This is a genomic window from Miniphocaeibacter sp. (assembly GCF_049276255.1).
In the GTDB taxonomy this organism is placed as follows: domain Bacteria; phylum Bacillota; class Clostridia; order Tissierellales; family Peptoniphilaceae; genus Miniphocaeibacter.
Map to the genome: position 1 here is coordinate 1 of NZ_JBASWB010000064.1, position 57,671 is coordinate 57,671.

Here is a 57,671-nt window from a genome sequence, read left to right on the forward strand (position 1 = left end):
GTTGCACTGTCTTTTGCAAGTACTTCTTTAGCTTCTGCTAGAGCATCATTTAAAGCTTTAACAGTTTCTGCTGTGTATTTACTAGTGTCAATTTTTTCAGCTTCTTTGACTTTATTTTCTAGTTTAGTTTTATCCACAGTTTTTTCTTTTAGATCTGCTTGAGCTTTTTCCAGTTTAGCTAATGCATCGTCAACTTCTTTTTGAGTTGCACTGTCTTTTGCAAGTACTTCTTTAGCTTCTGCTAGAGCATCATTTAAAGCTTTAACAGTTTCTGCTGTGTATTTACTAGTGTCAATTTTTTCAACTTCTTTGACTTTATTTTCTAGTTTAGTTTTATCTACGGTTGATTTAATTTGAATAACTATTTCTCTTGATGCTCCTAATAATCCTGTACTATCTAATGTAATTAAATTATCTTCAAGCCTTATATTTTCATCTTTACTTATGACTTTTTCTATATCCATATCAATTTCCATGGAAACTTCTTGATTATTTTGACTAGGGTTTGATATTATAATTTTTACTTTATTATTTCCTTCATTTTCAACTATAAAAGACATTGGAGTCTTGGCTGTTATATAATCTATTTTCTCATTAACATTCCAAACATTGGCCATTAATAAATCATTAGTTCTAATTGCTTGTACATCTCCATCATTACTTATTACTTCATAAATAGGGTTTTTGTAATAGTTTTCGATTTCTTTATCTGTTTTCCCTGGAATTATTACATATTCATATGAATCATTTACAACTTCTAAACCATGTTTTTTAGTTATTGTTAAATAATCATGAGTATATAATTTATCATTTAAGAAATATTCATTTATATCTTTATACTTTCCTGTTCTTGTATCTTTATATATAGATATATTTTCACTAGAATTAGGAATTATATATCCTATATTATTTTTAACGTTTTCATTTTTAAGATTGATCCACCCACAATCTATATTCTTGCTTGTTTCTATTAAATTTTCTCCATTAATTACTAAGTCTAATTTATCTAAATCAACTTGTCTATTTTCTAAAATTGTTTCTATTCCACTACTACTTGTACCATTAATCTCTGATCCTAAATTAATTATTTGATCTTCAAGTAAAAACCAGGATTTTTTTGCCCTTAAAATCATTTCTTCTTTTGTTTTATCTAAGAACATACCAATAGACCCAATTTTTCCATTGGTAGCACCTCCAACCCAACTTTGTGGACTTTTTACCGATGATTTGTGACCATTTGGCAATTCTTTAACATCTATTGTTGTACCAGGTAACCTATAAGAATCTATCGTTGTCCAATATCCTTCATCAAATTGAGAGTAATCTTCATTATAGAGATATAACATTCCATCAGCTGTATGCCATCCTCTTTTATTTTCAGTATTTCCATATTCATAATTAGCAATTCTATTTGAATACATCGCTATACCTGCTGCATAATTTTTAGTTTTTTGAAATACCCTATCCATTGATGCATATATATTTAAGATATTTTTATCCTCTCTAGACTTTATGTTATTATCATTTACAATATTTTTCAAATCTAATAGTGCATCAAAATCTCTTGGATTTTCATAAAAATTATAATATTCACTTGTATCAATTACCCACTGTTTAACATGTGAATATATTTTATCTTTTAATTCCTCCGGTGCAAACTTTGAAATTAATAACAAATTTGCTATTGTTTCTTTCCCAGTTTCTAATTCTGTGGTAAATGGATTTTTTAAAGGTGCTCTAGATATACTACGACCTGATACCATAGCTGGCATTCTACCACTAGGCATTAATTGTAAATATCCTTTGTCCACGACATTGAATAGATTAGATATCTTATTATCTTTTATTTCCCATTGGGTTCCAACTATTATAGATTGGATTCTACCTACTCCCTTTAATAATTCATTACCATAACTTCCATTATACGGGAAAAATGTGTGTTGTATTAAAGAACCATCTAAATACAGTCCATCACCTTTTGTTACTAGATTAAGAACTTTAGGAACGCTTTCTTTAACCATTTCAACTCTCTCATCTTCTTCTAGTAAAATTCCAGAGCCCAATACTGATATTGATATATCTGTTAAATTAGCTCCTGTTGCATTATATTTTGGCCATTGTTTATTAGGATTATAGGCATATTTTTTAATTGGAGTTACAAATTTCTCTAACATATCAGGATTATCTTTTAATATATCATCATGCAATAATATTAATGTATCAACTAATGGTTGAGCAGATCCTATTTGCCAATCCCACCAATTTCCTGTCCAATATGTTCCGTTATATTTTTTTGTCTCAATCATAAAATCAATAGCTTTTAAAATTTCTGCTTTTACTTCAGGATTATTATAAATAACACTGTCTGGTTCATAATAACCTAAAGTTAATTTTTTTATATTGTTAAATTGAGTTGTATAATCCGCTGAAGTTGTATCTGAAACAATTTTTTCCCATAAATATTGTCTATTTTCATTTTTATTTAAACTTTTCCACAGTCCTTCACTTTCATTTGATATTTGTTCTTTATATTTTTTTATATCAATATCTGAACTATCTAAATCCTTGCCAATTAATCGTATTTTCCATCTATTTCTCATTAATTCATATTCTTCTTTAGCAAGAACAACCTCAATCTTTATAACTGCTTTTAAATTAGTATTTTTTATTGATAAAGATATATTTGCCTCACCTTCATTTTTTGCATAAATTATCCCCTTTTCAACTTCTACAATATTTTTATCACTCGTTTCCCATATTAATTGATCTTCAGATATGTTTAAATTTTCAGGAATAATTTTATATTCTAAAGAAGCTTTTCTATTCTTACTAATTACTATATTATCTTTTTCAAAAACAACATTCTCTGGTATTCTAGAATACTGATAAGCCTCAAATGAAATGATACTTGAACCATAGTATTGACCATTCGTATGTTTCCACATACTTTTTTGTTTATATTTAATATATCTACATGATAAATTATCTAGATTTATACGTTTAATTACTTGTCCACCAGACGATCCTTTTGTTTCTCTTAATACTGATTTATACTCTACTCCATCACTTGAAACTAAAACTTCATAATCAGGACTTTCTGCATGGAAATTTAAAACGATTTCAGAAATAATATTTTCTTCCCCCATGTCTACTATTAACCATTGAACATCCTGTTTATCAGCAGACCATCTAGTCTCATCATTACCATCAACTGCACTTTCTCCTACAAATTGTGGATATTTCCAATCACCAGAAGAAACTTTGCCTCCTTCAACACCTGAATATTCAACCTTTTTATTTAATAACAAATCTTCATTTGATTCAGCTAGAACACTATTAGATCCCACTAAACAAAATACTGTTATTAACAAAATCATATAACATATTTTCTTCATATTTTCCCCTTTCTAAATCTTTACTAAAACAATATATTATGTACAAATATAAATAAAACTTAGCTATAATTTTACCTCCTTTTTTATAGTTAATATATTATTTTAAATTCAATCAGCCTATTATAAGCTTTTTATTATCCACTTAAATATTATAATACCATAATGAAAATCAAAATTTATTTTCTATCTATTGATATACCCTTAAAATCAACAAATATTTTCTATTTATAAATAATATGCTGTAAGTCCTAGAAAAAAACATCCCATATAATATGTAAATAAATTAACTAAACTTAAGTAAGATTTTTTCTTAGTTCCAAAGTAAACAAAAAACAAAACTATATCTGAAAATAAAAACAAACCAGTTCCTACAATAAGCAAGATTCCATGTATCTTAATTAAATTTCCCAATAAAACTACTTCCATGGCTTTTGTAGCCATAAGACCTATAATTACAGCATATATATTCACAATTTTTCTTAGTTTTTTCAACCTTACTAAGTTTCTTTTTTCACAAATTAAAGCTATAGAAACTAGAATAATAGGAAGAAAAAAATCAAACCAAAAAAATCCTATAAGTGAATAAAAAATAATACAAAATAGAATATGTGCTACTGAAAAACCTATAACACCAGCCTTAAAATATCTTATATTAATTAAAACTCTATTTTTGTTAAGTCCTAAAAAAACATCGCCAATTAGGCAAAAAACAAGACCTAAAATAAGAAGCAGAAATATTCCAGTATATTTTCTACCACTAAAATAAAAAGACATGAAACAGTTAAAAACAAATAAAGAACTTGTTAAGGTTTTTACTTTCAAATAAATGTCTTTTCTTTTTTTAGAAACCCATAATAAACTAACTAAAACAACAATATAAATTACACCAAAAATAGAAACAAAATATTTCATTTCTAACTCCTTTAGCAATTAGGCTATTTATACCAAGTATAACATATTAAATTAATAATAAAGTTTTACTAAATATCATATTTAAATTATTACAATAATTTAATATTAATTAGGCTTCGATTTGTAATAATTACATATTTGTGTTTAAAACATTCCACCTGGGTATATATGTTTTGTAGGAAGTTGAATAAAAATTTTTAGGAGGACAAAATGAAAAAATTAAATGTTTATTTATCAAATTTAAATATCGAAATAACAAAGGTTCACAATTTGCACTGGAATATAGCCGGAAATGGCTTTATTAATATTCATAATTTCACTGAAGAGTTTTATAATGACCTATTTGAAAAATTCGATGAAATTGCTGAACTTATTAAAATGAGAAAGGAATTTCCTTTAGCTTCTGTTAAGGATTATTTAGAAAATTCTACTATTAAAGAAATAGAATCTAAGGATTATAAAAAAGATGAGGTTTTAAATATACTTCTTGACGATATTAATACTCTTAGAGATTTAGCTGTAGAAATAAGACAAGAAGCCGATGAGAAAGGCGATTTTATTTTAGTAAGTGCACTAGAAGATCATATTTCAGGATATGATAAAAATATTTGGATGATTTCAGCTATGTTAAAATAAACTAATTAAAAGCTGTTGAAACTAATTTCCTTAGTTTTCAACAGCTTTTTTATTGAATATTCTTAAAAATTTATTTATTTTAAAACTAACTTTCCTTATAGATTCGTAATTCCTTTCACACTTAAATTTAATTACAATTTCATACTAAGGGCAACTTTTCCCTTATCCTTGTCTATTCCTATTATTTTAACTTCTACTATATCTGAAACCTTTACTAAATCCTTAGGATGTTTTATAAATTTTTCAGACATTTCAGATATATGAACAAGACCGTCATTTTTTATTCCTATATCGACAAAGGCACCAAAGTCAACGACATTTCTTACTGTTCCTTTTAATATCATACCTTCTTCTAAGTCATCTATTGAAAGTACATCGGAACGAAGTATTGGTTTTGGCATTTCATCCCTTGGGTCACGTCCTGGTTTTTTTAATTCCTTTACTATATCAACTAAGGTTGGGACTCCAACTTCCAATTCTTTAGAAACCCTACTAATTTGAATTTTTTTCAAATCCTGACCTAATAGTTTTTCTGCTATTTCGTAACTTTCCGGATGAACTCCTGTATTATCCAATATATTTTCAGATTCTGGTATTCTTAAAAATCCTGCACATTGAACAAAGGCCTTTGGTCCTAGTCCCTTTACTTTATTTAATTCTGCCCTATTTTTAAATGGACCATTTTCTTCCTTGTAGGCTACAATGTTTTTTGCAACGGATTTACTTATACCGGAAACATAGTTTAATAATGCAGGTGATGCAGTGTTAACATTTACTCCTACAGAGTTTACACAGTCCTCTACTACATTACCTAATGTTTGCTTTAACTCTTTTTGATTAACATCATGTTGGTATTGTCCAACTCCTATATGTTGAGGTTCAATTTTTACAAGTTCTGCCAATGGGTCCTGTATTCTTCTTGCTATGGAAATTGCTCCTCTTATTGTTACATCTAGGTCAGGAAACTCCTCATCTCCAAGTTTAGACGCTGAGTAAATTGATGCTCCTGCCTCATTGACAATTGTATAGAAAAGATCTTTCTTTCCTAATTCCTCTATTAAACTAGCTACGACACTTTCTGTTTCCCTGGAAGCTGTTCCATTTCCAATTGCTATTAAATTTACCTTGTATTTATTAATAAATTCAGTTAATACTTTTTTGGCTCCTTTAATATCCTCTTTTGGTTTTGTAGGATATATTGTAGAATAATCCAAAACTTTGCCATGTTCCGATATTACTGCAACCTTACACCCAGTTCTATAGCCTGGGTCAAGTCCTATTACTACAGAATCTTTAATTGGAGGCTGCATTAAATAAGGTTTTAAATTACCGGCAAAAACCTCTATTGATTCCTTGTCTGCCATTTCCTTTAATTCATTTTTTATTTCTGTTTCTATTGATGGTAGTAGTAATCTTTTATAGCCATCTCTTAAAGCTTCTTCTAAATATTTATAACCTACATACTCTTCATTCATACAGAGTTTAAATAATATGTTTTCTATATTTTCTTCATCATTAAAATCGTATTTTAATTTTAAAATACCTTCTTTTTCTCCCCTAAACATAGCCAATATTCTATGAGGTTTTAAATGTTTAATCCTTTCAGCAAAATCATAGTACATATCATAGGTAGAATCTTCTTTATCCGGTGCTTTTGTCGATATTAGTCCACCATTTTTATGAGCTTCATTTCTTACAATATCCCTAAATTCTTTTGTTTCAGATATTCTTTCAGCTATTATATCCATTGCACCTTTTAAGGCTTCTTCTAATGTATTTACTTCTTTTTCTTCATCTATTAAAGACTGGGCCATTTCTTCAATATCATTATTTTTTGCTTCTAGTGACATAATTAAATCAGCTAAAGGTTCTAGTCCCTTTTCCTTTGCTATAGTAGCCCTTGTTCTTTTCTTTTGCTTATATGGTAGATAAAGGTCTTCAACTTCCTGTATTTTTTCAGCATTTTCGATTTCCGTTTTTAGCTCTTCTGTTAATTTCCCCTGCTCATCTATTAAACGGATTACATCTTCTTTTCTTTGCTCTAAAGACCTTAAATATGTAAGATGTTCTTCTAATTGACGAAGTTCTGTATCGGATAAGTTCCCCGTTACTTCTTTTCTATATCTTGAAATAAAGGGAATGGTATTTCCTTCATCAATTAATTTAATTGTATCTTCTACTTGTTTTTCTTTTATTTTTAATAATTCTGCAATTTTTAAGTTGATATTCAAACGTCCACCTCATACTTTTAAATAATTCTCTTCTAATATAATCCTAGATATATTTATAGGATGCAGTAAGCTGCATCCTATTTATCTTTTTGCTTTATAGCATTAAGCTTTAAATATTCATTAATAAAATCGTCAATGTCTCCATCCATAACCCGCTCTATATTCCCAACTTCATAATTAGTTCTGTGATCTTTTACTAATGTATAGGGATTAAAAACATAGGAACGAATTTGAGAGCCCCAGGCAATTTTATTATATTTTCCCTGTATATCTTCAATTTTTTCACGATTTTCTTCTTCTTTTATTGCAATAAGCCTAGCTTTTAACATTGACATAGCAGTTTCCCTATTGCTTATTTGGCTTCTTTCCGACTGACACTGAACTGTTACCCCTGTTGGAATATGCGTAATTCTAACGGCTGAATCCGTTGTATTAACATGTTGCCCACCGGCTCCACTTGCCCTATAGGTGTCTATTCTTAAATCATGTGGATCTATTTCGATTTTATCCGTATCTTCAATTACCGGATAAACATCTACACTGGCAAAGGAAGTATGTCTTTTTTTATTGGTATCAAAAGGTGATATTCTAACAAGTCTGTGAACACCCTTTTCAGATTTTAAATAACCATAGGCATTATAGCCCTTAATAACCATTGTTACAGATTTTATTCCACCTTCTGTATCACGGTTATAATCTGTTATTTCATGGGAAAAACCATGGTCATCCATCCACCTGGTATACATTCTTAAAAGCATTTCCGTCCAGTCCTGGGCTTCAGTTCCACCGGCTCCTGAATTAATTGAAAATATTGCATTATTTTTGTCATATTCACCACTAAGCATAGTTTCAATTTTAAAATCTTCCAACACTTTTTCTATTTTTTTCAAAGTATTTTCAATTTCCTTATCATATGCTGTTGTGTCTTCTTCTTTTACCATTTCAAGAAGAACTTCAACTTCTTCTAATTCCTCTTGAATTTTATAAAATTTTTCTGCCTTTTCTTTTTTAACCTTTAACTCGTCAAAAAGATTTTGGGCCTTACTACTATCGTCCCAAAATCCTTCTTCCATTGTTTTTTCTTCTAAGGTTTTTATATCATCTTTAAGCTTAGGCAAGTCAAAGTGAATCACCTAACTCCTTTAAAGTTTCTTCTAAATAAGATATTTCTTCGTGTACTGCGTATAAGTCCATTTTTTCCCCTTATGCGTTTCTACCACAACATTTTTTGTATTTCTTTCCACTACCACATGGACAAGGGTCATTTCTTCCTATTTTTTTACCCTTTACAACTGTAACTTGTTGGTCACTGGATTTAGTTTCTTTTGCTACTTGTTTTCTACGAACTTCTTCAACAGGTCTAACATTAAACAAGCCTTTTAATGTGTCCTCTTTTATTGAATTGTTCATTTCTTCAAACATACCAAAGCCTTCTTCATTGTATGCCCTAACAGGATCTTGTTGACCATAGGAACGAAGGCCTATACCTTGTCTTAATTGATCCATTGCATCAATATGATCCATCCATTTTCTATCTACAACCATTAAAAGTATAACTCTTTCAATTTCTCTGAACTTTTCAGAGCCAATTTCCTTTTCTTTTTCGTCATAAGCTTTTAATGCTTGTTCGGTAATATATTCTTTTAAAGTTTCTTCATTGTATTTATTTAAATCCGGGAATTGAAGTAAGCCATCTGGTAAAAATGCAGACTTAAGATATAGCATTAAACCTTCCATATCCCATTCTTGTGGACTATTTGAGCCATTAGTAAAATTATCCACTGCTGATGAGATAATATCTTTCATCATTTCAAGAATATAGTCTTTCATGTCCTCGCCTTGAAGAACTCTTTCCCTTTCTCCATAGATGATTTTTCTTTGAACATTCATAACATCATCATATTGTAGGACGTGTTTACGTATACCAAAGTTATTAATTTCAACTTTTTTCTGAGCTCTTTCTATAGCTTTTGATATAGTCTTAAATTCTATTGGTTCATCTTCAGGAAAATCACCTTTTTCAGCAAATCTCTGAATTGTTTCACCACCAAAAAGTCTCATTAAATCATCTTCTAATGAAATAAAGAATCTTGAAGAACCAGGGTCTCCCTGTCTACCGGAACGACCTCTTAACTGGTTGTCTATACGTCTTGACTCATGTCTTTCTGTACCAAGTATATACAAGCCACCAGCTGCTAGTACCTTTTCTTCATTTTCATCTGTTTGGATTTTATATTTTTCATGAAGCTTATTATAAACAGCTCTTGCTGCCATAATTTCCTCATCGTCTGTTTCTATAAAACTATCAAGACTATCTATTATATAATCGGCATAACCTTGTTTTTTCATATCATGTTTGGCCATAAATTCAGGGTTACCACCTAAAACAATATCTGTACCCCTACCAGCCATATTTGTTGCTATTGTTACTTTGCCATATGTTCCTGCTTGAGCAACAATTTCTGCCTCTCTTTCATGATGTTTAGCATTTAATACATCATGAGGAATTCTCTCTTTTTTAAGCATTTTAGAAATTAACTCGGAAACCTCTATTGTAACTGTACCTACAAGAATAGGCTGTCCTGTTTCATGAATTTCCTTTATTTCTTTAACAATTGCATCATATTTAGCTTTTTCATTTATATAAATTCTATCTTCAAAGTCTTTTCTTGCAATAGGTTTGTTAGTAGGTATTTCAACAACATCCATATTGTAGATTTCGCTAAATTCATCTTCTTCTGTTTTGGCAGTACCTGTCATACCGGCAATTTTATTATACATTCTAAAATAATTTTGGAAGGTAATTGTTGCAAGGGTTTTTGATTCAGACTGTACTGTTACACCTTCCTTAGCCTCTATTGCTTGGTGTAGTCCATCGGAGTATCTTCTACCTTGCATAATACGGCCGGTAAATTCGTCTACAATTAAAATCTCCCCATCTTTTAGAACATAATCAATATCTAAATGCATAGTATTATGAGCTTTTAAAGCTTGATTTATATGATGGGCTATTTCCATGTTGGAAAGATCCGATAAGTTTTCCAAGCCAAAATATTTTTCTGCCTTTGCTGTACCTTTTTCTGTAAGACTTGCTGTCTTTTTCTTTTCGTCTACAACAAAGTCAACGGTTTCTTCTTTAATTTCCCTGTCAAAGATATCTGGTTTTTCTTCATTAGGGTCAATAATTCTACCTTGTAAGGTTCTTACAAATCTGTCTGCTCTAACATAAAGATCTGTAGATTCATCACCTTTTCCGGAAATAATAAGAGGGGTTCTTGCCTCATCGACTAAGATAGAGTCAACCTCATCGACAATAGCGTAGTTTAATCCCCTTTGTACCTGGTCTTCCTTATAAATAACCATGTTGTCCCTTAGGTAATCAAAGCCAAATTGATTGTTAGTACCATAGGTTATATCACAAGCATAGTTTACCTTCCTTTGTTCATTATCCAGTTCATAAGTAATACATCCAACTGATAGCCCTAAAAATTGATGGACTTTTCCCATCCACTCCATATCACGCTTTGCAAGGTAATCATTTACTGTTACTATATGAACTCCTTCTCCTGTAAGGGCATTTAAATAAGCAGGTAAAGTTGCAACTAAAGTTTTACCTTCACCTGTTTTCATTTCAGCAATTCTACCTTGATGTAAAATCACACCACCTATTAGCTGAACTCTATATTGTTTCATTCCCAAAACTCTCCAAGAAGCTTCCCTTACAACTGCATAGGCTTCCGGCAATAAGTCATCTAAAGTTTCTCCATTTTTTAATCTATCTTTAAATTCCTGTGTTTTATTTTTTAATTCTTCATCTGTTAAATTAGATATTTCCGTATCTAATGCTTCAATTTTGTCAACAATAGGGTCTACTTTTTTTATTTCCTTATTGTTGCCACCAAATAATTTGTCAAAAAATCCCATATTTCACCTCATATTTTTTCATTGTTTATTTTATCACTTATTCCCTACATATACAAATTAAAAGCTCTTTTTAAACAGCTTTTTATAAATCTTAATATTTTCTTAGATTTCTATTTATTAAATCAATATTTTTTTTATTTCTTTAAAATATTATGAACTTATTACTTAAAAATAATTAATTACCCTATGTATTATATAATATAATTTTTTTATTAAAAAATACTTAAATAAAAAAGTCGAACTCCTTTAGAATTCGACCTTTATTTATTCATTTTATAGTTTAGGTATATCCTGTAGATTATAGCTGCAGCTACAATTATTATTGCTATTTTAAACAAAAGACTAATTACAGAAGCAAATACTGTAATTAAAGTAACTGCCACTATAAATATAAGAATCATTGCTAATAAACTGTACATTTTACCATTCCTTGTCACCGTTCATAAAAGTATCATAAACAGCCCTTATGGCATTTTCATAATCACTATCTGATATTCCAACTATAATATTTACCTCACTTGAACCTTGAATTATAAGTTTCACATTTATATCTGCCTTAGCAAGTCCTGTAAATAAAGTAGCAGAAGTACCGGAGGTATTTTTCATACCATGACCAACTACAGTAATTAAAGAAATATTTTTAGTATAGCCTATTGAATCAGGTTTGCAAATAATTTTTATATCTTGAATAATATCTTTAACCATTGGTTCTTCAACATTATCATTTATAATTAAAGAAATGGAATCAATAGAAGAAGGCATATGTTCTAAATAAATATCATATGATTCTAAAATTGACATAAGTTTTCTATGAAATCCCTTATCTTGATTTAATTTAACTTTTTCAATATAAATAACTGTAAAATTCTTTCTTCCTGCTATTCCTGTTATCCAGGTTGAATCCTCTCCTAAGCTTTCCTCGTCTACAATTAGTGTACCAGGATCTTCTGGAGCATTTGTATTCTTTATGTTAATAGGTATTCCTTCTGAAGTAACTGGAAATATAGCTTCATCATGTAATATTGACGCTCCCATATAAGACAACTCCCTTAACTCTTTATATGAAATTTTCGAAATTCCCTTTGGTTTATGAACAATTCTTGGATCTGCTATTAAAAATCCCGAAACATCTGTCCAGTTTTCATATAGTGATGCTCCTACGATTCTAGAAATTATTGAACCAGTTAAGTCTGAACCACCTCTACTAAAGGTTTTTACCTTTCCATTTGGTAAGGCCCCATAAAAACCAGGAATTACTGCTCTTTCAACTCCATCTAGTCTTTTTGCACCTATTGTATAGGTCATTTCAGCATCAAAATTTCCCTTTGTGTCAAAAAATATAATTTCCTTTGGATCTATAAAGTCATAATTTAAATATTTTGATAATAATATTCCATTTAAGTATTCTCCACGACTAGCAATAAATTCTTTAGAAGCTCCATCTCCTAATTCTTTAAGTATTTCATCAAAATATGGGTCTAAATCTATAGTCAAACCAATACCTTCTGCAATACCGTTATAAACCGTCTTAATATTTTCCAAAACCTTTGAATAATCTTGTTCCAACTTAAATAAATCCTCTAAAATATACAATAAATCCGTTACTTTAGTATCATCAGGATAAGATTTCCCCGGAGCAGAAGGAACAACGAATCTTCTTCTACTATCGCCTTCTACTATATTCTTAACCTTTTTAAATTGTTCACTATTAGCTAAACTACTTCCCCCAAATTTAACAACTATTGGCTTTTCCATATTTCCTCCCATAAAATAATTTATTATATTAACGTATTATACCATAATGACTAAAACATTGATATAAAGTACTAATTTAAAAAATTATTTCTTAATAGTATCTTCTTTAGATATTATATTAACATATTGATTAAAAATTTGAATGTTTTATACTATACTGTTTTAATATTGCTAGATATAGTTTATTTTTATATTGAACGATAAAATATAATTTTTATTTATATTAACATAAAACCCATAAAAAAATAAGCTATGTTTCTTCCATAGCTTATTTCAAATACTATAAATTTTCAGTTACATATTTTACTACATCTTGTCCAATTCTTAAATCAGCCTCTGCTGTTAAAGAACCAATATGAGGAGTTAAGGAAATTTTAGGATTATTTAATATTCTTTCATCTTTAACCGGTTCTTCCTCAAATACATCAAGAGCAGCTGCTTTTACTTTTCCACTATCAATAGCATCAAGTAAAGCTTTGTCATCAACTACTCCACAATTAGAGTAATTTATAAAATAAACTCCATCCTTCATTAAATCAAAGGTTTCCTTATTAATTACATGATAATTCTCTTTCCCACCAGGAATATGGACGGAAATATAATCTGATTCCTTTAATAATTTTTCCATTGTTACTGGCTCAAATCCGTATAATTCAGTTTTTGAATATTTATCATAATAAATAACCCTCATACTAAGGGATTTAGCCTTTTCAGCTATTGCTCTGGAAATTCTTCCAAAACCTATTAAGCCTAAGGTTTTTCTGGAAATTTCTGTACCATAATATTTTTCCCTATCCCATTCACCTTTACGCATATTTATATTTGTCATGTGAATATTTCTTGAAATTGTAATCATTTGACCTATTACCATTTCAGCAACAGCATTTGTAGTTCCTGAAGGAGTACTATAAACCCTTAATCTTTTGGACTTTGCATATTCCATATCTATATTATCTAAAATCGCTCCAGCTCTAACTATAAATTTAAGTTTCTTTGCTGCAACTGCTGCATCTATAACTTTTTTAGTAATTTGTGTATCGTATCCTACTACCATACAGTCTACTTCTTTTACATATTCTAATAATTCGTTTTCATCTACCTTTTTGTTTATTATTTCATGACCTTGTATTTCAATTTGATGAATATACTTTTCTTCTAAATCACTAGTAATTAACACTTTTGCCATTTTGTTTCCTCCTATCTATGTGATTATTTTCCCTCTATTATATTATAACCAAATTCTAAGAAAAAAAACATTTTCATGAAATTTTATACTAATATTTAACAAAATATATATTCTCTGAATTAAGTAATAAAATACATATTATAAAATTCTATTGGAATTATTTTCCCTAATAAAAAATACGCCCATTTGAGCGTATAGAAAATTTATATTTATTTAATATTTAGAATTAATCACTAACAATTTTTACACCATTGGAAGCTCCAATTCTTGTTGCACCTGCTTCAATCATCTTTAAAGCATCTTCCTTAGTTCTTATTCCCCCACTAGCTTTAACTTCAGCCTTATTTCCTACGACTTTTTTCATTAAGGCTACATCCTCTACTGTTGCTCCACCATTTCCAAATCCTGTTGATGTTTTTACAAAATCAGCCCCGGATTTCAAGGCAATTTCACAGGCTTTAATTTTTTCTTCCTCTGTTAAAAGTCCCGTTTCTATTATTACCTTAAGAATTGCAGCATCATCAGTAGCTTCTAATACCTTTTCAATATCCCTTTGAACATAGTCATAATCCTTATTCTTTAAGGCAGAAATATTAATAACCATATCTATTTCTGAAGCACCATCTTCAATTGCCCTCTCTGCCTCTAAGGCCTTTATTTCTGAAATTGAAGCACCTAATGGGAAACCAACTACTACACAGGTTCTAACATCTGAACCTTGAAGTAATTCCGTTACAGTTCTTGCATAATATCCATTAACACAAACAGATTTAAAATCATATTCTTTAGCTTCGTAACATAATTTTTTTATTTGCTCTATTGTTGCATCCGGTTTAAGTAATGTATGATCAATATATTTATTTATTTCCATAATAACCCCTATATAACCCCATAATAATTAAGGAATCAACTAAGTTGATTCCTTAGATTTATATTAATAAATTAAAACGCTGGCTCTAAAAGTCCATAATTTCCGTCTTTTCTTTTATATACAACTTTTACTAAATCTGTATCACCATCTAGGAAAACGTAAAAATTATGTCCTACTAATTCCATTTGTAATATTGCTTCTTCAGCATTCATTGGTTTTACTCCAAAAGATTTTACCTTTACTATTTTAGAAGTATCCTCTTCATGGTCTTCAAGTTCCGGTATATTTTCAAATCTAATAGTCTTACCATTGTTTAGTCTTTTTTGTAGTTTTGTCTTGTACTTTCTAATTTGAGAAACCAATGAATCAATTACTCTGTCTATAGAAGTATACATATCATCTGTTGATTCTTCTGCTCTTATAACTGTTCCTGGCATTAGTATTGTAACTTCAACTTTTCTTAAATTCTTTTCTTGGCTATAAGTTACTTTACATTCAACATCCTCTGTAAAATATTTGTCTAGCCTACTTAGTTTTTTTTCTGATACTTCTTTCAAACTGTCACTTAATTTGTAATTTTTTCCCATATGATTGAATTTCATACATATACCTCCTATAATAAAATAGTTTCTTTATTTTTTATATAAGAACTATTTCTTTCCTATATATTAAATTATACCCAATATTTAAAATAGAAACTACAATACTACAATATACTTAACTCTTTTCTTATTTTATATTATATCCAATAATAATATCTATATAAAGTAATTTAAGATTTAGTCGATATTTTGTCAAATAAATATAGTTTGTAACTTATTCTAGAAAATATAATTCACAATTGTATAATTATATTAAGTTTATTGTTTAAAAAATATTAGAGGATATAAATATACATTATGAAAGTTATTCACAATTGTGGATTAAAAATTGTGGATAATGTGGATAACTTTGTGGAAAACCTATTTTTACTAGTATCCTATTGTTAATTAGTATATTGATAACTTTTTTATTTTCCTATTTCAAATTATTTCATACGAATTTTTATAATTTTATTTTTAATATTACGAATATTTATTGTATCCGTTCTAGTATTTTTCACATATATAATATAATATTATATACGAGGTGAAAATAATGAGTAAATTCAAAAATTTTTTGAAGCATATTTTTGGACTACGGACTTTAAAAACTGCTGTAGCTACAACTTTATCTATTTATATTGCTGAACTTCTAGGAATGAATAACCCTATATTAGCAGGAATTTCTGCAGTAGTTTCTATGACTTCATCAGTTTTTGATTCTTATAAAGTTAGTGTTAATAGAATGATATCTACTATTATGGGAGCGGCCCTTGCAGTTTTATTCCAATATTTTGGAATAAAGAGTATGATAGCTATGTTCTTTGGAATTATTTTTATTATTAATGTATGTAACTTTTTTAATTGGAAAAAATCAATTTCCCTTTCTTGTATAGTTTTTGTTGTTATTATGTTATATAAACCACGTTTAGCAACAGACCCTAACTATATAATGTATTCATTTTTTAGAGTAACAGATACAGCAATAGGCTTGGTAATTGGTTTTTTAATTAATTATTTTATAGCACCACCTAGTAGACCGAATTTCCTTTTAAACACATATAAAAAATCCTTAGAGGAATTTGAAAATTCCTTTCAACTTCTATTGGCAAGCTCGCCAAATATTAAGGTTGAAAATTTAATTGATGATATAAACGAAATTAATACAGAATTAAAATCAATTAAAAACGATAAAAAACTTTTTATGAATAGGGAAATTAAGATTTCGGATATTTCTACTATAAACTATGATTTTTACTCTGCCTTTGGATTAATAACTCAAATAGCCGACACTGAAAATATTCCTAATGTAAGTCAGGAAAATCTTGAATTAATTCAAAAATATTTTGGTAATAGTCTAGTTGTTATACCTACTTGTAAGGACGAGGAATACTATATGGCCTTTAATTATTATTTAACAGAGCTATTGGAAACTTTTTTTAAACTAAGAACCAATATAAGTAATTTCGAAAAAAATTTAGGAAACTAATATAACGAGTTGATATTATGTATGTAAAAAAGAAAAATATAAAATTTGATTTTAAATTATTCCTCAAGGATTTATTTAATCATATAAAAAAAGATAATATTACTATGTTAACTTCACAAACTACCTACAATTTAATAGTTGCCTTAGTTCCCTTTCTTGTTATTGCAATAAATGTAATACTATATTTTGCATCAAGTCAGATGAATGTAATTGAAAGCTATATAAATACCTTTCCTAAGGATATTGCCGATATTGGTATTTCCGTATTAAGATTCATACTTTCACAAAGAAGTACCGGTATTTTATCAGTAGGTATTTTAATTGCCTTATGGACTTCTTCAAGAGGGATGAAGGCTTTAATAAAATCTTTAAACATGGCCTTCGATAAAGAAGGTACTACTACTTTTTTAGCAACCCAAGTAAAGGCTATTATTTTTACGGTAATCCTAGTGTTGATTATTGTAGTGTTACTCCTAGGCTTGGTTTTTGGTGATATTATAATAAATACAATAATAGATTTTTTTAAAATTGAAATAGAAATAGTCTACAAAATTATATTTAATTTTTCCAGAATAATAGTTCCCTTTATCTTAATGGTTATTTCTTTTTCTTTTATGTATATGTTTGGTCCTACTTTTTCCTTTTCGGACCTGCCTCCCTTTATACCATGTTTAATTGGGGGATTTATTGCCACTGTTAGTGTTATTATAGTAACCCTAGCCTATACCTTCTACATTAACAATTTTTCAAAAATGTCCTCTATTTATGGTCCCTTAGTAGGAGTTATGATTTTATTTATTTGGATGTACTACATGGTTATGAGCATTATACTAGCAGGAGAGATTTCAGCAGCTATTATAAGATATAATTATGACATTGACTACGACAAATTAGAAAATAATTCCCTTTCCGTTATAGACTCAATAAAAGAATTTAAGAAAAATATCTTTAAGTAATTAAACTTATAAAAAATCCCTAAGTTCTAAGGTAACTTAGGGATTATATTTTTATTAAAACCATCTATATTTAATTAACCCTACCCGGTATTATAATTTATGGTGTTGGTGAAGGAAAATGAAAATCTCCTACTTATTTTCTCGAGACTCCTTTAATTGCCTATACCTATTACATATTTACCCATTGAAGTGTTTTATCAATAAAAAAAGACGGTTCAAACACCAGTTCAAACCATCTTTTTTAATATTTTTATAAAAATCTATTTCTATTTGTTTTCAAGTATTACATATGCTCCTTCAAAAATATTATCAAATCTATTTTTATACTCTTCTTTTTGTGCAACTTCAACTAAGTCTTTAGCCCATTTTGTTTCTTCATTACCTTTATTCACTACAAAACCTACTGGAAAATCTTTAGATTTTCCATCTTCTTCAATATATCCCTGAGCATCAATACCGGCATTTTTCATTACACTTGTAAAACTTACACTTGCATCTACATCCTTATAAGAACCAGCTGTACTTGTAGTTTCAACTTCTCTAAATTCAATATTTTTTAGGTTTTCAACTATATCCAAAATAGAATAAAACTCCCCATTTTTTTCACCTAATTTAATTAACCCTAACTGTTCTAAAAACGTTAATGATCTATCTATGTTTGTAGGATCATTTGATATAATTATTATACCATTTTCCGGAATCTCTTCTATCGATGAATGCTTTTCGGAATATATACCCAGTTCTGAAGCATAACTAAATCCATCTACCAATGTCAATTCGGAATCATGTTGTGCATTAAATGTTTTTATCCATGGTAAATGATTTAATAATAAGCAGTCTATTTCATTAGCAGCTAAAGCTTCAGCCGGTAAATTATTACCATCAAAAATTCTAATATCTATTTCGTATCCTTTTTCCCCCATAAAATCAGTCAATGCTTCTACAGCATCTTTGTTTAATGGCATACATCCAATACTTATGGTCTTTTTACTTATTCCTGATTCTATTTCTTTAGAATTATCCTTTGAACATCCTATAACTACAATCCCCAATGCCAAAATACTTAATATAGCAACTATCATTTTCCTTGATATCTTCATCTTATCCCTCTACTTTTTTATTAAATTTATTTTCCAGGAGCCTCTCCTATATTTCCTCCTATATAACATTTGTCATCATAATTTTTATTAAAGATTATTTCTATCTCGGTACTAATATTTTCCTGTTTAAGCTTTTTTTCTATTATTCTCTTCCTTGGATTTCTTTCTAATGGATTTACAGTTTTTCTTAAACCTTCTACAATGTCTCCTAACATGTTGTAAGGAATTCCTATTGCCATTTCATCATTTTCCCACTTAGCCAATAGTCTAGTTCCTGAACACATTAACGATATATTCAATTGATTATTTATATATGGTAACGAAGTACTTTCTTGACAAATAGCTTGCATTCCAGAAACACATATATTACTAGCATGTCCTCTTTTATATGCATAACTTTGTATAATTCTCATTGCAGTAAATGGGTTGCAAATAAATATAATAACATCTGGAGTAAAATCCGAAAAAGTATTATACTTTTCTAGAGGCATAACCGAGGCCCCATATATATCATGTTGACAATACTTCATATTACTAGAAACCTTCCTACAGACTTCTAAATCATTGTATGCTCCCTGAGATAATCTCCGTTCTCCCGAAATCATTTCTTCTGTAGGTTTTTCCAATCCGAGTGCTGTTGAGCCTCCACTACATGCCATATGACCTTTATGAAATTTATAAGCTTCTCCTGCAGATGATTTACTAACTAAAGAACAGTACGATATTCTTCGACTTGGCTCCTTAACTTCTAAAGCTTGATAGTCTTCTTTTGATAATAAAAACTTTACTCCCACCGGCCCTCTATCAAGGTCTAATAATGTATTAATCCATTTTCCATAACTTATTTTATTCATACAAATCCCTTCTATTTCATATCTTAAAATATTATAATACTTTCTTATATAACCATTCTCCAAAATATTGAATTATATTAACTAATAATAATAAAATAAAAACTCCCATATATAATATTGTATTATTAAAACTTTGATATCCATATGTTAAAGCTATTGCACCTATTCCACCGCCTCCTACAGCTCCTGCTATAGTTGTCGCAGCTATATAATTAACAGTAGTTAGAGTTAATATTGAAATTATTGATGGTGTACATTCTTTTAGAATCACTCTTCTTATTATCTGTAAGTCCGTAGCCCCCAATGATCTAGCGGCCTCAATTAATTGCCTATCAACTTGAATAAAACTATTCTCTAATAACCTTGAGATAAATGCTGTTGCGGCTATTGATAACGGTAAAATAATAGCCTTAGTTCCTATTGTTGTTCCTAGTATTAAACGTGTTAAAGGTGCTATAGATACTATAAGTATCAATATTGGAAACGACCTTATGCTATTTATTATAAAACTTAAAATTGTATACATCTTTTTCTTGTAATTTAATCCTGTTGGACCATATAATGTTAATAATACCGCTAGAAAAAAACCAAAAACAAATCCTATAAGTACTGTAAAAAACACAATCTGAACAGTCTCCAAAATAGATGGTGCTATTAACTTTTTCCAATAAACTAACATTTCATTATTCATGTATGCATCAATTCCTTTTAATATTGCCTGTACCTTACTTCTCTTTTTACAAGATATTCTTTAATTTTTTCCAACTCATTATTAGATACACTAATTAATGCTGTATCTAATTTGCTATTTTTAAGATTCATGCTTTCATTTCTTAACAACTTAAAGTCAACATTAATATCCTTTGCCATTTCGCTAAATAAAGTTGCATTTGTGCCCTCAATATCATAAAAAATTTCTAAGACATTTTTTTCTTCTGCAAATTCTCTTATATTTTCATTGCCTAAAAGTCGTAATAAGGCAGGTGATTTTTCTATAAAAACATCTTCTACTTTCCCTAATGTTTTTATTACTCCATTTTCAATTATTGCCATCTCATCACATAAGTTTTGCATCACATCCATCTCATGACTTACTACAACAATAGTTATATTCAATTCCTCATTTATATCTTTTAATAGGGAAACTATAGAATCTGTACTACTGGGATCTAAGGCTGAGGTAGATTCATCTGATAATAGTATTTTAGGTTCCATGGCTAAGGCCCTTGCTATAGAAACTCTCTGCTTTTGTCCTCCTGATAATTCACGTGCCTTATTATTACATTTTTCCGGAATTTGTACTAACTCCAAAAGTTTTTTAACACGCTTTTCAATATATTTCTTATCACATTTCCATAAAGTCATTGGTAAAGCAACATTTTCATAAACAGTGGCTCTTGAAATTAATGGAAAATTTTGAAAAATCATTCCAATTTCCTTCCTTAATAATCTGATTTCTTCATCTGATAATAATTCAACTTCAACCCCATCTATTTTAATAGAACCTGAATCATAATTTTCAAGTTTATTTATACATCTTAATAAGGTAGATTTGCCAGCCCCACTTCTGCCTGCTATTCCATAAATTTTACCCCTATCTATTTTTAAGTTAATATTTTCTAAAACCTTGAGTTCTCCATAATGTTTTTTTAACTTTTCTATTTTTATCATTTCTCACCTCCAATTTACAAAACAAATTATATTTAAATATTAGATGATCATTAACAAATAGCTGTTAATGATCGTCTAGTATTTGTGTTTATTTCAAATAAAATATTTCAAAATAAATATCTTATTCGAAAAAATATAATATTATTTTTACAAAAATCTATTCCTATTAGGATTGTCTTTGTTTTCCATATCCCAAAAGCCATCTATGGAAATTTCTTCTTCTAGGGCAATAGACCTTATTTTTTCTTTGTCTAAGGGATTATAGTAAAGAATACTTACTCCACAGCAGTGGTCTGCTTCCCTTGGTGTAGGAACAAGTGTAGACTCTACTCCTTTTTCCTTAATATTTTGAAGTAAGGCCATAGCATCGGCAGCTTTTGGCATAAATACATAATATTTCCTATTACTCATAACTTCCTCTAGTTTAACATTTCAATAAAGGCACCTATTCTTGTCTTTAATTGCTCTGCATCCTCATCTGTATAATCCGTTTCTATGCCAATACAAGGTATTCCTTCTTCAGCCATAGCTTTTTCAACGAAATATCCTTCTGTATCATAAATATTACAGAATTTTAAATTTACATCTATTACTCCATCTGCCTTATATTCTTTTGCTAGACGAATAATATCATCTATTCTAGACTTATTTGGAGTAAAGCAAGCACAGTTAATATGTCCTAAGTATCTTTCTGCTAAATTCTCTACCATTTCATCTATATTTTCGCCAGATTCATCTACTAAGGCTTCACAATATCTTATTCCTGTACACATTTCTTCACAAACTACAGCTCCTCCACTGTTTTCAATTATTTGATGTAGTTTCCAATTTGGAATAGAAAGTGGTGTTCCTGTAAGTAGTATTCTTTTAGTTCCCTTTTCAAATACCGAAACCTTTTCTTCCTTCCTCTTTTCTAATTCATCACATAGTTTATTTACCATTTCTGTAAATCTAGTTGGGTCATCATAAAAAGCTATTTGGTGAATTAGTAAAACATCTCTACCGCTTATTGGAATATTGTCCAGTTTTCTAAAGTTATTAAGTCTTTGTAACGCTTTTCTCTTATTGTTTAACATTACTATTGAATCTTTTAAACTTTCTTCTGTTACTTTATTTCCTGTAATCTCTTCTATTTTTCCTATGTAATTTCTAATTTCTTCTTCCCATTTTTTAAAATCTTGTGGACGTTTCATTTGAGGTATATCCATTATATACATTTCTGTATCTTCTGATAGAATTTCCCAAGCCTTTTTCTTTCCATCACAGGTTGTTTCACCAACGAATAAATCACAAATTCTAAAGAAAGGACAGGTTTTGTCAAAATGAGCCCCTAAGGAAGCCTTTATTAAAGGGCAAGTTGCCGTTGGTAATACTTTTTCTCCTCCCGGTACCCAAAATTGTGAACCACTACATAAACCTGTTGATATTCCACCTGCTGCAAATACTACTTCATCTGGAACATGAATACAAAAAGTACCTACTACTTTTTTTCCTTCCTCCTCTTGGAGTTTTATTAATTCTGCCGGTCTTATTCCATGAATATCCCCTACTACCATATTAAAGTAATCCATACCATTTGGACGGTTTTCCTGTGTTAAGTAAACATCTCCAAAGGCCTGTGGTAAAACCTCACATAAAATATCATGAGTTTTTACATCCATTCCTAAATTTTCCCACATTAAATGATTATCTGTCATTACTTTCCCCCCCTTGTATAATTAAAACATGTTGGAGCATTATATATACATCTACAACATGTAATATCGGCATTTTTATTATTTTGCACTATTTTATAATGATTTTCTTCTAAGTTAGAATTAATATTGTTAATTATTCCTCCTGGACACATAGCTATAATTTCTTTTCTTTTGTCAGCCTTTTTAAAAGAAAACTTTTCAACTACCCTTTCTATAAATTCTTTTCGTTTTTTTAAATCTATAATATATTTTGTATAAAAGGACAGGAGAAAAAATTCTTTACTTGGAAAATCACTTTCTTCAACTTCTTCTAAAATACTTTTAATTTCCTTTAAATATTTCTCAGCCTCATTAAACCTTTTTTTTGAAAATTCAAAACCGTATTCTTTTTTTATAAGAGAATCCAAATCTTTTTTCGAATTATACTTGTAGACGGTTTTTTCTGTTCTCCTTAAAAATTCTTCCTCTATTTTAGGACAGGAGCCGTCTAGAATATACATCTTCGATGAAAAGAGTAAGGGGCATTTTTCAGTTTCCAAGTACACCATTGTCGACCTTATAGGGTCACAGCCTTCAGTATATCCATAGTCAAAAATATATGAGTCTAAGCCAATAATAGGTATTGGGATTAAACCATAGCCATATAGTAATCCTTCATCTATATTTTCTCCAAATACTCCAACAATATTGTCTTTTTCCATTTTCTTCATAATACAGTCAACAAAGGCTGTTTTCCTTAATTCCAATAATTCATTTTCTAACTTCTTTAATTTTTCCTTCATGCTAAAAGACCTGCTCCAATAGCACCGGCAAACCTAGCATCTTCATCTGTATAAACCTGAGTTCCCAATCTTTTTGTTAGTTCATCTATCATATACTTGCTGTCACTAAATCCACCTGTTAAAAAATATTGTTCCCTTGATGGTTTTCTATTAGCTAGTGATACAACTTTTGCACATATTGAGTTAACAACACCTGCTGCTATATCCTGTCTAGATGTACCTTTTCCCATTAGGGATATTACTTCTGATTCAGCAAAAACCGTACAGGTTGAAGATATTTTTATTTCTGTCCCTTCCTCTGCATAATCGAACATTTCTTCTAAGGTTAATCCCAATCTATTTGCCATTATTTCTAAGAATTTCCCTGTTCCTGCTGAGCATTTGTCATTCATAATAAAATCCATAACCTGCCCATTTTTTATTTGAATGATTTTTGTATCTTGACCACCTATATCAATTACGGTCATATCTCCCTCTCTTAAGAAATTTGCACCTTTCCCATGACAGGTAATTTCTGTAATGGTCTTATCTGCATAGGGAACACTTACCCTACCATAACCTGTAGCAACTATACTTATATCATTTCTATTAAAACCTAATTCCCCTATCCAGTTTTTTATAATTTCACTAGTTTCCTTACTATTCCAACCACTTGGCATTACTTTTTTATGAATAATAGACTCTTTGCCTTCATCTAATATAACTACCTTACTAGCTGTTGAACCAATATCTATTCCAACATAGTTCATATTTTTACCTCCAATTATTAAAGAAAATAAGATAAAATATATATTAGCATTTTAAATATATTTAAATTTATTTCTATAAATAACGTACATGTTTGTTCTATTTTTGTCAAGGACTATCTATAAAAAAATACATTTCTAATTTTTTTAGAAATGTATTTTAATTATTTGTATTATATTTTGAGGATTTTTCTAAAAATCCTAACTTATCCAGCTCTTTTTCAACTTCATCTAAGATTTCTTTTTCATCAGCTACTATTGTATGGTAATGATAATTTTCCGTTAAATTTTTTAATGGCTGACTAATGCCAGATTTTATTTCTGAAAGAAATTTCTTAACATCTCTTCTGGATTTTATATTCATATCCACTTTTATAGCACCATAGACCTTATGATTTACGAAAACATCCCTTATTTCGCCACCTAGATCAACTATTGCATTTAATTCTCTTTCTATATCCTCATCTTTATGGGATACCTTAATAATTTTTTTATACTTATCTTTATTTTCCAGTCTGTATCCTCTGTTGGTAGAAAATATAGTATGACCTTCTGCCTTTAATATGGCAATATCTTGAACAATAACCTGCCTAGACACTCCAAGTTTATTTGCCAGTTTCGTTCCTGATACTAAATCACTGCTATTTTTTAATATATTTATTATTTCTTTTCTTCTGTCTGTAGTTTCACTCATTTTAATACCCTTAAATCTTTCATTGATAAATCCAATGCCTTTGAAGAATGAGTCGGTGCTCCTGTAGAAATATAATCAATTTCTAAGTTACTATAGTCCTTTATATTTTCTAAGGTAATATTTCCCGAACATTCTATTTCCGCTTGATTATTAATTAATTTCACTGCCCTTTCTATATTGTCAATTGACATATTATCTAACATTATTATATCAGCTTTAGCTTCTAATGCTTCTTTTACCATTTCTAAATTCTCTACTTCTAGCTCTATTTTATTAATAAACGACGAATATTTTTTGGCTTTTTCCACAGCATTCTTTATTGAGCCTGCTGCTGCAATATGATTATCCTTCAATAAAATTCCATCGGATAAATTATTTCTATGGTTATAGCCGCCACCAACTTTAGTTGCGTATTTTTCTAAAATTCTCATATTTGGTGTAGTTTTTCTAGTGTCTACTATTTTTATACTCTTATTATTTAAAGATTCTACCATTTTTCTAGTATAGCTGGCAATACCGCTAAGTCTTTGTAAATAATTTAAGGCAACTCTCTCACCAGTTAATAAGGTTCTTACTTTTCCTTCTATTAAGGCAATTTCCTTCCCTTTAGTAATTTTATCTCCATCCTTGTAATAATATGTAATATTAGTATTAAAATCTAAAAGCTTAAATATTCTTTCAAAAATATTAAGTCCTGCAATTATTCCATCTTCTTTTGCATATAGGCTTACCTGACCTATAGATTCCTCTGAAATAATTGCATTTGTAGAAATATCTTCAATTGGTATGTCCTCCCTTAAGGCTTCTAGTAATATTTTATCTATTGTTAAGTAATTTAATTTTGGTAAATTCATCATTTTTTATTCCTTCCTTTATTATATCTTTTTTCTTTTCCAAATTAGAAACTCCTATTTGAAAGTCATTAATATTAACTTCTTCCTTGGTAATGTTTTTTATAAAATCTGCAGTTTTTTTAGAAAAAACAACAGATTCTAATAAAGAATTACTGGCTAATCTATTTTTTCCATGAACTCCGGTACAGGAGGCTTCTCCAATTGCAAATAATCCTGGCATAGATGTTTCCCCATTTAAATTTACCTCAATTCCTCCCATAGTATAATGTTGGGCCGGAACTATTGGTATATCATCAATATATGGATTAAGTCCAATTTTTCTCAAATATTCGTATATTTTCGGAAACCTTGTCCTTATATCCTTTTCTATTAAATTCATTCTAAGCCATTGAAATTCCACTTTGTCCTTTTCCATTTCCCTAATAATAGCTTTTGAAACAATATCCCTAGGTTTTAGTTCATCAATAAATCTGTCCTTGTTTTTATTAAGTAAAATTGCCCCTTCACCTCGAACAGATTCAGAAATTAAAAATCTTCTTTTTCTTGTATTTTCATATAAGGCTGTTGGATGTATTTGAATATAGGACAAGTCCTTAAGCTTTATATTATGTTTTAAGGCTAGTGCTACTCCATCTCCTTGAATATGTTTGTAATTAGTAGTATTGTTATAAATTCCACCTATTCCTCCACTTGCTATAACTGTGGATTTTCCATTAATAAATAAACCCTTATTATTTGCTACTCCATATACACCATAACAAACGCCATTTTTAACTAAAAGATCTTCCATAGTACAGTCTTCAAGAATCCTTATGTTTTTCCTTTCTTTAACTTGGGCTATTAAAGCATTCATTATAGCTTTTCCGGTAAAATCTCCACAATATAAAATACGATTTTTACTATGCCCCCCTTCTCTTGTATAAGAATAGTCCCCTTCTTCACTTTCAAACTTCACTCCAAGTTCCTCTAAGCTTTTAATGGCTTTTGGGGATTCTTCTACTAGGGTTTCAACTGCCTTAAAATTATTTTTGTAATGACCGGCTTTTAAAGTATCTGAAATAAAGGAATCTTTGTCCCCAAAACCATTCTTTACAGCAATTCCACCTTGTGCTAAATAGGAATTACTATCTTCAAGTTTTTGTTTTGTTAATAATATTACTTTCATAGAAGAAGGCAAGGTCAAGGCACAAATTAAACCTGCTACACCAGAGCCAACTATGACAGTATTAGCTTTTATATTTTCCAAATCCTACTCCCCTAATTTCAACATTCTCTTTAAAGGTTTTTTTGCTTTTTCTATAACTTCCTCACTAACAAAAACTTCATTTCCACCTTTTTCCATAGTCTTTAACAAATCTTTTAATTCTAACAACTTCATGTCTTCACAAATCATACTATCTAAAAAATAAAATCTCTTATTAGGATAATTTTTTAACAGTTCATATTTAATTCCAATTTCTGTTACAATAATAAATTCATTTAAATTACAAGTTCCGACCTTTTTAATAATTCCACTTGTGCTTCCAATATAATCTGCTATATCTAAAACTTCTTTTTTACATTCAGGGTGGGCTAATACTTTCGCATCTTTATATTTCATTTTTAAATTATTAACTGCCCTAGCTGAAACTCTATTATGTATTGGACAAAATCCATTGTTAGCTATTATGTTTTTTTCAGGGACAAGTTTTTCAATATACTTGGCTAAATTTCCATCAGGAATAAAAAATATATTCTTTTCAGGTAACTTCCTAACTATTTTTACCGCATTTGCCGATGTAACACAAATATCACTATGGGATTTTATTTCTGCTGTTGAATTAATGTAACAGACAACTGCTAGGTCATTATATTTATTTCTCATTTCCTCTATTGTATTTATATTTACCATATGGGCCATGGGACAATCGGCCTTTGGGTTTACTAAATATATATTTTTTTCCGGATTTAAGATTTTAACACTTTCCCCCATAAAATAAACTCCAGCAACAATAATATTCTTTTCTTCTAATTTAGTTGCTACTTGGGCTAAATAAAAGGAATCTCCTACATAGTCCGCTATTTTCTGAATACTTTCATCAACATAATAGTGGGCTAAAATAACAGTATTCTTTTCTTTTTTTAAAATATCTATTTTTTCTTTATTCATTCTTAGGTCCTTTCTCTATAATGGTAAGAGTATAACACGATAGCCTTCCATTGACAAGACAGTAGACAATACATATATAGGCGTAAAAAAAGCTTTGATAATATTATCAAAGCTAAAATCTTATTTATTTTCTACAGGATTCATATAACCTTCAAATTCTGCAGTACAGTTAGGACATCTTGTAGCCTGTATTGGTATTTCAGAAAAACAATAAGGGCATTCTTTTGTAGTTGGTTCTACTTTTTCTTCCTTCTTTCCCATTTCTAAAACCTTATTCATAGCCTTTACTACAAGAAACATACAAAAGGCAATAATTATGAAACTAATTATTTGTTGAAGGACTGCACCGTAGGTAATATTTACTCCACCAACTTTTATTGCTAAATCTTCAAACTTTACAGCACCTGTTACTGCAGCAACAAAACGCATTAGGATTTCAACTATTTCATCTACTATTTTTCCAAAGGCACCACCCATTACAACACCAATTGCCATATCAATTACATTTCCACGCATGGCAAATTCTTTAAATTCTTTTATCATATACCTTCCTCCTAAATATAAATTATAAGCACTATGCTAAAACTACTTTATTTAGTATACCCTTTATTTTAGCAATTGTAACTCCATAATTAGTTAAGGGAATATTTTGTTTTTTAGCCTGATTAAGCCTACTTTGTACATGTTTTTCATTAAACATACAGGCTCCACAATGTATAACTAAATCGTATTTTCTAAGGTCTTTTGGAAAATCGTCCCCTCTTACAAAATCAAACTCAATATTTTTCCCATATTTTTTTCTAATCATGTTAGGAATTCTAACAGTGCCAATGTCCTCTGTAATTGGAGGGTGGGTACATGCTTCGGCTATTAATATTTTACTATTATCTGTAAGCTTGTCTATTGTATTTGCAGACTTAACAAAATAATCTATATCGCCTTTAAGGGCAGCAAATAGTACAGAAAAAGAAGTTAGTAGGGACTTTTCCGGCTTTAGTTTATAAACCTCTTCAAAAACCTTAGAATCGGTAATAATTAAATCCGGAGCCTTGTTTAAATATTTTAAGGACTCTTCCATTTCTTCTAAATCTACAACTATTGTTATAGCATTTTTGTCTATTAACTCCCTAATAGTTTGGACTTGTGGTAGTATTAATCTTCCCTTAGGTGCCTCTTTGTCCTGAGGCATTACAAGCATAACTAAAGAATTTTTATTTACCAAGGAACCTGTAATGGTCTTTTCCTTTTTTACAGCTAATTTATTTTCTAATTCTTCTATGATTATATTTTTGTTTTTATTTTTACCAAATATTAAAATATTTTTTTCTAATATATTTTCCATTTCCTTTATTTTATCTTTTGAATATGAAAATATATCATCTTTGTTTAGAATAGGTATAAAATCTATTTTATATTCTTTTAATAAGTTAACCCATTTTATATCAAAATCAGTTAACTCATCTTCTATAATTAAAAGGGCTATATCTAATTTATTTAAGACCCTTTTAGTTTTTTCTACTCTTAACTGGCCAATTTCTCCAATATCATCATAACCTGCAGTATCAACAAAAACTACAGGACCTACACCATGTAATTCCATATTCTTTTGAACATTGTCCGTTGTAGTACCTGCAAAATCACTTACTATTGATGTTTCCTGTCCTGTTAGTAGGTTAATAATTGTAGACTTACCAACATTTCTTCTTCCTATTAAGCCAATATATTTTCTATTGGATCTTGCTGTAGTTTCCATACTAGAACCTAAAATCTCTTTCACCTTGTTCTATACTTCTTAAATATTCACTAGCTATTTTCCTAGTTTTTTCATTTTTAATATTAGGAATTTCTTTCTCAATTATCTTAAGTCCTGCTTTTTTTGTATCTTCCGAAGCATAGTCCTCTAAATATTCCTTTAATGTAATAAGAGCATTAGGCTGACAAATATTAGCTATTTCCCCAGATTTTACTAATTTCATAAACCTATCTCCAGTTCTTCCGGCCCTATAACAAGCAGTACAGAAAGAAGGAATGTGCCCCATTTCAAGTAACCAGTTAACAACTTCATCTAAGGTTCTTGTATCGCTTGTTTCAAATTGTGCAGAATTCTCCTCTATTTTTTCCTCTTCAGCATAACCTCCTACTGAAGTTCTTGAACCTCCACTTATTTGAGATACTCCTAATTCTAAAACCTTTGAACGAGTTTCTTCATTTTCCCTTGTAGAAATAATTATTCCTGTATAGGGAACAGCAATTCTAACTAAGGCTACAATTTTCATAAATATTTCATCGCTAATGGAATTTGTAAATTCATCGGGATTTACATCATCAGCCGGCCTAATTCTTGGTACTGAAATAGTATGAGGACCAACGCCGAATTTAGCCTCTAAATGTTCTCCATGCATTAAAAGGCCAATAAAATCATATTCATAATTATTTAAACCAAATAAAACACCACAACCAACATCATCTATGCCGGCTTCCATAGCTCTATCCATGGCTTCTGTATGGTAGGCATAATTATGTTTTGGACCTGTTGGATGAAGCTCTTCATAATTGTCCTTATGGTAGGTTTCTTGGAATAGTATGTAGGTTCCAATACCTGCATACTTTAATTTTTTATAGTTTTCAACAGTTGTTGCTGCAATATTTACATTAACCCTTCTAGTATCTCCATTTTTATGATGAACACTGTAAATAGTCTTAATTGACTCTATAACATATTCTATAGGACAGTTTACCGGATCTTCTCCTGTTTCTAATGCAAGTCTTTTGTGGCCCATGTCCTGTAGAGCAATAACCTCTTCCTTTATTTCCTCTTGGGTTAATTTCTTTCTTCTTATAGTTTTGTTTTTATAATGGTATGGACAATAGGTACATCCATTAACACAGTAATTTGAAAGGTATAAAGGAGCAAAAAGAACTATTCTATTACCGTAGAATCTTTGTTTTATTTCCTTGGCAAGTTTAAAAATTTCTTCATTTAAATCCTCTAATTCACAAGATAATAGAACAAAGGCTTCCTTATGGCTAAGACCTTTTGCTTCTTTTGCTTTTTCAAGTATTTCTTCAATTAACTGTCTATTTTTACTATTTCCCCTACCATATTCAATAGTTTTTAAAATTTCTTCATTGTTAATAAATTCTTCTGCTTTTGAAGAACTTGGTATGTAATTACTCATAATTTCCCCTTGTTTTTCTTATTTAAATTTTTGAATATACAGCCTTACAGCTAACATCCTTTATCATTCCTAATTTTCCAGTTAAGGCACTTATTTCACTTTGTGGTGCATCTACAATAACCGATATTACATTAATACTTTCCCTAATGTTTGGAATCCCCATTCTTCCAATAATATATTCTGAGTATTTATGTAATGTTTCATTTACTTCTGCACTGGCTTCTTTGTTTTCAATAATTATGCCAATTATTGCAACTCTATTATCCATATCTACCTCCTAATATAGTTTAAAAATAAAAATGGACACAGAATACCTGTGTCCAAAAATTTAACATTCACAGGTTTAGCTTCAGAACATATCTTTGACCTTACCTCTCTTGATATTATAACTCTAATATACAATTATTTCTACAATAAAAAATATTTTTTATAGGTTTACTATTATCTAAACTAAAAAGGAGACATCTCTGTCTCCTTATAATTTAATATGAAGTATCTGTTCTTTTTCTCTTCTTATATTCCTCTACATCAAATTTAGAAAAATCTACATCTATTCCCAATTCCTCTGCTAACATACGTCCATATTTTTCATCGGCATAAAAACAATGTTCAATATGGCGTAATTTTATTTTTTCCTCTGCATCTCCCATAGCTCTTCTTGTATTTTCAACAAGAACCTTTTGCTGTTCCGGAGACATTAATCTAAATAGCTTACCTGGTTGAGTGAAATAATCGTCATCGTCATCTCTAAAATTCCATCTTCCAATATCTCCATTGGCTTTTTGCATAGGCTCTTCATGTTCAGTATATTCTACGTAGTTACCATAACTATTTGGTGCATAATGAACTTCTGAACCACCATTTCCATCGACTCTCATTTGTCCATCTTTATGATAAGGATGGTTGTTTTCTGCATGTTTTGGTGAGTTTACAGGTATTTGATGATGATTAACACCTAGACGATATCGGTGAGCATCTCCATAAACAAACAATCTACCTTGAAGCATTTTATCTGGTGAAAATGAAATTCCTGGAACTACATTTGCCGGAGTAAATGCTGCTTGCTCCACATCGGCAAAATAATTTTCCGGATTTCTATTTAATTCAAATTCTCCAACTTCTATTAATGGATATTCTCCATGGTACCAAACCTTTGTTAAGTCAAATGGATTATAGGGCATATTGTCAGCTTGTTCCTGAGTCATAACCTGAATATACATTTTCCATTTAGGGAAATTCCCCTTTTCTATTGCTTCGTATAAATCTCTACCATGACTTTCCCTATCCATACCAATTATTTCTGCCGCTTCTTCATCTGTTATATTTTCAATTCCCTGTTGGGTTTTCATGTGAATTTTTACATATACTCTTTCATTTTTCTCATTTATCATTGAATAGGCATGAGAACTAAAACCATGCATATGTCTATAGGATTTTGGTATTCCCCTATCACTCATTGTAATAGTAACTTGATGTAGAGCTTCCGGTAATGAAGTCCAAAAGTCCCAGTTATTATTAGCTGACCTTAAATTTGTTCTAGGATCTCTCTTTACAGCCCTGTTTAATCCAATAAAATGATGTGGATCTCTCATAAAGAATACAGGAGTATTATTTCCTACTAAATCCCAGTTTCCGTCTTCTGTATAGAATTTTATTGCATATCCTCTAATATCCCTTTCTGCATCAGCAGCTCCTCTTTCTCCTGCTACTGTAGAAAATCTAATAAATATTTCTGTTTCCTTTCCTACTTCTGAAAATATCTTTGCCTTAGTATATTTTGTAATATCATTTGTAACTTTAAATGTTCCAAAAGCTCCTGAACCTTTAGCGTGCATTCTTCTTTCTGGTATAACTTCCCTATCGAAATGTGCCATCTTCTCCATGTACCAAACATCTTCCATAGCCATTGGTCCTCTTGGTCCAACAGTCATAGCTGTTTGGTTATTTGCTACTGGTATGCCAGCTCCATTAGTAACCTTAGGATTTTTTCCTATTACGTCATTTTTACTTGTAATTTTCTTATCTTTATTCATTTTTCCTCCTATTTTGTTGGTTACAGGTTAATTACAAATATGTAATTATTACAATTTATTTAATATATACCCATTAATATAGAAAAAACAAACACTTTTTAATTAAATTCCAAGTAATATTATTAAAATATACATTGTTCCAACGCCAGCAATTATTGTTTGAGCTAAACTTTCCCTAAAATAGGAAACTAGAAAACAAACTATAATAGAAATAATTGCAGGGACCATAATCACCTTATCCATGGTTAATAATCCCCTTGTAATTAATATAGCAAGACTTGTATATGGAATAATATCTAAGAAATCCTTAATTTCTTTTTTTATTTTTTTATCCTTTAAAAATGTCATCGTAATTATTTTAGGACCGCTAGTTAAAATAGCACAGAGAACTATTAGTAAAAAATATTCACTTTTCATTATATTGTCCCCCTTCTAATTAAAATATAACCTATTAAGGTAGATAAAAGAATTCCAACAACTATATCCCATCCTGTTGGAAGTATATTTAAATAAAATATTGCTATATATATAAGTGCAGCTATTAAAGAAACTACTATCCCCTTTAAATTCTTCTTAAGGGAAGGAATTAATAGGGCAATAAACATTGCAGTAAGTCCTATTTCTAAACTCATTTTCAACTTTTCAGGAAGTATGTCCCCTACTAAATAACCTATAACAGTAAAGCCTACCCAAAATAAATATGGTATTAATTCTACAAAAATTGCATAGGCTGTACTAATTGTTTCCCTTGTAAAAGAAAGGACGGAAAAGGATTCATCTGTTAGTAAGAAACCCACTAGGGGAATTGACTTCTTATTTACTTTTTCCATTTTTACTCCAAGGGATGTTGCCATTACAAGTAATCTTAAATTAAGCAGAAAAACCGATATTGCAATTCCCAAGGTTGGTACACCGGCGACAATTAACTCAATAGCCATAAACTGGGATGCTCCAGCAAAGACCATTGCTGAAAACAAAAAGGTATCAAGTAAGGTCAAACCGGAATTTCTAGCTAATAAACCAAAGGCTATTGCTATGGATATGTATCCTATTCCTACTGGTAAGGATATTGCAATTCCTTTTTTTATATCTTCTATTGTATTTTTTTCTCCTACTCTATTCATAAAATTTACACTTTCCTATTATTTATTATTCTAAAAAAAGCATGGTTTCCCATGCTTTCTTAAATTTCTCTTCTATCTTCTAATGCTTTATAAATCGACATTTCATCAAAATATTCTAAACTTACACCTATAGGAACTCCATTGGCAATTTTTGTTACCTTTACTCCTAAAGGCTTTATAATTTCAGATAAAAAGTTAATTGTAAGATCTCCATCTACAGTTGGGGATAAGGATAAAATTACTTCATCAATACCACCATCTTTAACTCTTTTAATAAGGGATTCTATATTTAAATCCTCTGGACTAATATTTTCTCTTGGAGAGATTAGTCCATTTAGTACATGGTATTGTCCCTTATATTCCCTTGCTTTTTCAAGAGAAATAATACTTGAACTATCTTCAACAACTACTATAACGGATTTGTCCCTACTTTCATCTGAGCATATATGACATATTTCCTTATCTGTTAGATTACCACAAATTTTACAGTGATGAATTTCTTTTTTCACATTAATTAAAGCATCTACCAATCTATTTACTTTTTCATCATCCATTTCAATAATTTTAAAAGCTAGTCTTTTAGCTGATTTTCTTCCAATTGTAGGTAAGCTTGCTAATTCAACTATTAGATTTTCTATTGGTTTTGGGTATAAAGCCATTTAATCACCTACTAAAATAATCCTGGAATATTCATGCCTCCAGTAAATTTACCCATTTCTTTTTCACTTGTTTCTGTAACCTTATTTAAAGCGTCATTAACAGCTACAATTATTAAATCCTGTAACATTTCAACATCATCAGGATCAACAACCTCTTCTTCTATTTTTACTGCAACTAACTCTTTTTTACCGTTTACTGTAACTTCTATACTTCCACCACCTGCAGTTGCTGTGAATTCAGTTTCTTCTAGTTTTTGTTGTGCTTCCTCCATTTGCTTTTGCATTTTTTGCATTTGCTTCATCATATTATTCATATTTGGCATTCCGCCTCTTGGATATCCACCTCTTGCCATAAAAAATACCTCCTAAGTAATATTAATATTATCTTCACCAAATAAATTTTGGATTAATTTTAAATTTTTTTCTTTTCTCAAGTTATTTAAATCCGCATAACTTGATTCTAAACTTATATGCACATCATAATCACTACCTACTACTTCTTGAACTATTTTTTTCAAAACATTTATATTTGAACAAATTAATTTCATTTTTGTATCTTCTGTTTTAAAAAGAATTACTAAGCGATTTTTTTCTATAAACCTATAGCTTGAAGAATTTATAAAATTCCTCATCATTGGTGTAGGAAGTTTGTTTACAATTTCATTCCAATACTCTGTTTCCTTGTACTTGTCTAAAACATCCTCTTCTAAATCTTCACTATTTTCTTTAGAAAGATCTTTTTCTTCATTTTCAGTACTAGGATTTTCTTCTTTGTCTACTTTACTATTTTCTATTTCTGTAATATCTGACCTGTTTTCTTCTTCTGTAATTATTTCCGCCTTTACTAAATCCTCTTTTACAGAATTACTCTTAGTAACAATATCTATATTACCATTAGATTTTAAATCTTCAACTTTTAAGTTAGAAAGTTTTTCTTCTAATTCCTTAACCCTATCTTCTAAGTAGTTGATTTTAGACTTAAAACTATTGTAATTAACATAATCCACCAGTCTTGTAACTAAGAGTTCTCCTAATATAATAGGGTTTTCTGTAGTTTTTAATTTAATTTCAAATTCCATTAATATATCCAAGGACTCAATAATCTGATTCATTTCTATACTACTTGCTTGCTTTCTGTACTTTTCAATATACATGGTACTGGCTTCTACATTACTTTCCAGTTTATTTTTTACTAGAAGTAAATTTCTATAATGATCGGTTAAATCCTTAAATAAGTTAGAAATAATTTTCCCTTTAGAAGTTTCTGCAAAAGCTTTTATTGTATTTGAAAAATCTTTAGAAATTATAGCATCGACTAATTTAAATAACTTGTCCTGATCAACTAGGCCTAAATCCTCTTCCAAATCCTTAACGGTTATTTTATCTTTTCCTAAAGAAATTACCTGATCTAAAGTACTTAAAGCATCTCTCATAGCTCCATCGGCTTCATTAGCTATAAGATTTACAGCTTCCGCTTCAATTTCAACTCCTAAATCCCTTGTAATATTTAGAATATTTTCCTTAATAAACTCGGTATCCAATCTTTTAAATTCATATCTTTGACATCTTGAAAGGATTGTTTGCGGAATTTTTTCTATTTCCGTAGTAGCTAAAATAAATACTAAATGTTTTGGAGGTTCTTCCATGATTTTTAAAAGGGCATTAAATCCCTCATTTGTTATCATGTGGGCCTCGTCTATAATATAAACCTTGTATTTTAAATTAGCAGGAGGATAAATTACCTTATCTCTTAGATCTCTAATATCTTCAATTCTTCTATTAGATGCAGCGTCCATTTCAACTATATCAAATGTTTCCTCGTTAAGAATAGACCTACAATTTTCACAAACATTGCAAGGTGAACCATCTTGTAGATTTAAACAGTTTATAGCCCGTGCAAATATTTTTGCACAACTTGTTTTACCGGTTCCTCTAGTTCCTGAAAACAAATAAGCATGACCTATTAAATTGTTTTTTACTTGGTTCTTTAAAACCTCTGTAACTTGACTTTGGCCTAAAACTTCATCAAAAGTTTTTGGTCTGTATTCTCTATATATAGCTTGTCGCAAAAAACAACCTCCTTATTTACTTGCTTTACTATTATATCATAGGTGGAAAAATTATTTAATTGTTGATTTTTTCTTTATAAATTAAAATAATTTAACCCTTTAAATTGGAATATACGTTTAAATATATTACAATATTATATATAGTTAATATAGTATAAATAAAGAGGGGTATTATGGAGAAAAGAATATTAGGTAAAACCGGTTATGAAGTTTCTGTAATTGGACTTGGGGGGATTCCAATTCAAAATGTTGACCAAAATACAGCTATAAGCATAGTAGAAGAAGCCTATAAGCAAGGTATAAATTTTATTGACACAGCAAGAGGATATAATGACAGTGAAAAATTATTAGGACAAGCCTTGGAAGTAGTTGGAAGGGATAAATTTTACATAGCAACAAAATCCATGCAAAGAACCTACGATGGTGTACTTGAAGAATTGGAAATTTCTATGAAAAACTTAAAAGTTGACTATATAGATCTTTTTCAATTACACAATGTAAGTAAAGAAGCTGACATGGAAACAATTTTTTCTGAAAACGGCGCTTTAAAAGCCATTAAGGAAATGAAAGAAAAGGGAATTATAAAGGAAATAGGTGTAACTAGCCATAGTGTTGACCTGCTAGATAAATTAGTTGACACAAATGAATTTTCTACAATTCAATTTCCTTACAATATTGTAGAAAACCAAGCTGAAGAAGTGTTTAAAAAAGCTAAAGAAAAAAATATTGGAATACTAATTATGAAACCCTTAGCCGGAGGTGCTATTCCCAAAGGCGAACTTTGTTTAAGATATATTATGGAAAATGAAAATATTACTTTAGCTATACCGGGAATGGATACAATAGAACAGGTAAGAGAAAATGCCGGTGTAGGAAATAACCCAAGGCCTTTAACCGATGAAGAAAGAAAGGAATTGCAAGGCTATGTTGAAGAATTAGGAACACAGTTTTGTAGAAGATGTGGTTACTGTGCACCTTGTTCCATTGGCATAGATATTCCGGCAAATTTCCTAATGGAAGGCTATTATACCAGATACGACTTAAAGGAATGGGCCTTAAATCGTTACAATGGTATGGAAGTTAATGCTAAGGACTGTATACAATGTGGTGATTGTGAACCAAGATGTCCTTATGATTTACCTATAATAGAAATGCTTAAAAATGTAGCTGAAGTTTTAGGCTAATAAAAATAGGCTTGGAAAATTCTAGGCCTATTTTGTCTTTTTAAATATTTTATTTTTATTCTACACAAGTATTTTAAAACTAAAATACTGTAGAAAAAAATCCGGTAATTTTCATTCCCGCTTCAACTCCTATATTTTTTACATATATTTCAAAATCGGGAGTCGAGCCAATTAGAACAATTAAATTCATTAACAAAAAACAAACTATAAATCTTTTTTCTTTTCTTGTATACTTCTTTTTTTCCATTGAGTTCATTTCTTTCTCCAAATTTCATTAATTTTTCATAATCTATAAATTAAAACTTCCCTTTTTTCAGCTAACTCTTCCATATTATTACCTACTATTTATTAAATAATTAGTTTGAAATTTCTTTTCATATAAAACCCATAAATTTTCATTCTAGATATTTTCTCTTACAAGCTTTTGTTTTTTCTTATTGAAAATATTTTTAAAATATACATATAGTGAAAATATAAAGAACATATCAATTTGCTCACTGAAAATATTTAATAAATTACGGTAATTATACCTTCAAAAAGAGATTCGATTAATATTTGTGTAATCGTAGATACTAATAGCATCTGAGAAGTTACTTTTATACTAACTATTGCTTTTAATCTTACAATCTATCATAAATAAAAAATAAAGCCATTAATTAAAATGACTTTATTTTAATACTTTATTAAAAAATAAGCTTAAATATTTTTTCTTCTCTTATCTTTTGCTTTTAAATATTTTCTGGCATTTTTCATACCACCTACATTAGAAAACATATTATCTAATTTTTGTTTTTCAATTTCTTTAAAATCAAGACCAGAATATTTACTTTCCTTTTTTAACTTCCTATAATTGTTTAGTCTTTCCTCTGAAAGTTCTCCATTTTCTACAGCCTTTAATACTGCACATTTAGGTTCATTTGTATGGCTACAGTCGTTAAACTTACACATAGTTGCAAGTTCATCAATATCTGAAAAACCTTTTGAAATATCAACAGTGTCCAGTCCTAATTCCCGCATTCCCGGTGTATCTATAATCAGACCGCCATTTTCAAGAATAAACATCTCTCTATGGGTAGTAGTATGTTTTCCCTTATCATCATCTCTAAGACCTTTTGTCTTTAAAACTTCCTCACCTATTAAAGAATTTATTAACGTAGACTTTCCTACTCCGGAAGAACCAATAAATGCTATAGTTTTTTCTCTACTAATATATTTTCTAATTTTTTCTATACTATCTACTTGTAAATTTGAAGTTACTTCAACATCAACACCTATGGCCACACTAGCTAGCTCTGCTAATTTAGCGTCAATATTATTACATAAATCCGCCTTAGTTAATATTACAACCGGAATAGCACCACTTTCCCAAGCTATAGAAATATATCTTTCCAATCTCCTTAAATTAAAGTCATTATTTAAAGACATACATATAAACAAATAGTCTATATTACTTGCTACGATTTGTTTAGTATTTGATGTTCCTGCAGCCCTTCTAATAAAGGCACTTTTCCTGGAAAATCTATAATTAATTACTGCATTCCCTTGATTATTATTATTTCTATCTAGGACAACAAAATCTCCAACTGTTGGAAAGTCTAAGCTTGACTTAGCTTCATACCTAAACTTACCGGAAATTTCAGCAATAATTTCTCCATCTTCACAAACTACCCTATATAGATTTTTACTTTGAGAAAACACCCTGCCAATATACATGCCTTCATTTAATCTATATTCTTCCTTTAATTCATCCTTAAAGCCTAAATTTTTCAAATTATACTTATTCAATTATTTTCCTCCTAAAAATCAATTATCTTTTGATTTTCCCGGGAGGCTTATTCTTATATATTACAAACCTCCCAGTTTGTAACAATATCCAATACACCTATTTTCAACATAATACAACACCTCCTTAGTATTATTAATATATATTACATTCTACCATAATTATTGCCAAATACTATTCTAAAATACCTACTTTCTTGGCTTTTTACAATTTCAGACTATATTTTTTAATATTTTTCTCTATTTCCTTAAGCATGATATTTTTATGTTCTGGTAATTTTCCTTTTATTGCTATTGTATTGTTTTTATGGGTAGCGTTAAATACTACATTTTCCATTTCTAATTTATATAAAAGTAAATATTCCTCCTCTAAAGATTGCAAAGGACTTAATCTTTTAAATTCACCTGTCCTTACTTTTTCCAATAGAGGAGCATTGGGAAAATAAACTAAATTTACTACTACGAGCTCAAAAGGGTGAACTTTATTTAAAAGCCTTGCTGTTTCAATAGCATTTTCCCTTGAATATTCAACTCCACCAAAGCCTAATATTATATAGGCAGAGTAGTCAAGTTTAACTTTTTCCAATTTTCTCATAGCAGCTAAATTATCCTTAGAAGTAACGCCTTTTCTTTGAAACTCCAATATTTTATCTGAACCGGATTCAATTCCTAGGGATAAACGATTAAATTTACTTTCTTTTAATAAGACTAACTCCTCATGGCTTTTTCTTAAAATATCGTCTACTCTGGAAAAGGAGCTTATATATTTTACTTTTGGAAAATACTTTCTTATGAGCCTTGATATTTCTACTAAATACTCAGTTTCTAATACTAGGGGATTTCCTCCTAATAAATTAAACTTTTCTACCTTTCTTCTATTATATTGAGTTATAAACTGTAACTTTTTTAAATTCTCTTCTATTTCTTCTAAAGATATTTTTTCAAACCTAATATTTTTATTTAATCCACAATATAAACATTTATTATAGGAGCAACCAATAGTTACCGGCAAAAATAAATTTCTTGTTTCCGGCATTGGTACATAAATTTTATTATTATAGGGCTTGTAGATTTCCTCTAGATATTTTTTAGCCCTTTTAATAAATTCTCTATTAGCCATATTTCCACCAACTCTCTTAGATTATTTACCCATAAAATAGCATATTAGGTAATAATATGAAATAATATAGGTAAATATTAGAATTCAAGGTGAGTAAATGTACAAAGCATTATTTTTTGATATTGATGATACTATTTTTGATTTTGAAAAATGTAGCCTTGCAGCCTTTAAAGAAAGTTTTAAAATATGTAACTTACATTATTCAAGGTCCATACATGAACTTTATAGGGAAATTAGCAAGGATTTATGGAAAAAACAAAAAAGTGGGGAAATATCCGTCCAGGATGTTTTAAATTCAAGATTTAAAATACTATTTGAAAAATTAAATATAGATTTTTCATATTATAGCTTTCAAAAGGTATTTGAAAAAAATTTAGGACAAGAATATATTACAGAGCCTAACGCCTCTCAAGTAATAGGTACTCTTTCTAAAAAATATAAGATATATGCTGCTTCAAATGGAATATTAGAGATGCAAATAAATAGACTGAAACACGCAAATTTGTTGGATTATTTTACTGATTTATTCGTTTCCGATGACATTGGTTACGATAAACCAAGTAATAGTTTTTTTAAAGAATGTTTAAAGAGAAGTAAATTAAAACCGGAGGAAATTTTATTTATTGGTGACAGTTTACAAGCCGACATACTTGGGGCTAAAAACAATAATATAGACACTTGTTGGTATAACATTAACGAATATGAAAAACCTAAAGATTTAAAGGTAAATTATATTATTAGGAATTTAATAGAACTTAATAAGATTTTGCTATAATTATTTAAACAAACTAGGAGTGATATTATTCTACAATTAATTATTAAAAACGCATATATTGTTGATGGTACAAATTCTCCCGGCTATATTGGAGATATTTGTGTTGACAAAGGAAAAATTATAAAAATCGGAAAGAATATTAATAAAAAAGCAAAAACTATAATAGATGCAAAGGAAAAGCTGTAAAAATATACTAAGTAAAGACCAAGAGGATTTTGATAATATTCTTTATTTAATTGGTTGGGAATCGGTAATGATTACTACTGTCGACTTAGATAAAAACCAAAAATATATTGGGAAATTAGTTTCTGAAATTGCTAAAGAGAAAAATAAAGATTCTTATGATTTTGCTTTTGATTTACTAATAGAGGAGAGTTTAAAAGTTTCCATGGTTAATTTTAGCCTTTGTGAAAATGACGTTGAAAATATTATTAAACTACCCTTTACCTTTATAATCTCGGATTCAATTTTTCCTAAAGGCGGTCTTATTCACCCTAGACAATACGGTTCCTTTGCAAGATTTTTAGAAATTTATATTAATAGAAAAAAGCTTCTTTCTTTAGAAGAAGGTATCTATAAAATTACCGGTTTTCCTACAGAAGTATTTAATATAGGAAATAAGGGGGAAAATTAAAGTTGCTTATGATGCCGATTTAGTTATATTCGATTTAGAAAACATAAAAAACAATTCAAATTATATAAACTCAATGGAATATGCAACCGGTTTTGATTATGTATTTGTTGCAGGAGAAATAACAAATAAAGAAGATAGATATATAGAAGTTGATGCCGGAAGAATTTTAAGAGGAGAACATAGACTAAAGTAGCCTATGTTCTTTCTTTATTCTGTCTAAATACATAAATTAAATAACTTAAAATAAATAATATAAGTGATATTAAAATTGTAACCATAATAGTCCAAATAATTGAATTATACCTATTATCAAATATTTTATAAATATCGTTAGCATTATAGTGCATAGTAAAATCCGTCATTTTAATTGGGAGGAAATTCGCAAAATAATGGTTTATTTCATAGTCCTTAAGCATTTCAAATACAAACATCAAGGCCCAAAAAAACACTGTAATTACCCCACCAATTAAAAGATTTTTAGTTACAGCTGTCACAAACAATACAAATCCTACCATAAATAATAATGCCACTAAGCCTAAAGAAACATTTATTAAAAACTGCTGTAAATAGTTTATTTTAAATATGGAATATAAGTAAGTTGGATTACTTTGAATTGACATTGAAAAACCTTCAAAGCCATAAATAATTCCATTTACTATTAAAAGTATTAAAATTCCCGTAAAATATATAATTAAAGAAATTTTAATAGCCACAATTACCTTAGCAATACTTAACTCCATTTTCCCTTTTCTTGTTGTCCTAGATAGTTCATCCATATTAAATTTATCTATTTTACCAAATATTTGAAGAATAACTATAGAGGAAATTATTATTAATAAAAGGACTAACATACCTAAATCCCTGTTAATATTTTTCCACCCTTCAGCATAATCCATTTGAATGGGTTTTTTTATTTTATTGGCTTTTTGAAGCAGATATTTTATATCTTTTTTAGAATAATCCTTTTCTCCATCTCCCTCTAAGTTTTTCTTTATATTAATTAATCTTTTATTATAAAAATCCTTAGCTCTACTTTCTGTAAGCTCAGAATAGGATATTAAGTCATAATTTTTTACCAATATCTTGTCTATGTTCTTATAAAATTGTATATTATCTATTTTTTTATCTTTTAGACTTGAAATAAACTCCTTGTCTAAAAAAGTATATTTACTTTCTTTTTTACTTCTTCTAAGGTTTTCTTTTGCCGTATATAAAATTTTATTTCCTGAAATTACCTTATAGGAATTTAGCCCCATAAGTCCGGAAATTACAGAGAATAATATTATTATTACTATTATTAAAATAAAGATATTTCTGTTTAAAACCCTTTTACTTTCAGCTCTTATTAAACTTTTCATTCTTCACCTCTTACAGATAATATCTTTTAAATTTTATTCTAGTTAAGGTATAAAAAACTAAAATATATATAAGAGATAAAATAAAAACAATTATAAAATATGGTATTGCAGTGTCACCAATGAAAAAGTAATTACCGGACCTAAGTAAGGCCATTTTATTATTAAAATTTAATGGTAATAACTGCTTAAAGGAATTTTGCGTCTTAACAAAATTATTCATAAAAAATAAAATAAGACCTGTCGTTAAAATTGTAAACTTCATATTTTTACTATAAATTGAAATAACCATAATAAGATTTCCAATAACTAAACCACCAAGTAGCCCACAAAAAATTACTAACAATATCCCCTGAAATATGTTTATATTAAAAGCAGAAGTTTCTTCTAAAATTTGAATTGATGCTCCAAGTCCATGTAAACTTCCTATTAATCCATGGGTAATAAAAAGTGTTAAAACATAAACTCCATGTCCTAAAAGAATGAAAAGATTACCTGCCATCCATCTGGAATTTAAGTTTTTCCCCTTACCGGTTTTAGTCGACAAGGACAACTCATCGACACCGGAGTTTGAATCCTTTGAAAACAAGCTACTTAAGCCAAAAACTAAGACTAGGCAAAAAAGAAGATAATCCGTTTTATAATATATTAAAAAGTTTTTTAAACCTTCTGTATATTTTATTGTAATTGGAGTTTTAATATTATTTATTTTATTTTCTACTACTTTTAATTGTTCATCTGTATATTTTGAAAAACCAATTAATTTATTTTCCAATTTCATATTGGTAATAGCTTCTTTTTTAAATTTTTTATAGAAACTATTAACATCTTTAAGATTTTCTTTACTAAAATCCAACTTACTATTTTGACTAATACTCTCATTAATGACCACTGGTAAAATAAAATCCCTTGCTAAAGAATATTTAGTCCACTGGTAGATTTTGCCACTTTCAATAGCTTTCCTTTCTTTACTATTTTGAAAATCCTTAGCGAATCTATTTAAATATTCCTGATTTAATTCTCCCTCGTACTCCTTGGAAACATTTAAGTAAGACCAATAAGCTAATTTCCCCTTAACTGTCTTATATTTATGGACATAGGTTTCTTCCCACTTTCCAAAGGAAATAAGGCCATGAAATACAGTAAGTATTATCATGCAAATCATAGCTAAAATAGTTACCTTATTAAATAATTTTTCAAGTTCAAATTTTACTTGCATAGTATTTTCCTATTCTTTATGATTAATACCATCGTGAACAAATTTCCATTGCCCTTCCTTATTTTCCTTTGCAACATAAACAAACTTCCAAGTATCCCCATCTAAATACTCCATAACTATAATATTTTCATTATCATAGCCTTGAAGTTTTCCCTTATCTTCATCAATATAAACCTTATACACTCTTGGATCTGCAGGTAAATAATATAAAATTCGTGTTTTCTGTTCTACTTTTTTATCCTCTACCAAATACCTTTCCACTTCTTCATAAGCCTCTTCTAAATCATCAGGAAGTTTAGGTTCTACCTTTCTCACTTCATCAAAGCCCTTAATATAATCCTCTTCATTTGGCTGTGTTCCAATAATCATTCCGTCTTCTTCCTTAATATATTTATCCTTATCCCTTTCCTTTCTAAATTCCTCTATTTGCTTTTCTAAAAGTTCATCATCAGCCTCTATTTTTTCCATAACACTTTCTACATTTTTTGTAGGTTCAGTTTTATTGTTCATATAATCATCATCGTTTCCTTCCCTATTTCCACAGGCTGTTAAGGCTAAAACCGTACAAGCCAAAACTGTCAATTTAATCAATTTTTTCATTTTCTCCTCCAATTTTATTATTGTTGTAAACATAGTAATCTTCCAAGGTAGGTAAAACTTTTTTATTTTCTATTTCCTTTATTTTTTCACCAACATACCTTATTCTAATTTTTTCATTCTTTCTTTTCATTTTAATAATCGGATTGTTTTTCTCAATTTCCTTTAAGTCATTTTGTTCTACTTCAGCTTCCCAAACCTTACTAGCCATTGTTTCAACTAATGTATCTATATCGCCTTTTTCAACGAGTTTTCCCTTTTTCATTACAATTACATCCCTTGAAATAGCCTCAATTTCCGAAACAATATGGGTTGAGATTATAATGATTTTATTTTTCCCCATATCTCCTAAAATATTTAAAAATCTTATTCTTTCTTGAGGGTCAAGTCCTGCTGTTGGCTCATCTAAAATTATTATTTTAGGATTATTTATAATAGCTTGGGCAATTCCTATTCTTCTTTTCATACCTCCTGAAAAAGTAACAACCCGTTTATTTGCTACATCCTTTAAATTTACAAATTCTAATACCTCATCAATTTTATTTTTTAAGTTTTTTTCATTAATTCCTTTTAAAGAACTCATGTATTCTAAAAAACCTCTGGCAGTTAAAGTAGGATATACAAAAAATTCCTGAGGCATATAGCCTAATAATGACCTGTATTTATCGCCTAAGACCTTAATAGAATTCCCATCTACCTCCACACTTCCAGATGATGGTTTTAAAACTGTAGTTAAAATTCTCATTAAAGTGGATTTTCCTGCTCCATTGTCTCCTAATAGTCCGTATACTCCATCTTCCAAGGAAAAACTTATATCCTTTAATGCAACTTTTCTTCCAAAGTTTTTTGAAATATTATCTATTTTTAAAATCATACTTACTCCTTCCATAAATCTGTAACTACAATCTTACTGTAATAAAATAAAATATTATTATTTAAGTCATAACTGCCTAAAATTAAATAATAGCTGCTTAAAAATTAAAACAAGGAACTTCTTTGCTATAATAGTTGTAATAAATAGAAGGCAAGGAATAAAAATGAAATTAATTGAAATTTTAAAATGGATTAACAACTTAGACCTACAAACAATTCCAGAAATCTTGTTTTGTTTTTTAGGAATATTGATTTTATCGGGATTTAAATTTAAAAACTTGAAGATTAAATCCTATATTTATGTATTTATTTCTATGTTTCTAATTGTTTTAATAAGACATAGACTTTATGAATTAATAATACCTACAATAGCTCTTTTAACCCTTATTTTTTCCCTTATATTTATAAAAAACAAGCTAGTTAAGTCCCTTAATTTAACCGGTATTTTAATACTTGTTATGGTAATACTGGAAAATTTATTGGATATAGTTTTAACAATTTTAAACTATCCACCAACACTGTATAATTTATTAAATGTACTTGTGTTTTTAATAGGAGGAAGCTTAATATTACTTCTTATTAATAAAATAGAGATCCCCTATAATAATAAATTTTTAGCAATATTTTTAATAATAGCTACTGTTGTTTATTATCAGCTGGTATATAGAGTTATAATTGTCTCAGGTTTTACTGAATCACCTGTAATTTTAGATTACTATGATTTTGACAAATTAAACCTTAGTGAAAGTGATATTGAAAATATAAAATCCTATTTCCCTCAAGAGTATTTTAACCAAGAAGCTTTTGAGCATTCATATAAAATGTCCTTAATTAAAGATAGCTTAAAGAAAATATTATTAGTAATTTCCATGTTTACCTTTATAGGAATATACCTTCATCTAATAGTAAAATTGGAAAAAGAAAAATTCCTTGACTCCTATTACAATAGTCTGGAAAAAAACTATAATGAAGTTAGAAAATTTAGACATGATTATAAAAATATACTAATAACCTTAAATGGACTAATCAAACAAAATGACCTAGATGGAATTAAAGATTTTTATTATAGTATTACCGACGAGGACAAAGAAATAATATTTAATAAATCCTTTAATTTAGACAGACTTTCCAATATTCATATTAAATATTTAAAGGGCTTTCTCTTTAATAAAATAAGGGAAGCGGAAGAAAAAAATGTTGATGTTTTTTTAGATATATCTGACTATATTGATATTATTAATATAAAAAACATCGATTTAATTCGAATATTAGGAATAATACTGGACAACGCTATTGAAGAAGTGGAAAACCTTGGACAAGGAAAAGTTAGTGTCGTTTTTCTTACAACAAAAACCTCCAAGATTATTATTGTAGAGAATAACAGTAGAAAAAATATACAGAAATTATTTGAATTAAAAAAGGAAGGTTTTTCCACAAAAGGTAACAACCGTGGTTTAGGTCTTTCTATTTTAGATGAAATACTTTCAAAATATAAAAACGTCACCCATGAAATACAAATAGAAAACAATAAGTTTTTACACAAATTAGAAATAAAGGATTAGAAAATGCAAAAGATTTATATTTGTGAAGATGACATTACTCAACTTCAAGAATTAAAAGAATATATTACAAATTTCACCTTGCTACAAGGTTATGACATGGCTGTAGACCTAGCTACTACTAACCCAGATGAACTGATAGAACATATTAACAAAAACAAAGTACTTGGCGGTATTTATTTTTTAGACATTAACCTACACCATCAATTAACCGGATTTAGTTTGGGAAATAAAATAAAACAAATTGACGAAGCTTCAAAAATTATTATTGTAACAGGCTACGAAGAATTTTCCAACTTAACTTTTAAATATAAGGTTGAAGCCATGGACTATATATTAAAATCAAACCCGGTAAATATGAAAAAACGCATAAGTGAATGTTTGAATACAATAGTAGAAAGAGCTGTTGAAAATCCAAATATTAGTAGAAATGTCTTTAAATTTAAAGACGGGGACATAATCAGATTTATAAACTATAAGGACATAATGTTCTTTGAAACCTCAACTACTCCCCATAAAATTAAAATCCATCTGGATAATGGAATAATTGAATTTTATGGAAAGATTAAAGAAATTGCAAATGAAGAACTGGGACTAATTAAATGTCATGAATCCATAGTAGTAAATAAATATAATATTTCAGAAATTAACAGAAAAACCAGAACAATTACAATGAAAAATGGTGAAGAAACAATTTGTTCCACTAGATTAATAAAGAATTTATTAGAATAAAAAAGCCCTTGATTAATTTTACACCAATCAAAGGTTTTTTTTTCTATCCACCAAATCTACCAACGATATATTATATCCTTATAACACTAGTTAATGTATTAAAAATTTGTTATTTTTTTATATAAGTTTTCCTTTTTTCATTTTATTTTTTTGCTAGACACTATTATTTTTTATTAGATGTTTTAAATTTTCTAAATGGGATTACTGCAACAGTTACAATAATCAGTATCTTTAACTGTTCCCCAATTATGTCCAGAGTATTGAACACAAATTCTCCTTCTGAAAGACTATTTAAAATTATTTGAGCTAAAATAGAACCTATCATAATAAATAAAATTTTATAAAGGATTCTATAATCTTTTCTAGTTTTTATAAAAATAATTGAAAATGTTCCTTATCATATAACTACCTTCTAGTGCTTGATATCCCTTATTTATCAGTTTATCCTATAATTTTCTAATCATAAAAAATAAGAGCAACACTATTATTAATGATATTAATAGACTGGTAATTATACTATCTGAAACTGTAGTAAATAGAAAAAAATTGTACTTTAATGATTTGTGGTTATACCAGGGTAATATCCGTTTCCCAAATCTTCCCCCATTTTGCCAAGTCCTTTTCCAAACCAATATATAGCCTTTCCTACCTTTTCTCCATATTTCCCATAAATATTTTCTCCCTGATATAAACTGCTGGTAGAAAACATTATTGTTATAATTAAACATAGGAGCACTAAGCTGGAAGTTCTTTTTCTTTTATTTTTAACCTTTGACATTATACTACTCTCCCCTTATTTATTAATAATATATATTCTTAAGATTATTCTAAAAATATATATTATTATGAAAATTGAATATAAGATTTTTTGTTTTTTACTAAGTTGAGAAAATTTCAAATTTGGAAACAGTATAGCTAACCCTACTAGTTACATTAATTCAGATAATACTAATAAAGACTTTGAATTTACAAAAATAGATACTATAGTCGTAACTAGTCCTACCAATATTAATAATTTTCCTTTTTTTGAAATTTTTTTAATATTAACAGGGTTAATGCTTTTTGTAAAGTTTAAAAGTATTGCAAGTAAACTTAAGCTTGTAAAATCAAATAATAATCCATTATTAAACATATATTCCCTCTTTATTTTTACATAATCTTTCAAATTATTCTATAATATCCATTGAATAAACTTAACAAGGGCTGCTCCTGTTTCCTGTCCCATTTCAAAGAAAGTTGTTAAAATACTTTCACCGTAATATATAAAAAACACTACTGCCACTATGGTTATTATTAATCGCCTAATTTTCTTTACATCTACTTTATTTAAATTCTTTTTCATTTTATATTTGTAACCCCTTTGAAATATAGTTGGTTTTGACAACAATATTTAAGGCATTTAATAACTATTTATTTAATGTCTAAATTTTTCATATTAAACCCCTATATTATTTAGTGAAATAGATAATATAGGAGCTTACCTAGGATTTCTCCTAGAAAGTAACTGATAAAAATAAAAATCAAAAAAATATATATGTTCTTATACTTAAATATTTCTTTAATAATTTTTTCAATAAATTCATTCACGCTACTAGGCTCCTTTATTTATTACTTCTATTGGCAAAATACTTGACGATATATCTTAAATGAAGTATTACTGCCACAATTAAAAATACAATGTAAATAGTAAGTATAATATTATTTGAAGATTTTCTACTAAGATTATCTATTATTTTTTCAATTAAGTATATTTCTCCAATAATAGGTATGAACAAGGGTTTTTTGTCCGTATAATCAATAATATATTTACTTTTCATAATAACCACCTTTTTTATTACTTTATGTAATATTTATATTCCTTATAGCTATTATTATACTCCTTAGAGTTGTATTGTCAAATGTTTTATCTAAATTAAGCAAAATAAAAAGAGCCTTATTTAAGACTCTAAAGCATTATTTTTCTATTGTAGGAGATTAATAAAGTTATAGTTAATCTGCCAGTTCTTTTTCTAGTTTTTGTTTCCCATATTTATATAATACATTTAAAATTATAAAAATTATTACAATAAAAACAAATAATAGAATTAGAAAACTACTAATACTAATGGTTAAAGGTGTTAATAATAAAAGCAAGGTTATACAATTAATGCTCATAAATACCACTGATGGTAATAATAAATCTAAGTTTCTAAAAGAAATTCTCAATCCTTTCAGCATAATTCTAATAGAGCCTATTAGAGTTATAACACCTATGTAACCTGCAAATATAGCACTTCTACTATCAAGTCCCTCAAAAAATTCAAAGTCTATAAAGGAACATATTAACAACAATAAATATGATAATCTATAGATTTTATTAAATTCCAGTAATTCTCTTTCATCTAATTTGATTTTTTTGCTATTTAATATCGCCCTAAGTAATGTCATTTTTCCTCCTAACTATATATCCTCTTCATCCCAAAACAAGTCATTTAATGTTTTGTCTAGTGCTTTACAAATATCTATGCATAATTTTAAAGATGGATTATATTTTCCGTTTTCTATAAGTCCTATAGTCTGTCTTGCGACCCCAACAATGTTAGCTAAATCCTCTTGGGAATAATCTTTCATTATTCTAGCTACTTGCATTCTTTTATTCTTTTTATTTTTCATAAGTCACCTTTTTATATTTTTTTATTATAATATTGAACTATGTTTATTATACCATTCTTTATGACAGATTTTTATTACATAAGAATATTATTTATTTGATTATAGGTTTTTCTTTTCAATAAAAAAAGAGCTTTAGCTCTAATTTTTATTAAAAATATTTTTTATTTTACCTAATATTGTACTACTTTCTTTTTCTCCTTCTATTTTTAGTGATGTTTTTTCCAAGTCCTCTATAAAAATATTAGTCTCTAATTCTCTTATATACAAGGCCTCTTCTTTTTTATTGGCAATTTTATAGATAAAATAAATTATAAAGTTATAAATATCTGAACTAATTATTAAGGAATCTTTATTTATATTTTTTAGCTTATTAAGTTCTTCTTCTGTAATACTTTCATTTTTATAAGCTTGTAAGAATATTTCATACAGTTCTATGGTTTTTGTTGGAATTAAATAGGCTAATTCTTCTATTTTCTTTTCTGTTTCTACAAATCCATTTTTATCAAGAAAACCACTTTTAAACTCACCACAAAAAAGTTGCTGGACTCTTATTGTTTCAACGGAGTAATCAAATCCATACTCTTTTAATTTCTTATATATAATATTGGCTAAGTCTTGGTTATTTTCATCTGTACTTAAAATAAAATACTCATATCTTTTTCTAAAAAAATCCTCCTTCTTATTTTCTGCAATATTATTATTGAAATTAAAGTTAGGAATATTTTTCATTTCATCTTTTAATTCTTTTGATATTAAATTTTCATCTAAACTATCTATTTCTATTTTTCTATATAAATAATCTATTACTCCTTTTGGTATTACCATATATTTCTCTTTTAAAAATTTTAAAATTATATTTTTTTCATCTTCAATATTTGTATTATTAAAATATTTAAAGGAGTTTTTCCAATTTTCTATATTTGAATATAATTCCTGGTCTGAAACTATTTCCTCTATTGTAAAGTTAGCTTTTATATAGTCTTTTTTAACTAATATTTTCTTTATATCTTTAGGAAGATATTCATATTTATCTATAACTAGATTTTTTTCTATATCTGTTATATTTTTTGGAACAAATTTCAATTTATTTTCAAACCAAGTAGAATATGCTAGGTCATATTCACTTTTTGAATATTCTATAAATCCTTTTAAAAATACATTTAAATATTCTGGTACATAGTCCTTAGTGTTTAATTTAAAAATACTTTCCTCTATTTTAGAAAAATCCTCTAAGGAGTTTCCTTCTAGTAATTTTTCATAAAAAGCATAAATATCATCTTCAGTTTTTTCTACTTGTTCAAAGTTTTCCAGGGTATTTTTAAAACATAATGGATTGGCTTTACTTTTTTCAATATCTTTTAATAGTCCTAGAGTAACTTTTAGTAATTTTAAATCCTCGTCCTTACTATTAAGTTCTTCTGCTTTATTAAAGAGTATTTCAAGTTTCTCAATATTTTCATATCCATTATTAATTTGAAAAAATATTTCAAACCTTAAGTTATAGAATTTAAGATTTTCTTTAAAATCAAAATCATTAATCTTATATATTTTAAAATCTGGTACATTAAAGATTTCTTCTATTTTCCCTTGCTCTTCTTTAAACAAATTAAACTTATATATTATATATTCTAAGGTTTTTTTAGGTATTATTTGATAGTTGAAATATACGAATTTTTCTAAACTCTTTATTAGATTATCATGTACTATACCAACAGACTGTTCTAATTTTTCATAATAATTATTCCAGTATTCTATTGAAATAATATCTTCAAAATTTTTAGATATTTCAAGTTCTTTTATTTTTAGTTTACTCTTATTATTTTCTACTTGTATTTTCTTTTCTTTCTTTTCTTCTTTAGTTTTATTGGTTTTCTTTAAAAGTAAACTATAAATTTTTACTAGGTCTTTAAACTCTTCTGAATCTTTATCTGTAATTTTATTTAACTTTTTATAAAAGGCTTCTTCTACTTCTTTCCTACTACCTGTTGGCTCTATTTCCAAAATCTCCCATATATTCAAAATCAATACCTCCTTCCATTTAGTCTAATTAAAATATTACCTAATCAATTATATATAAAAAAAGGCGAAAAGTATATTTTCTCTTAATTTTTTATTAATAATTTACCATAATACTAGTTTGGTAATTTTAAATCTCCATCTTTAATCCAGTTTATACTATATAGTTTTTTATAGATTATGTAGGAAATTAGTGCAGGTAATACTATATGTAACAAAAGTATAGCTCCAAAAATATAGGTATTGGAATAATTTCCACTCATTGCATTAAAGGTTCCAATTTGTCCTACTAAGCCACTTGTCCCCATTCCTGAACCTAGTGGAGTATTTTCCATTTTAAATACCAAGGTTGCTATTGGCCCAATTATTGCTGATGATACTATTGAAGGAATCATTATTTTCCAATTTCTTATTATATTTGGCATTTGTAACATAGATGTACCAATTCCTTGGGCAACTAATCCCTGTAATCCATTTTCCTTGTAGGATATTACTGCAAAGCCTACCATATGACAACAACAACCAATTGTTGCCGCTCCTCCTGCTAAACCGGATAATGACAACATCATACAAAGGGCAGCTGAGGAAATAGGTAGGGTTAAAACTATTCCTACAACAACAGACACTAAAATCCCCATTAAGAACGGTTGGGTTGTTGTTGCAAACATAATGAAGTTTCCTATTAATTTCATTATGTAATTAATTTTCGGTCCAATAAAGTTAGCAATTATTATTCCTATTAGAACTGTTACTACAGGAGTTAAAATTATATCTAATTTTGTTTCCTTGGAAATTGCCTTTCCAAATTCTACTGCAATTATTGTTGCAATATAAACACCTACCGGTCCTCCAAGTTCATAGCCTGCTACCCCCACTACTGCCGATGAAAACAAGACCAAATCCGGTGCTTTTAAAGCATAGGCAATTGCTACTGCTATTGCAGGTCCTGTAGCACTATGTGCAACTGGCCATAAAACATCTGTTAAAAATTTTATATGTAATTCCTGTCCTATAGTATTTAATATTGTTCCTACTAACAGGGAAGCAAATAGTCCGTAGGCCATAGCTCCCATTGCTTCTATTAAATAGACTCTTGGACTAAGAAAAATATTTTTCTTTACTAAAAACTTTTTCATTACTATCTCCTCTCTTTTTATATTATAGCTTATTTTATTTCTCCTTTAAATAAACTTTGTTATTTTATTTAATTATTCTTTTCTTTATGTTTTTCTTAAATAAAAAAACCTAAAGAAATAGCATTTACTATTCTTTAGGTCCGATTTATTATTTTCCGTATTCTACTTCTTTATATTCAGGATGTCTGTCAAACATCATTCTTGCTGTTGGACATAAGGGAATAATTTTAATTCCATTTTCCCTTGCATAGTTAACTGCAGTTTCTATTAACTTTCCTGCTATACCCTGTCCTCTATAATTATCATCTACAAAGGTATGGTCAATTATAATTAAATCCTTTAGGGATTTAGAATAAGTTGATTCTCCAACTTCCTTGTTGCCATCATAAGCAGCAAATCTTTTTTCTTCAATTTTATATTCTATCATTTCTTTCTCCTAGGGTCTTACAAATTCTTCTTCTTTTAATTTATATTTTAATGCACCTGATGGACAAGTATCAATTACTTCCCTAATTTTTTCAACTCTTTCGTCTTTTGGAAGTATCCAAGGCTTTCTTTCTAAGTTAAATGTTTCAGGATCTCCCTTTACACATTTACCTGCATGTTGACAGATATCTTTATTAAAATACACGTCTATTTTATTACCACTATATTTACGGTAGCCCTCATTTAATAATACGTCCTCTGTCTTCTTTTCCATAATATCCCCCTTGTTATTTTACTGTTCTTTATTCATTTCTAATATCATAATATGGGACTTTTCTACAGCTTCTATTTTTAAATCCTCTTCTACTACTTCCATTCCATCACGCATAAACATTTCAATATTATTTATTTTACTTTTACCTTCAATTTGAACTATATAGGCTTGTCTTCCTTCTTCTACTTTAAATTCAAGTTCTTTTCCTTCATCTAGTTCAGTAACATAAATATTAAAATCTTGATGTAGCTTAACATTTGCATCTCCATCTACGCTTGAAACTATATGAAGCCATTTGTTTTTTCTGTCATCCCAATTATATCTAAAGTCCCCGTAATTAGGAGTATACCCATTTTTGTCCGGTACAACCCAAATTTGTAGGAATCTTAAGGTTTCATCGCCATAATTCATTTCACTATGATAAACGCCTGTTCCAGCACTCATATATTGTACTTGACCTCTTGTTAAGGTGTGCTCGTTACCCATACTATCTGCATGAGTTAATTTACCATCAACTACATAGGATACTATTTCCATATTCATATGAGGGTGTGTTGTAAATCCCTTACCAGCTTTAACTAAATCATCATTAATTACTCTTAGTCTTCCAAAATTTATATTATTTGGATTGTAGTATTCTGCAAAAGAAAAATGAAATCTACTTCTTAACCATCCTAAATCACTTTGTCCTAAATATTCGTTGTTTATTCTTTTTAACATATTAATTCCTCCCTATTTTGTTTTTATCTTAATTTTACTAGTTAATCTTACTTTCAATAATTTATATTAATTCTTTATTCCAAACTATATATACCACTAATTAGTAATATTAAACATTAATTTTTCCTAAGAATTTTTATAAATTACTGTACTTAATCATTTTTATTTTTCCAAATTATATATACCACTAATTAGTAGTTTTAAACACTTTATTTTTTATTTAAAAAAATAAGTTCTTTATTGTAAAAAATCTATTAATTAAAAAAATTTTTTTCTTTAATATAGTATAGGCTATTAAAAATAATACTTACTATTTAAACTATTACCTTTAAATATATATAACCCTAAAATACCCCCATTAATTTATTGGATAACTTTTTTTAATTAAATTATTTTTTTCTATTATTGTCAATTTACTTATACACTTTTCGGTGTGTTAGTAAATTAAATTGTCTAATCTATTACAAACTTTTATAAATTATGGTATAATTTTCTTTGTAAAATTTATTATTGGGAAGTGAAGATATGAAATTTATAAATAAAAATAGTTTTATAAATTATTTTTACATGGTAATAGGAACATTCTTTATTACTATTGGACTAAATGTATTTCTAGTACCTAGTGAAATAGTCGCCGGTGGTATTAGTGGAATAAGTGTAATTCTCTATCATACAATAGGAATTTCTCCGGATATTTCCATACTTATTTCAAATATACCGCTATTGGTCTTAAGCCTATATTTTTTAGGAAAGAAATATACCTTAAATACTATATTTTGTGCCTTTTTACTTCCTGTTTTTATTAGAATTTTTAATTTTATTCCCCATTACACAGGTGATATATTTATTTCAACTATTTTTGGAGGTATTTTTACAGGAACTGGTGCTGGTTTAATATTTAAAGCTGGAAGTTCAAGTGGTGGAACTGCTATTTTACAGCAAATTATTCACGATAAGTTTAAAATCCCCCTAGGTACTTCTATAATTTTAATAGATGGTTTAATATTACTTGGAGCTTTTTACTTTTTTGATGTAACTACTGGACTCTATTCAACTATATCTCTCTTTAT

At 28.5% G+C, this 57,671-nt stretch carries 60 protein-coding genes (1 of these 60 running past the window's edge); 9 read left to right on the plus strand and 51 right to left on the minus strand.

All coding sequences use genetic code 11. The annotated features are described in order from the left end of the window. Both WAO56_RS08570 and WAO56_RS08575 read right to left on the minus strand, forming a co-directional pair. The coding region (locus WAO56_RS08570; protein ID WP_422146326.1) for a polysaccharide lyase family 8 super-sandwich domain-containing protein at positions 1 to 3,395 on the minus strand (3,395 nt) is incomplete at its 3' end. A 225-nt stretch (positions 3,396 to 3,620) separates the two neighbouring features. Next, entirely contained in the window at positions 3,621 to 4,307 is a 687-nt protein-coding gene (locus tag WAO56_RS08575) for a lysoplasmalogenase family protein (RefSeq protein ID WP_422143941.1), read from the minus strand. 210 nt (positions 4,308 to 4,517) lie between these two features. On the opposite strand from WAO56_RS08575, the gene WAO56_RS08580 reads away from it, so the two are divergent. Then, a complete protein-coding gene (locus WAO56_RS08580; RefSeq protein WP_422143940.1) occupies positions 4,518 to 4,943 on the plus strand; it encodes a Dps family protein in 426 nt (141 codons plus the stop codon). Between the two features lie 131 nt (positions 4,944 to 5,074). On the opposite strand, the gene WAO56_RS08585 is transcribed toward WAO56_RS08580, so the two are convergent. The 8 genes from WAO56_RS08585 to hpf form a co-directional block, all read right to left on the minus strand. Next, on the minus strand, positions 5,075 to 7,174 hold the full coding sequence (locus WAO56_RS08585; RefSeq protein WP_422143939.1) for a Tex family protein: 2,100 nt from the start codon (positions 7,172 to 7,174) through the stop codon (positions 5,075 to 5,077). A 77-nt stretch (positions 7,175 to 7,251) separates the two neighbouring features. Beyond that, a protein-coding gene (gene prfB, locus WAO56_RS08590; RefSeq protein WP_422143938.1) for a peptide chain release factor 2 occupies positions 7,252 to 8,368 on the minus strand; the annotation gives its coding sequence in 2 pieces (ribosomal slippage) (positions 7,252 to 8,295 and positions 8,297 to 8,368; 1,116 coding nt in all). A gap of 9 nt (positions 8,369 to 8,377) precedes the next feature. After that, on the minus strand, positions 8,378 to 11,098 hold the full coding sequence (gene secA / locus WAO56_RS08595; RefSeq protein ID WP_422143937.1) for a preprotein translocase subunit SecA: 2,721 nt from the start codon (positions 11,096 to 11,098) through the stop codon (positions 8,378 to 8,380). A gap of 260 nt (positions 11,099 to 11,358) precedes the next feature. After that, positions 11,359 to 11,517 (minus strand): hypothetical protein, encoded by a 159-nt coding sequence (locus WAO56_RS08600; RefSeq protein ID WP_422143936.1) that lies wholly within the window; start codon positions 11,515 to 11,517, stop codon positions 11,359 to 11,361. Between the two features lies 1 nt (position 11,518). Further along, a complete protein-coding gene (locus WAO56_RS08605; RefSeq protein ID WP_422143935.1) occupies positions 11,519 to 12,853 on the minus strand; it encodes an aspartate kinase in 1,335 nt (444 codons plus the stop codon). Between the two features lie 280 nt (positions 12,854 to 13,133). Continuing rightward, a complete protein-coding gene (locus tag WAO56_RS08610; protein ID WP_422143934.1) occupies positions 13,134 to 14,039 on the minus strand; it encodes an NAD(P)-dependent oxidoreductase in 906 nt (301 codons plus the stop codon). 226 nt (positions 14,040 to 14,265) lie between these two features. Then, on the minus strand, positions 14,266 to 14,910 hold the full coding sequence (gene deoC, locus WAO56_RS08615) for a deoxyribose-phosphate aldolase (RefSeq protein WP_422143933.1): 645 nt from the start codon (positions 14,908 to 14,910) through the stop codon (positions 14,266 to 14,268). 71 nt (positions 14,911 to 14,981) lie between these two features. Continuing rightward, positions 14,982 to 15,512 (minus strand): ribosome hibernation-promoting factor, HPF/YfiA family, encoded by a 531-nt coding sequence (gene hpf / locus WAO56_RS08620; RefSeq protein WP_422143932.1) that lies wholly within the window; start codon positions 15,510 to 15,512, stop codon positions 14,982 to 14,984. 535 nt (positions 15,513 to 16,047) lie between these two features. Here hpf and WAO56_RS08625 point away from each other — a divergent pair. Then, positions 16,048 to 16,980 carry an FUSC family protein gene (locus WAO56_RS08625; protein WP_422143931.1) on the plus strand — a complete coding sequence of 311 codons (933 nt, stop codon included), beginning with the start codon at positions 16,048 to 16,050 and terminating at the stop codon, positions 16,978 to 16,980. Between the two features lie 17 nt (positions 16,981 to 16,997). Beyond that, complete coding sequence (locus tag WAO56_RS08630) at positions 16,998 to 17,936, plus strand: YihY/virulence factor BrkB family protein (RefSeq protein ID WP_422143930.1); 939 nt, start codon at positions 16,998 to 17,000, stop codon at positions 17,934 to 17,936. A gap of 266 nt (positions 17,937 to 18,202) precedes the next feature. On the opposite strand, the gene WAO56_RS08635 is transcribed toward WAO56_RS08630, so the two are convergent. The 22 genes from WAO56_RS08635 to dnaX form a co-directional block, all read right to left on the minus strand. Further along, positions 18,203 to 19,036 (minus strand): MetQ/NlpA family ABC transporter substrate-binding protein, encoded by an 834-nt coding sequence (locus WAO56_RS08635; protein ID WP_422143929.1) that lies wholly within the window; start codon positions 19,034 to 19,036, stop codon positions 18,203 to 18,205. Positions 19,037 to 19,062: 26 nt separating this feature from the next. Next, positions 19,063 to 19,890 (minus strand): DUF169 domain-containing protein, encoded by an 828-nt coding sequence (locus tag WAO56_RS08640; protein ID WP_422143928.1) that lies wholly within the window; start codon positions 19,888 to 19,890, stop codon positions 19,063 to 19,065. 31 nt (positions 19,891 to 19,921) lie between these two features. Continuing rightward, complete coding sequence (locus tag WAO56_RS08645; protein ID WP_422143927.1) at positions 19,922 to 20,581, minus strand: methionine ABC transporter permease; 660 nt, start codon at positions 20,579 to 20,581, stop codon at positions 19,922 to 19,924. 17 nt (positions 20,582 to 20,598) lie between these two features. Beyond that, on the minus strand, positions 20,599 to 21,561 hold the full coding sequence (locus WAO56_RS08650) for a methionine ABC transporter ATP-binding protein (protein WP_422143926.1): 963 nt from the start codon (positions 21,559 to 21,561) through the stop codon (positions 20,599 to 20,601). A 147-nt stretch (positions 21,562 to 21,708) separates the two neighbouring features. After that, complete coding sequence (locus tag WAO56_RS08655; RefSeq protein ID WP_422143925.1) at positions 21,709 to 21,972, minus strand: DUF3343 domain-containing protein; 264 nt, start codon at positions 21,970 to 21,972, stop codon at positions 21,709 to 21,711. 8 nt (positions 21,973 to 21,980) lie between these two features. Continuing rightward, positions 21,981 to 23,258 carry a double-cubane-cluster-containing anaerobic reductase gene (locus tag WAO56_RS08660; protein ID WP_422143924.1) on the minus strand — a complete coding sequence of 426 codons (1,278 nt, stop codon included), beginning with the start codon at positions 23,256 to 23,258 and terminating at the stop codon, positions 21,981 to 21,983. Further along, positions 23,258 to 24,040: a hypothetical protein gene (locus WAO56_RS08665; protein ID WP_422143923.1), complete on the minus strand. Its 783-nt coding sequence runs from the start codon at positions 24,038 to 24,040 to the stop codon at positions 23,258 to 23,260. Before WAO56_RS08665 ends, WAO56_RS08660 begins: the two co-directional genes overlap by 1 nt. After that, positions 24,037 to 24,789, minus strand: a complete 753-nt coding sequence (locus tag WAO56_RS08670) for an acyl-CoA dehydratase activase (protein WP_422143922.1) — start codon at positions 24,787 to 24,789, stop codon at positions 24,037 to 24,039. Before WAO56_RS08670 ends, WAO56_RS08665 begins: the two co-directional genes overlap by 4 nt. 157 nt (positions 24,790 to 24,946) lie before the next feature. After that, positions 24,947 to 25,480, minus strand: coding sequence for a transcription repressor NadR (locus tag WAO56_RS08675; RefSeq protein ID WP_422143921.1), 534 nt, complete (start codon positions 25,478 to 25,480; stop codon positions 24,947 to 24,949). Beyond that, on the minus strand, positions 25,477 to 26,337 hold the full coding sequence (nadC, locus tag WAO56_RS08680) for a carboxylating nicotinate-nucleotide diphosphorylase (RefSeq protein ID WP_422143920.1): 861 nt from the start codon (positions 26,335 to 26,337) through the stop codon (positions 25,477 to 25,479). Before nadC ends, WAO56_RS08675 begins: the two co-directional genes overlap by 4 nt. Continuing rightward, positions 26,297 to 27,580: an L-aspartate oxidase gene (locus WAO56_RS08685; RefSeq protein ID WP_422143919.1), complete on the minus strand. Its 1,284-nt coding sequence runs from the start codon at positions 27,578 to 27,580 to the stop codon at positions 26,297 to 26,299. The genes nadC and WAO56_RS08685 overlap by 41 nt, the downstream gene beginning before the upstream one ends. Before the next feature lie 3 nt (positions 27,581 to 27,583). Next, positions 27,584 to 28,483 carry a quinolinate synthase NadA gene (gene nadA, locus WAO56_RS08690; RefSeq protein WP_422143918.1) on the minus strand — a complete coding sequence of 300 codons (900 nt, stop codon included), beginning with the start codon at positions 28,481 to 28,483 and terminating at the stop codon, positions 27,584 to 27,586. Between the two features lie 120 nt (positions 28,484 to 28,603). Continuing rightward, positions 28,604 to 29,026, minus strand: coding sequence for a large conductance mechanosensitive channel protein MscL (gene mscL / locus WAO56_RS08695; protein WP_422143917.1), 423 nt, complete (start codon positions 29,024 to 29,026; stop codon positions 28,604 to 28,606). A gap of 31 nt (positions 29,027 to 29,057) precedes the next feature. After that, positions 29,058 to 30,260: a [FeFe] hydrogenase H-cluster maturation GTPase HydF gene (hydF, locus tag WAO56_RS08700; RefSeq protein WP_422143916.1), complete on the minus strand. Its 1,203-nt coding sequence runs from the start codon at positions 30,258 to 30,260 to the stop codon at positions 29,058 to 29,060. Continuing rightward, complete coding sequence (hydG, locus tag WAO56_RS08705) at positions 30,238 to 31,662, minus strand: [FeFe] hydrogenase H-cluster radical SAM maturase HydG (RefSeq protein WP_422143915.1); 1,425 nt, start codon at positions 31,660 to 31,662, stop codon at positions 30,238 to 30,240. Before hydG ends, hydF begins: the two co-directional genes overlap by 23 nt. A 22-nt stretch (positions 31,663 to 31,684) precedes the next feature. Next, positions 31,685 to 31,930, minus strand: coding sequence for a TM1266 family iron-only hydrogenase system putative regulator (locus WAO56_RS08710; protein WP_422143914.1), 246 nt, complete (start codon positions 31,928 to 31,930; stop codon positions 31,685 to 31,687). 214 nt (positions 31,931 to 32,144) lie between these two features. After that, the gene (locus tag WAO56_RS08715) at positions 32,145 to 33,656 is read right to left on the minus strand and encodes a catalase (RefSeq protein WP_422143965.1); all 1,512 of its coding nucleotides are present in this window, start codon (positions 33,654 to 33,656) and stop codon (positions 32,145 to 32,147) included. A 141-nt stretch (positions 33,657 to 33,797) separates the two neighbouring features. Continuing rightward, a complete protein-coding gene (locus tag WAO56_RS08720) occupies positions 33,798 to 34,112 on the minus strand; it encodes an AzlD domain-containing protein (protein WP_422143913.1) in 315 nt (104 codons plus the stop codon). Further along, positions 34,112 to 34,819, minus strand: coding sequence for an AzlC family ABC transporter permease (locus WAO56_RS08725; RefSeq protein ID WP_422143912.1), 708 nt, complete (start codon positions 34,817 to 34,819; stop codon positions 34,112 to 34,114). The genes WAO56_RS08720 and WAO56_RS08725 overlap by 1 nt, the downstream gene beginning before the upstream one ends. A 59-nt stretch (positions 34,820 to 34,878) precedes the next feature. Next, the gene (recR, locus tag WAO56_RS08730; protein ID WP_422143911.1) at positions 34,879 to 35,478 is read right to left on the minus strand and encodes a recombination mediator RecR; all 600 of its coding nucleotides are present in this window, start codon (positions 35,476 to 35,478) and stop codon (positions 34,879 to 34,881) included. 11 nt (positions 35,479 to 35,489) lie between these two features. Further along, on the minus strand, positions 35,490 to 35,831 hold the full coding sequence (locus WAO56_RS08735; RefSeq protein WP_422143910.1) for a YbaB/EbfC family nucleoid-associated protein: 342 nt from the start codon (positions 35,829 to 35,831) through the stop codon (positions 35,490 to 35,492). Between the two features lie 12 nt (positions 35,832 to 35,843). Further along, a complete protein-coding gene (gene dnaX, locus WAO56_RS08740) occupies positions 35,844 to 37,547 on the minus strand; it encodes a DNA polymerase III subunit gamma/tau (protein ID WP_422143909.1) in 1,704 nt (567 codons plus the stop codon). 173 nt (positions 37,548 to 37,720) lie between these two features. Between dnaX and WAO56_RS08745 the strand changes: the two genes are divergently transcribed. Then, positions 37,721 to 38,731 (plus strand): aldo/keto reductase, encoded by a 1,011-nt coding sequence (locus WAO56_RS08745; RefSeq protein WP_422143908.1) that lies wholly within the window; start codon positions 37,721 to 37,723, stop codon positions 38,729 to 38,731. A 79-nt stretch (positions 38,732 to 38,810) separates the two neighbouring features. On the opposite strand, the gene WAO56_RS08750 is transcribed toward WAO56_RS08745, so the two are convergent. The 3 genes from WAO56_RS08750 to WAO56_RS08760 all read right to left on the minus strand — a co-directional run bounded on the left by WAO56_RS08750 (position 38,811) and on the right by WAO56_RS08760 (position 41,633). Next, the gene (locus WAO56_RS08750; protein WP_422146327.1) at positions 38,811 to 38,978 is read right to left on the minus strand and encodes a hypothetical protein; all 168 of its coding nucleotides are present in this window, start codon (positions 38,976 to 38,978) and stop codon (positions 38,811 to 38,813) included. A 449-nt stretch (positions 38,979 to 39,427) separates the two neighbouring features. Beyond that, positions 39,428 to 40,516: a ribosome small subunit-dependent GTPase A gene (gene rsgA / locus WAO56_RS08755; protein ID WP_422143906.1), complete on the minus strand. Its 1,089-nt coding sequence runs from the start codon at positions 40,514 to 40,516 to the stop codon at positions 39,428 to 39,430. Positions 40,517 to 40,718: 202 nt separating this feature from the next. After that, the gene (locus WAO56_RS08760) at positions 40,719 to 41,633 is read right to left on the minus strand and encodes a radical SAM protein (protein WP_422143905.1); all 915 of its coding nucleotides are present in this window, start codon (positions 41,631 to 41,633) and stop codon (positions 40,719 to 40,721) included. A 97-nt stretch (positions 41,634 to 41,730) separates the two neighbouring features. Here WAO56_RS08760 and WAO56_RS08765 point away from each other — a divergent pair, with 97 nt between their 5' ends. Beyond that, the gene (locus tag WAO56_RS08765) at positions 41,731 to 42,408 is read left to right on the plus strand and encodes a YjjG family noncanonical pyrimidine nucleotidase (protein ID WP_422143904.1); all 678 of its coding nucleotides are present in this window, start codon (positions 41,731 to 41,733) and stop codon (positions 42,406 to 42,408) included. A 166-nt stretch (positions 42,409 to 42,574) separates the two neighbouring features. Then, the gene (locus WAO56_RS08770) at positions 42,575 to 43,042 is read left to right on the plus strand and encodes a hypothetical protein (RefSeq protein ID WP_422143903.1); all 468 of its coding nucleotides are present in this window, start codon (positions 42,575 to 42,577) and stop codon (positions 43,040 to 43,042) included. Between the two features lie 194 nt (positions 43,043 to 43,236). On the opposite strand, the gene WAO56_RS08775 is transcribed toward WAO56_RS08770, so the two are convergent. From WAO56_RS08775 to WAO56_RS08790, 4 genes are read right to left on the minus strand one after another with little or no spacing between them, the layout of a single operon-like run. Continuing rightward, a complete protein-coding gene (locus WAO56_RS08775; RefSeq protein WP_422143902.1) occupies positions 43,237 to 44,400 on the minus strand; it encodes a hypothetical protein in 1,164 nt (387 codons plus the stop codon). Between the two features lie 10 nt (positions 44,401 to 44,410). Further along, positions 44,411 to 45,616: a hypothetical protein gene (locus WAO56_RS08780; protein ID WP_422143901.1), complete on the minus strand. Its 1,206-nt coding sequence runs from the start codon at positions 45,614 to 45,616 to the stop codon at positions 44,411 to 44,413. 9 nt (positions 45,617 to 45,625) lie between these two features. Further along, positions 45,626 to 46,216, minus strand: coding sequence for a hypothetical protein (locus WAO56_RS08785; protein WP_422143900.1), 591 nt, complete (start codon positions 46,214 to 46,216; stop codon positions 45,626 to 45,628). Beyond that, positions 46,200 to 47,087 (minus strand): ABC transporter ATP-binding protein, encoded by an 888-nt coding sequence (locus WAO56_RS08790; protein ID WP_422143899.1) that lies wholly within the window; start codon positions 47,085 to 47,087, stop codon positions 46,200 to 46,202. Before WAO56_RS08790 ends, WAO56_RS08785 begins: the two co-directional genes overlap by 17 nt. A gap of 163 nt (positions 47,088 to 47,250) precedes the next feature. On the opposite strand from WAO56_RS08790, the gene WAO56_RS08795 reads away from it, so the two are divergent. Together WAO56_RS08795 and WAO56_RS08800 are read left to right on the plus strand one after the other, a co-directional pair. Continuing rightward, on the plus strand, positions 47,251 to 48,648 hold the full coding sequence (locus WAO56_RS08795; RefSeq protein WP_422143898.1) for a sensor histidine kinase: 1,398 nt from the start codon (positions 47,251 to 47,253) through the stop codon (positions 48,646 to 48,648). A gap of 3 nt (positions 48,649 to 48,651) precedes the next feature. Further along, a complete protein-coding gene (locus WAO56_RS08800) occupies positions 48,652 to 49,377 on the plus strand; it encodes a LytR/AlgR family response regulator transcription factor (protein ID WP_422143897.1) in 726 nt (241 codons plus the stop codon). A gap of 163 nt (positions 49,378 to 49,540) precedes the next feature. On the opposite strand, the gene WAO56_RS08805 is transcribed toward WAO56_RS08800, so the two are convergent. The 12 genes from WAO56_RS08805 to WAO56_RS08860 all read right to left on the minus strand — a co-directional run bounded on the left by WAO56_RS08805 (position 49,541) and on the right by WAO56_RS08860 (position 56,601). Beyond that, on the minus strand, positions 49,541 to 49,702 hold the full coding sequence (locus tag WAO56_RS08805; protein ID WP_422146328.1) for a hypothetical protein: 162 nt from the start codon (positions 49,700 to 49,702) through the stop codon (positions 49,541 to 49,543). A gap of 228 nt (positions 49,703 to 49,930) precedes the next feature. Beyond that, complete coding sequence (locus WAO56_RS08810) at positions 49,931 to 50,155, minus strand: enterocin 1071A family bacteriocin (RefSeq protein WP_422143896.1); 225 nt, start codon at positions 50,153 to 50,155, stop codon at positions 49,931 to 49,933. Between the two features lie 150 nt (positions 50,156 to 50,305). Further along, positions 50,306 to 50,509, minus strand: coding sequence for a hypothetical protein (locus WAO56_RS08815; RefSeq protein WP_422143895.1), 204 nt, complete (start codon positions 50,507 to 50,509; stop codon positions 50,306 to 50,308). A gap of 39 nt (positions 50,510 to 50,548) precedes the next feature. Continuing rightward, positions 50,549 to 50,719 carry a hypothetical protein gene (locus tag WAO56_RS08820; protein ID WP_422143894.1) on the minus strand — a complete coding sequence of 57 codons (171 nt, stop codon included), beginning with the start codon at positions 50,717 to 50,719 and terminating at the stop codon, positions 50,549 to 50,551. Between the two features lie 259 nt (positions 50,720 to 50,978). Then, positions 50,979 to 51,194 carry a hypothetical protein gene (locus WAO56_RS08825; RefSeq protein ID WP_422143893.1) on the minus strand — a complete coding sequence of 72 codons (216 nt, stop codon included), beginning with the start codon at positions 51,192 to 51,194 and terminating at the stop codon, positions 50,979 to 50,981. 172 nt (positions 51,195 to 51,366) lie between these two features. Next, positions 51,367 to 51,804, minus strand: a complete 438-nt coding sequence (locus WAO56_RS08830) for a hypothetical protein (RefSeq protein ID WP_422143892.1) — start codon at positions 51,802 to 51,804, stop codon at positions 51,367 to 51,369. Positions 51,805 to 51,816: 12 nt separating this feature from the next. Continuing rightward, positions 51,817 to 52,029 (minus strand): helix-turn-helix transcriptional regulator, encoded by a 213-nt coding sequence (locus WAO56_RS08835; protein ID WP_422143891.1) that lies wholly within the window; start codon positions 52,027 to 52,029, stop codon positions 51,817 to 51,819. A gap of 138 nt (positions 52,030 to 52,167) precedes the next feature. After that, complete coding sequence (locus WAO56_RS08840) at positions 52,168 to 54,048, minus strand: hypothetical protein (protein ID WP_422143890.1); 1,881 nt, start codon at positions 54,046 to 54,048, stop codon at positions 52,168 to 52,170. A 113-nt stretch (positions 54,049 to 54,161) separates the two neighbouring features. Continuing rightward, entirely contained in the window at positions 54,162 to 55,181 is a 1,020-nt protein-coding gene (locus WAO56_RS08845; RefSeq protein ID WP_422143889.1) for a PTS transporter subunit IIC, read from the minus strand. Between the two features lie 148 nt (positions 55,182 to 55,329). Beyond that, entirely contained in the window at positions 55,330 to 55,608 is a 279-nt protein-coding gene (locus tag WAO56_RS08850) for a GNAT family N-acetyltransferase (protein WP_422143888.1), read from the minus strand. Between the two features lie 9 nt (positions 55,609 to 55,617). After that, a complete protein-coding gene (locus WAO56_RS08855; protein WP_422143887.1) occupies positions 55,618 to 55,881 on the minus strand; it encodes a (4Fe-4S)-binding protein in 264 nt (87 codons plus the stop codon). An 18-nt stretch (positions 55,882 to 55,899) separates the two neighbouring features. Then, positions 55,900 to 56,601, minus strand: coding sequence for a pirin family protein (locus WAO56_RS08860; RefSeq protein ID WP_422143886.1), 702 nt, complete (start codon positions 56,599 to 56,601; stop codon positions 55,900 to 55,902). 525 nt (positions 56,602 to 57,126) lie between these two features. Here WAO56_RS08860 and WAO56_RS08865 point away from each other — a divergent pair. After that, positions 57,127 to 57,671 carry the 5' portion of a YitT family protein gene (locus WAO56_RS08865; protein ID WP_422143885.1) on the plus strand. The gene runs 304 nt beyond the window's last position, so the window shows 545 of its 849 coding nt (coding positions 1–545); it begins with the start codon at positions 57,127 to 57,129; the stop codon falls past the right edge of the window.

Bases quoted from the DNA above. Each gene is read 5' to 3' on its own strand.
- WAO56_RS08660 (WP_422143924.1), bottom strand. From the start codon at position 23,258: ATGACAGATAATCATTTAATGTGGGAAAATTTAGGAATGGATGTAAAA.
- WAO56_RS08750 (WP_422146327.1), bottom strand. From the start codon at position 38,978: ATGGAAAAAAAGAAGTATACAAGAAAAGAAAAAAGATTTATAGTTTGT.
- WAO56_RS08795 (WP_422143898.1), top strand. From the start codon at position 47,251: ATGAAATTAATTGAAATTTTAAAATGGATTAACAACTTAGACCTACAA.
- WAO56_RS08745 (WP_422143908.1), top strand. From the start codon at position 37,721: ATGGAGAAAAGAATATTAGGTAAAACCGGTTATGAAGTTTCTGTAATT.
- recR (WP_422143911.1), bottom strand. From the start codon at position 35,478: ATGGCTTTATACCCAAAACCAATAGAAAATCTAATAGTTGAATTAGCA.
- WAO56_RS08800 (WP_422143897.1), top strand. From the start codon at position 48,652: ATGCAAAAGATTTATATTTGTGAAGATGACATTACTCAACTTCAAGAA.
- WAO56_RS08805 (WP_422146328.1), bottom strand. From the start codon at position 49,702: ATGATAGGTTCTATTTTAGCTCAAATAATTTTAAATAGTCTTTCAGAA.
- secA (WP_422143937.1), bottom strand. From the start codon at position 11,098: ATGGGATTTTTTGACAAATTATTTGGTGGCAACAATAAGGAAATAAAA.
- WAO56_RS08830 (WP_422143892.1), bottom strand. From the start codon at position 51,804: ATGACATTACTTAGGGCGATATTAAATAGCAAAAAAATCAAATTAGAT.
- WAO56_RS08670 (WP_422143922.1), bottom strand. From the start codon at position 24,789: ATGAACTATGTTGGAATAGATATTGGTTCAACAGCTAGTAAGGTAGTT.
- deoC (WP_422143933.1), bottom strand. From the start codon at position 14,910: ATGGAAATAAATAAATATATTGATCATACATTACTTAAACCGGATGCA.
- mscL (WP_422143917.1), bottom strand. From the start codon at position 29,026: ATGATAAAAGAATTTAAAGAATTTGCCATGCGTGGAAATGTAATTGAT.
- hpf (WP_422143932.1), bottom strand. From the start codon at position 15,512: ATGAAATTCAATCATATGGGAAAAAATTACAAATTAAGTGACAGTTTG.
- WAO56_RS08575 (WP_422143941.1), bottom strand. From the start codon at position 4,307: ATGAAATATTTTGTTTCTATTTTTGGTGTAATTTATATTGTTGTTTTA.
- WAO56_RS08810 (WP_422143896.1), bottom strand. From the start codon at position 50,155: ATGTCAAAGGTTAAAAATAAAAGAAAAAGAACTTCCAGCTTAGTGCTC.
- WAO56_RS08655 (WP_422143925.1), bottom strand. From the start codon at position 21,972: ATGAGTAATAGGAAATATTATGTATTTATGCCAAAAGCTGCCGATGCT.
- WAO56_RS08710 (WP_422143914.1), bottom strand. From the start codon at position 31,930: ATGGATAATAGAGTTGCAATAATTGGCATAATTATTGAAAACAAAGAA.
- nadC (WP_422143920.1), bottom strand. From the start codon at position 26,337: ATGATGAATTTACCAAAATTAAATTACTTAACAATAGATAAAATATTA.
- WAO56_RS08675 (WP_422143921.1), bottom strand. From the start codon at position 25,480: ATGAGTGAAACTACAGACAGAAGAAAAGAAATAATAAATATATTAAAA.
- WAO56_RS08610 (WP_422143934.1), bottom strand. From the start codon at position 14,039: ATGGCAAAAGTGTTAATTACTAGTGATTTAGAAGAAAAGTATATTCAT.
- WAO56_RS08630 (WP_422143930.1), top strand. From the start codon at position 16,998: ATGTATGTAAAAAAGAAAAATATAAAATTTGATTTTAAATTATTCCTC.
- WAO56_RS08765 (WP_422143904.1), top strand. From the start codon at position 41,731: ATGTACAAAGCATTATTTTTTGATATTGATGATACTATTTTTGATTTT.
- WAO56_RS08780 (WP_422143901.1), bottom strand. From the start codon at position 45,616: ATGCAAGTAAAATTTGAACTTGAAAAATTATTTAATAAGGTAACTATT.
- WAO56_RS08640 (WP_422143928.1), bottom strand. From the start codon at position 19,890: ATGAATAAAATAAGTTATGGAAAATGGATTAATACATTATTAGACCTT.
- WAO56_RS08600 (WP_422143936.1), bottom strand. From the start codon at position 11,517: ATGTACAGTTTATTAGCAATGATTCTTATATTTATAGTGGCAGTTACT.
- WAO56_RS08850 (WP_422143888.1), bottom strand. From the start codon at position 55,608: ATGATAGAATATAAAATTGAAGAAAAAAGATTTGCTGCTTATGATGGC.
- nadA (WP_422143918.1), bottom strand. From the start codon at position 28,483: ATGAATAAAGAAAAAATAGATATTTTAAAAAAAGAAAAGAATACTGTT.
- WAO56_RS08635 (WP_422143929.1), bottom strand. From the start codon at position 19,036: ATGAAGATATCAAGGAAAATGATAGTTGCTATATTAAGTATTTTGGCA.
- WAO56_RS08720 (WP_422143913.1), bottom strand. From the start codon at position 34,112: ATGAAAAGTGAATATTTTTTACTAATAGTTCTCTGTGCTATTTTAACT.
- WAO56_RS08650 (WP_422143926.1), bottom strand. From the start codon at position 21,561: ATGATAAAAATAGAAAAGTTAAAAAAACATTATGGAGAACTCAAGGTT.
- WAO56_RS08580 (WP_422143940.1), top strand. From the start codon at position 4,518: ATGAAAAAATTAAATGTTTATTTATCAAATTTAAATATCGAAATAACA.
- WAO56_RS08775 (WP_422143902.1), bottom strand. From the start codon at position 44,400: ATGAAAAGTTTAATAAGAGCTGAAAGTAAAAGGGTTTTAAACAGAAAT.
- WAO56_RS08785 (WP_422143900.1), bottom strand. From the start codon at position 46,216: ATGAAAAAATTGATTAAATTGACAGTTTTGGCTTGTACGGTTTTAGCC.
- WAO56_RS08790 (WP_422143899.1), bottom strand. From the start codon at position 47,087: ATGATTTTAAAAATAGATAATATTTCAAAAAACTTTGGAAGAAAAGTT.
- WAO56_RS08625 (WP_422143931.1), top strand. From the start codon at position 16,048: ATGAGTAAATTCAAAAATTTTTTGAAGCATATTTTTGGACTACGGACT.
- WAO56_RS08645 (WP_422143927.1), bottom strand. From the start codon at position 20,581: ATGAATAATGAAATGTTAGTTTATTGGAAAAAGTTAATAGCACCATCT.
- WAO56_RS08845 (WP_422143889.1), bottom strand. From the start codon at position 55,181: ATGAAAAAGTTTTTAGTAAAGAAAAATATTTTTCTTAGTCCAAGAGTC.
- WAO56_RS08815 (WP_422143895.1), bottom strand. From the start codon at position 50,509: ATGTTTAATAATGGATTATTATTTGATTTTACAAGCTTAAGTTTACTT.
- WAO56_RS08820 (WP_422143894.1), bottom strand. From the start codon at position 50,719: ATGAAAAAGAATTTAAATAAAGTAGATGTAAAGAAAATTAGGCGATTA.
- WAO56_RS08825 (WP_422143893.1), bottom strand. From the start codon at position 51,194: ATGAAAAGTAAATATATTATTGATTATACGGACAAAAAACCCTTGTTC.
- WAO56_RS08855 (WP_422143887.1), bottom strand. From the start codon at position 55,881: ATGGAAAAGAAGACAGAGGACGTATTATTAAATGAGGGCTACCGTAAA.
- WAO56_RS08835 (WP_422143891.1), bottom strand. From the start codon at position 52,029: ATGAAAAATAAAAAGAATAAAAGAATGCAAGTAGCTAGAATAATGAAA.
- hydG (WP_422143915.1), bottom strand. From the start codon at position 31,662: ATGAGTAATTACATACCAAGTTCTTCAAAAGCAGAAGAATTTATTAAC.
- WAO56_RS08725 (WP_422143912.1), bottom strand. From the start codon at position 34,819: ATGAATAGAGTAGGAGAAAAAAATACAATAGAAGATATAAAAAAAGGA.
- WAO56_RS08665 (WP_422143923.1), bottom strand. From the start codon at position 24,040: ATGAAGGAAAAATTAAAGAAGTTAGAAAATGAATTATTGGAATTAAGG.
- WAO56_RS08860 (WP_422143886.1), bottom strand. From the start codon at position 56,601: ATGTTAAAAAGAATAAACAACGAATATTTAGGACAAAGTGATTTAGGA.
- WAO56_RS08760 (WP_422143905.1), bottom strand. From the start codon at position 41,633: ATGGCTAATAGAGAATTTATTAAAAGGGCTAAAAAATATCTAGAGGAA.
- WAO56_RS08605 (WP_422143935.1), bottom strand. From the start codon at position 12,853: ATGGAAAAGCCAATAGTTGTTAAATTTGGGGGAAGTAGTTTAGCTAAT.
- WAO56_RS08735 (WP_422143910.1), bottom strand. From the start codon at position 35,831: ATGGCAAGAGGTGGATATCCAAGAGGCGGAATGCCAAATATGAATAAT.
- WAO56_RS08770 (WP_422143903.1), top strand. From the start codon at position 42,575: ATGCAAAGGAAAAGCTGTAAAAATATACTAAGTAAAGACCAAGAGGAT.